38 protein-coding genes and 1 pseudogene are annotated in these 40,763 nt (G+C 65.4%); 16 read left to right on the top strand and 23 right to left on the bottom strand.

Features of this window, described 5'->3' with window-relative positions; translation table 11 throughout:
- Positions 1–439: 439 nt before the first annotated feature.
- The 3 genes from fmt to MJD61_22455 form a co-directional block, all read right to left on the bottom strand.
- Positions 440–1,306 carry a methionyl-tRNA formyltransferase gene (fmt, locus tag MJD61_22465; protein ID MCG8558023.1) on the bottom strand — a complete coding sequence of 289 codons (867 nt, stop codon included), beginning with the start codon at positions 1,304–1,306 and terminating at the stop codon, positions 440–442.
- A gap of 216 nt (positions 1,307–1,522) precedes the next feature.
- Positions 1,523–2,041 (bottom strand): peptide deformylase, encoded by a 519-nt coding sequence (gene def, locus MJD61_22460; protein ID MCG8558022.1) that lies wholly within the window; start codon positions 2,039–2,041, stop codon positions 1,523–1,525.
- Positions 2,042–2,115: 74 nt separating this feature from the next.
- A complete protein-coding gene (locus MJD61_22455; protein ID MCG8558021.1) occupies positions 2,116–3,111 on the bottom strand; it encodes a hypothetical protein in 996 nt (331 codons plus the stop codon).
- A 237-nt stretch (positions 3,112–3,348) separates the two neighbouring features.
- Between MJD61_22455 and MJD61_22450 the strand changes: the two genes are divergently transcribed.
- Positions 3,349–3,966, top strand: coding sequence for a nitroreductase family protein (locus MJD61_22450; GenBank protein MCG8558020.1), 618 nt, complete (start codon positions 3,349–3,351; stop codon positions 3,964–3,966).
- A 3-nt stretch (positions 3,967–3,969) separates the two neighbouring features.
- Positions 3,970–5,037 (top strand): GTP-binding protein, encoded by a 1,068-nt coding sequence (locus MJD61_22445; GenBank protein MCG8558019.1) that lies wholly within the window; start codon positions 3,970–3,972, stop codon positions 5,035–5,037.
- 24 nt (positions 5,038–5,061) lie between these two features.
- Here MJD61_22445 and MJD61_22440 read toward each other — a convergent pair whose 3' ends face one another.
- Positions 5,062–5,784 carry a hypothetical protein gene (locus tag MJD61_22440; protein ID MCG8558018.1) on the bottom strand — a complete coding sequence of 241 codons (723 nt, stop codon included), beginning with the start codon at positions 5,782–5,784 and terminating at the stop codon, positions 5,062–5,064.
- A 269-nt stretch (positions 5,785–6,053) separates the two neighbouring features.
- On the opposite strand from MJD61_22440, the gene MJD61_22435 reads away from it, so the two are divergent.
- From MJD61_22435 to MJD61_22425, 3 genes are all read left to right on the top strand, one after another.
- Positions 6,054–7,139, top strand: coding sequence for a class I fructose-bisphosphate aldolase (locus MJD61_22435; protein ID MCG8558017.1), 1,086 nt, complete (start codon positions 6,054–6,056; stop codon positions 7,137–7,139).
- 49 nt (positions 7,140–7,188) lie between these two features.
- Positions 7,189–7,812, top strand: coding sequence for a hypothetical protein (locus MJD61_22430; protein MCG8558016.1), 624 nt, complete (start codon positions 7,189–7,191; stop codon positions 7,810–7,812).
- A gap of 113 nt (positions 7,813–7,925) precedes the next feature.
- On the top strand, positions 7,926–9,680 hold the full coding sequence (locus MJD61_22425) for a DUF2961 domain-containing protein (GenBank protein MCG8558015.1): 1,755 nt from the start codon (positions 7,926–7,928) through the stop codon (positions 9,678–9,680).
- Here MJD61_22425 and alaS read toward each other — a convergent pair whose 3' ends face one another.
- Positions 9,681–12,347 (bottom strand): alanine--tRNA ligase, encoded by a 2,667-nt coding sequence (gene alaS, locus MJD61_22420; protein MCG8558014.1) that lies wholly within the window; start codon positions 12,345–12,347, stop codon positions 9,681–9,683. It lies immediately after the preceding gene.
- Positions 12,348–12,560: 213 nt separating this feature from the next.
- On the opposite strand from alaS, the gene MJD61_22415 reads away from it, so the two are divergent.
- Positions 12,561–12,809 (top strand): antitoxin VapB family protein, encoded by a 249-nt coding sequence (locus MJD61_22415; protein MCG8558013.1) that lies wholly within the window; start codon positions 12,561–12,563, stop codon positions 12,807–12,809.
- Positions 12,797–13,201 (top strand): type II toxin-antitoxin system VapC family toxin, encoded by a 405-nt coding sequence (locus MJD61_22410; protein MCG8558012.1) that lies wholly within the window; start codon positions 12,797–12,799, stop codon positions 13,199–13,201. The genes MJD61_22415 and MJD61_22410 overlap by 13 nt, the downstream gene beginning before the upstream one ends.
- Positions 13,202–13,255: 54 nt before the next feature.
- On the opposite strand, the gene MJD61_22405 is transcribed toward MJD61_22410, so the two are convergent.
- From MJD61_22405 to MJD61_22365, 9 genes are all read right to left on the bottom strand, one after another.
- Entirely contained in the window at positions 13,256–13,744 is a 489-nt protein-coding gene (locus MJD61_22405) for an SEC-C domain-containing protein (protein MCG8558011.1), read from the bottom strand.
- Positions 13,745–13,798: 54 nt separating this feature from the next.
- Positions 13,799–14,266, bottom strand: coding sequence for a hypothetical protein (locus MJD61_22400; protein MCG8558010.1), 468 nt, complete (start codon positions 14,264–14,266; stop codon positions 13,799–13,801).
- The gene (locus MJD61_22395) at positions 14,254–14,535 is read right to left on the bottom strand and encodes an AbrB/MazE/SpoVT family DNA-binding domain-containing protein (protein ID MCG8558009.1); all 282 of its coding nucleotides are present in this window, start codon (positions 14,533–14,535) and stop codon (positions 14,254–14,256) included. Before MJD61_22395 ends, MJD61_22400 begins: the two co-directional genes overlap by 13 nt.
- Positions 14,536–14,860: 325 nt before the next feature.
- The gene (locus MJD61_22390) at positions 14,861–15,187 is read right to left on the bottom strand and encodes a hypothetical protein (protein MCG8558008.1); all 327 of its coding nucleotides are present in this window, start codon (positions 15,185–15,187) and stop codon (positions 14,861–14,863) included.
- 205 nt (positions 15,188–15,392) lie between these two features.
- Positions 15,393–16,256 carry a methyltransferase gene (locus tag MJD61_22385; protein ID MCG8558007.1) on the bottom strand — a complete coding sequence of 288 codons (864 nt, stop codon included), beginning with the start codon at positions 16,254–16,256 and terminating at the stop codon, positions 15,393–15,395.
- 155 nt (positions 16,257–16,411) lie between these two features.
- A complete protein-coding gene (locus MJD61_22380; protein ID MCG8558006.1) occupies positions 16,412–20,239 on the bottom strand; it encodes an efflux RND transporter permease subunit in 3,828 nt (1,275 codons plus the stop codon).
- Positions 20,240–20,257: 18 nt separating this feature from the next.
- Positions 20,258–22,132 (bottom strand): efflux RND transporter periplasmic adaptor subunit, encoded by a 1,875-nt coding sequence (locus MJD61_22375; GenBank protein ID MCG8558005.1) that lies wholly within the window; start codon positions 22,130–22,132, stop codon positions 20,258–20,260.
- Positions 22,133–22,135: 3 nt separating this feature from the next.
- On the bottom strand, positions 22,136–23,641 hold the full coding sequence (locus MJD61_22370; GenBank protein ID MCG8558004.1) for a TolC family protein: 1,506 nt from the start codon (positions 23,639–23,641) through the stop codon (positions 22,136–22,138).
- A gap of 200 nt (positions 23,642–23,841) precedes the next feature.
- Positions 23,842–25,557, bottom strand: coding sequence for a hypothetical protein (locus MJD61_22365; GenBank protein MCG8558003.1), 1,716 nt, complete (start codon positions 25,555–25,557; stop codon positions 23,842–23,844).
- Here MJD61_22365 and MJD61_22360 point away from each other — a divergent pair.
- Together MJD61_22360 and MJD61_22355 are read left to right on the top strand one after the other, a co-directional pair.
- Positions 25,556–25,816 carry a hypothetical protein gene (locus MJD61_22360; GenBank protein ID MCG8558002.1) on the top strand — a complete coding sequence of 87 codons (261 nt, stop codon included), beginning with the start codon at positions 25,556–25,558 and terminating at the stop codon, positions 25,814–25,816. The two genes, MJD61_22365 and MJD61_22360, sit on opposite strands and share 2 nt — an antisense overlap.
- A 72-nt stretch (positions 25,817–25,888) precedes the next feature.
- The gene (locus tag MJD61_22355; protein MCG8558001.1) at positions 25,889–27,571 is read left to right on the top strand and encodes a hypothetical protein; all 1,683 of its coding nucleotides are present in this window, start codon (positions 25,889–25,891) and stop codon (positions 27,569–27,571) included.
- 115 nt (positions 27,572–27,686) lie between these two features.
- Here the strand turns inward: MJD61_22355 and MJD61_22350 are convergent, their stop codons facing one another.
- Complete coding sequence (locus MJD61_22350) at positions 27,687–28,286, bottom strand: TetR/AcrR family transcriptional regulator (protein MCG8558000.1); 600 nt, start codon at positions 28,284–28,286, stop codon at positions 27,687–27,689.
- A 115-nt stretch (positions 28,287–28,401) separates the two neighbouring features.
- Between MJD61_22350 and MJD61_22345 the strand changes: the two genes are divergently transcribed.
- A complete protein-coding gene (locus MJD61_22345) occupies positions 28,402–29,715 on the top strand; it encodes an MBL fold metallo-hydrolase (GenBank protein ID MCG8557999.1) in 1,314 nt (437 codons plus the stop codon).
- Positions 29,716–29,740: 25 nt separating this feature from the next.
- Positions 29,741–30,649: an oxidoreductase gene (locus MJD61_22340; GenBank protein ID MCG8557998.1), complete on the top strand. Its 909-nt coding sequence runs from the start codon at positions 29,741–29,743 to the stop codon at positions 30,647–30,649.
- Positions 30,650–30,652: 3 nt separating this feature from the next.
- Here MJD61_22340 and MJD61_22335 read toward each other — a convergent pair whose 3' ends face one another.
- A complete protein-coding gene (locus MJD61_22335) occupies positions 30,653–31,114 on the bottom strand; it encodes a response regulator (GenBank protein MCG8557997.1) in 462 nt (153 codons plus the stop codon).
- Positions 31,115–31,502: 388 nt separating this feature from the next.
- Here MJD61_22335 and MJD61_22330 point away from each other — a divergent pair, with 388 nt between their 5' ends.
- Positions 31,503–31,961: a dCMP deaminase family protein gene (locus MJD61_22330; protein MCG8557996.1), complete on the top strand. Its 459-nt coding sequence runs from the start codon at positions 31,503–31,505 to the stop codon at positions 31,959–31,961.
- Positions 31,958–32,803 (top strand): amidohydrolase family protein, encoded by an 846-nt coding sequence (locus MJD61_22325; GenBank protein ID MCG8557995.1) that lies wholly within the window; start codon positions 31,958–31,960, stop codon positions 32,801–32,803. The genes MJD61_22330 and MJD61_22325 overlap by 4 nt, the downstream gene beginning before the upstream one ends.
- Here MJD61_22325 and MJD61_22320 read toward each other — a convergent pair.
- From MJD61_22320 to MJD61_22305, 4 genes and pseudogenes are all read right to left on the bottom strand, one after another.
- A complete protein-coding gene (locus tag MJD61_22320) occupies positions 32,800–33,819 on the bottom strand; it encodes a hypothetical protein (protein MCG8557994.1) in 1,020 nt (339 codons plus the stop codon). The genes MJD61_22325 and MJD61_22320 overlap by 4 nt on opposite strands.
- A gap of 133 nt (positions 33,820–33,952) precedes the next feature.
- A pseudogene (locus MJD61_22315) lies at positions 33,953–34,075 on the bottom strand (transcriptional regulator).
- A 7-nt stretch (positions 34,076–34,082) separates the two neighbouring features.
- Entirely contained in the window at positions 34,083–34,721 is a 639-nt protein-coding gene (locus tag MJD61_22310; GenBank protein MCG8557993.1) for an SRPBCC family protein, read from the bottom strand.
- 82 nt (positions 34,722–34,803) lie between these two features.
- Entirely contained in the window at positions 34,804–35,535 is a 732-nt protein-coding gene (locus MJD61_22305) for an AAC(3) family N-acetyltransferase (protein ID MCG8557992.1), read from the bottom strand.
- Positions 35,536–35,764: 229 nt separating this feature from the next.
- On the opposite strand from MJD61_22305, the gene MJD61_22300 reads away from it, so the two are divergent.
- Positions 35,765–36,319 carry a type IV toxin-antitoxin system AbiEi family antitoxin domain-containing protein gene (locus MJD61_22300; GenBank protein MCG8557991.1) on the top strand — a complete coding sequence of 185 codons (555 nt, stop codon included), beginning with the start codon at positions 35,765–35,767 and terminating at the stop codon, positions 36,317–36,319.
- Between the two features lie 169 nt (positions 36,320–36,488).
- Here MJD61_22300 and MJD61_22295 read toward each other — a convergent pair whose 3' ends face one another.
- The 3 genes from MJD61_22295 to MJD61_22285 form a co-directional block, all read right to left on the bottom strand.
- Positions 36,489–36,866: a PIN domain nuclease gene (locus MJD61_22295; protein ID MCG8557990.1), complete on the bottom strand. Its 378-nt coding sequence runs from the start codon at positions 36,864–36,866 to the stop codon at positions 36,489–36,491.
- Complete coding sequence (locus tag MJD61_22290) at positions 36,863–37,129, bottom strand: ribbon-helix-helix domain-containing protein (protein MCG8557989.1); 267 nt, start codon at positions 37,127–37,129, stop codon at positions 36,863–36,865. Before MJD61_22290 ends, MJD61_22295 begins: the two co-directional genes overlap by 4 nt.
- Before the next feature lie 87 nt (positions 37,130–37,216).
- The gene (locus MJD61_22285) at positions 37,217–38,731 is read right to left on the bottom strand and encodes a DUF2961 domain-containing protein (GenBank protein MCG8557988.1); all 1,515 of its coding nucleotides are present in this window, start codon (positions 38,729–38,731) and stop codon (positions 37,217–37,219) included.
- Between the two features lie 113 nt (positions 38,732–38,844).
- Here MJD61_22285 and MJD61_22280 point away from each other — a divergent pair, with 113 nt between their 5' ends.
- Positions 38,845–39,042 carry a hypothetical protein gene (locus MJD61_22280; protein ID MCG8557987.1) on the top strand — a complete coding sequence of 66 codons (198 nt, stop codon included), beginning with the start codon at positions 38,845–38,847 and terminating at the stop codon, positions 39,040–39,042.
- A gap of 716 nt (positions 39,043–39,758) precedes the next feature.
- Positions 39,759–40,649, top strand: coding sequence for a hypothetical protein (locus MJD61_22275; GenBank protein MCG8557986.1), 891 nt, complete (start codon positions 39,759–39,761; stop codon positions 40,647–40,649).
- Positions 40,650–40,763: the final 114 nt, after the last annotated feature.

Raw genomic sequence — 40,763 nt, 5'->3', positions numbered from 1 at the left:
TCCTCGCGGCCGTCCTCGCAATAGCAGACTATTGCTGCGGGTTCCGCTGCGGGCGCGCCCGCCCTGGCATCGATTCTGGACAGGAACGGTAGGCTTTTTGCAACGTGCCAGGCCGGCTTACGTCCTCGCGGCCGTCCTCGCGATAGTCTACAGGAACCAACTAGACGAAAAGCCGGTCCGTGTAGGTTGACCGGCTTTTCGAGCAAGAAGTCCTTACCATCGTGGCCGTGGTCGGGAGGGAGAATCTCCTCATGACACGGTGGGAGCTGGTGTCGACGCTTTAGGCATCCCGATGAAGCTTGTCGGGCCCGCTCACCACGCCGAGGGTGACTCCCTGGTTGCACGAAGAATAACGAAGATTCTTTCCTCCACGATCCTGTCGAATCCCGACAGAGGGACCTTTTCACGGTAGCTGGCAGCCACCATTCGGTCAAGGGCCCTATGTAAGCAGCGTTTCGCGTTCCAGCGCGTGCCCTGCCAAGTACTCGCGGGCGTGCATTCGCCGCCTGCCGGCTGGCTGCAGCTCCTCGATCGCGAGCACGCCTTGGCCGCACGCCACGTCAATGCCGTGCGCGTCGGCGCGCACCACGCGCCCGGGCGGTCCCGCGCAACCATGCGCCGTCAGCACATGCGTCCGGTGGAGCTTGATGGGTTTACCGTGCAGGCGGGCGAACGCACCCGGCCAAGGGCTCATTCCCCGCACGTGATTGAATACCGAAACGGCAGGCTCGGCCCAGCACACGCGGCCGTCCTGTTTTTTCAACAGCGGTGCTCGGGTCGCAAGTGAAGGGTCCTGTGCAACCGCTTCGAGGCGTCCTTCGGCCGCGGCCAGCAGATTCTCGGCGAGCAGCTGGGCGCCGAGTACGGCCAGCCTCTGTGCCAATTGGCCGGCCGTTTCGCTCTGACCGATCTGAGTGCGCGCTTGTGCCAGCACCGGACCCGTGTCCATTCCCTCGTCCATCTGCATCAGGGACACACCGGTCTCGTGTTGGCCGCGTACGATGGCCCAGTGCACAGGCGCCGCGCCTCGCAGCCGCGGAAGCAGCGAGGCATGGACGTTGAGACAGCCCAGCTTGGGCGCGTTCAGGATGGCCGCAGGCAGAATACGACCGTATGCAACGACCACGCCCACGTCGGCGTTGTGCTGCCGTAAGCTCGCAGCAAAATCGGGGGTGCGAATACTGGATGGCTGCGCGACCGGCAGACCGTGTTCCAGAGCGAAGGTCTTGACACGCGGAGCTGCAAGGCTCAGGCCGCGACCGCGCGGTCGGTCCGGCTGGGTCACCACCAGGCGAACTTCGGCCATACGAGCCGTCTGCTCTAGACATGGAACCGCAAAGGCGGGGCTCCCAAAAAAGATGACACTCGGCCTGCTCCCCATAGTCGCTGCTCGCTCCCAGAAGCTTCTGCCACGGTGCCGGAGAGGTCAAGCCCACCGCGGTTGGATCAAGCCAGCGCGGTTGGATCAAGCCAGCGCGGTTGGATCAAGCCAGCGCGGTTGGATCAAACCAGCGCGGTTGGATCAAACCAGCGCGGTTTCCGTCGCGCGCTTGCGCATCGCGCGCTCGATAAGCCGCCTGCGCAGCAGGCTCACTCGATCGACCAGCAGGCGGCCCTCCAGGTGATCGTACTCGTGCTGAATAGCCACGGCCAACAATCCATCGGCCTCGAGCTCGAAGCACGCGCCACGACGGTCCTGCGCTCGTACCTTGACTCGCTCCGCACGCTTGACGTCTTCCGTGACGCCGGGGAAGGACAGGCAGCCCTCCGCCCACACGACCTCCCCTGATTGGTCCGCGAGTTCGGGGTTGACAAACACTCTTAGATCGCTTGGCTCGTCGTCCCCGTTGGAGACATCGACCAAGAACAGGCGCAGCGGCACACCGACCTGGGGAGCCGCCAATCCGACCCCGGGTGCGGCGTACATGGTCTCCGCCATGTCGTCGATCAACCGGCCGAGATCCGTCCCGAAATCACTGACGGTTAGCGCGCGTTCCCGCAGGCGTTTGTCAGGGTACTTCAGGATCTTCCGAACAGCCATGGCACCTAGAGCATACCTATCACCGTGGTGTCACCCTCGCAAGTTTGGGTTGCGCCGGGACGATGGACGCGGCCTCAGTGTTCAGCCTCTGCCCGGTGAGCTGCGCGGGGCAACTCGAAGGAGATCGTGGGGCTCGGGGTACCGTCGGGGAACGCTGCGCCGATCAGCGAGAGCACCCTGAGCGAGCTCGTGCGCGCGTCGGACTGCACGAAGACCGCGCATGGCGTCGTGCCACAGACGGGCTCCAGCGTCGTGCTGACCGGTGAAGGATCCGTCAGCACGTCCTTGGCGCGGAACTGGAATCGCGCTTCCGTGGCGACAGGTTCGGTCTGGTATTCCGAGCTCGGGGCGTAGCCCTGTGCGACCTCGGCGGCCGTGGGCTTGCTGGTGCCAGCCGCTGGAGGCGGTGCACCCATTCGAACGAAACGCAAGTTGGTGCCGTGGCCGCTTGCGTGCAGCACGATCTTGAGCTCGCCGCCCTTTGCGACGCGCTCGGGCAAGATCGCGCAGCTGCCTGTTGCGGCCTCACGGCAAGCCGACTCCACCGCTTGCCACCGGGTCGCGAAGTCGCTCCAGGGCCGGGGATCCGCCCCCTCGATCGCCGCGTGTTCGTTACCTGTGTACGCCGTAACTTGGTAGCGTTCGACGTGCAGCCAGCCTCCCTCGGTCCCGGCCCCGCCTGCCTTGCGGACACGAAACGCGAGGCGCCGCATGCCCGCCCGCGATGCCGCCCGCAGCACTAGCGCAAGCGTGTCGTAGGGCACCTGTGCGTGCGCCGAGATCGCCACCTGGTCGCGTGCCGCGCCCCTCGAGAGGGCATCGTCCAGTTTGGGCACGCTAGCTCCGCCCCGGTCCGCCGCGGCGATACGTCCGTGTTCCAACTCGAGGGTCGCGACGCTGTCCACACGCAGCTCGGTGGGGCCGATCTCCACCTTCTTGGAGCTTCGCGGCTTGCCGCCCGCGATGCGCAACGCTACCGGCAGCTCGAGCAATCCCAGCAGTGGACCAGAAGCCGGCTGGGGAGCCGCTCGCTTGCCAGCGTCGCAGCCGAACACCGCCAGGAGCGGCACGATCAGCAACCATGGGGCGACGGGCCATGCGGTTCGCCTTGGACACTCCCTCATCGCTGGCGACTATAACCTCGATGCGAACCGGAGGCGATGGGCTTGGCGCGTCGGCGCGCCTGCCGAATGTTGAGGCGCCGGGCGGCGACCACGGCTATGGTAGACCTGCTATCCAGTTCGGAGGCGCTGCCGTTCATGAGCAAGACCCAACCGCATCTATCCCGCCGGCTCGAGTTTCAGCGCATGCGGGCGGACGAAATGCGCGCCCGGGCGTGCGGGTTCCGCGAAACCATGAGCCGGCGGCGAAGCGTACGCGACTTCAGCGACGAGCCGGTGCCGCTCGAGGTCGTTCGCGAGTGCATTTCCGCGGCGGCGACCGCACCATCGGGAGCAAACAAGCAGCCCTGGACGTTCGTCCTGGTCACGGATCTCGAGCTCAAGCACCGGATACGCGAAGGCGCAGAATCGGAGGAGCGTGCATTCTACGGCGGTCGAGCCCCGCAGCGCTGGATCGAGGACCTGGCCGCGTTGGGCACGGACGCCTCCAAGCCCTTTCTGGAAACCGCGCCCGCACTCATTGCCGTGTTCGCACAGCGCCAGGGCACCCAAGCCGGCCAGCGCCACTACTACGTTCAGGAATCGGTGGGGATCGCTGTGGGCATCTTGATCGCGGCGTTGCACCACTCAGGCCTCGCCACGCTGACACACACACCGAGCCCCATGGGCTTTCTTGGCAAGATCCTAGGGCGGCCGAACAACGAACGCGCCTACTTGCTGATCCCGGCCGGTTACCCGCAACGAGATTGCTGCGTGCCGGCGATCGAGCGCAAGCCCCTGGCCGAAGTTCTGATCGAGCGCTGAAGCATGGCTTTCCGCTGGACAAGCTGGTTTGCCGACAAGAGCCGGCAGCGGGTGGCAACCCACCTGATCTTCGGGATGCTGGGGGCCGGCAAGACGACGCTGATTCGCCATCTGCTGGGGCAGCGACCGCCGCTTGAGGCCTGGGCTGTGATAGTCAACGAAAACGGCGAGGCCTCGCTGGAGCCGGACAAGACGTCCGCGACAGGCGATCCAGGGGTTAGCATTCATCCGGTCGGTGGGGGGTGCGTTTGCTGCGATGCCAGGCTCCAGATGCAGATGGTGCTTCGCGAGCTCGTGCTCGAGCGAAGCCCCCAGCGTTTGCTGATCGAGCCTACCGGCGCTGGACACTCCCTCGGCGTTCTTCGAAGCCTGCTGGAGTCGGAGGTTGCCGAGCGTCTGGATCTCAGGGCCACGCTGTGCGTCGTTGACCCACGCCACCTGCAAGACAAGCGCTTCACGGAGTCCAGTGAGTTTCAGCAGCAGGCGCAGCTGGCCGATATTCTGCTGGCCAACAAGATCGATCTGGCATCGAAGGACGAGCTGCATGCCTTCGGACGTTGGGCCGCGACGCTTGCCCCCGGTGAGGCCCGGGTGCTTCGGGTACAACACGGCCGAGTTGAATTGCATGCCGTCGATCGTCGAGCGGACCTGACACGTCTGAGCCTAGGCCGGCAGCAACCACGGGAGGAACCGAGCCCGAACCGGGGTGCCGGGCACGGCGCTCGGGACGTGCCCGCGCCAAGCAAACCCCTGCGCTCGCAAACGCGCGACGGCGGTTGTAGCTGGTTGTTCAGCAAGGCGGACGTCTTCAGCAAGAGCAAAATCATCGGGGTGGTCATGGATTTGGCTGGACACACGCCCGCATTCGCCGGGATCAGGGCTGCGCTGCGCACCGACGCGGGTCCCACGGTGCTGACCTGGCAACGGGGTACCCTGCGGTTGGCCAGCGCCGGCGAGCTGCCGGAGAGCCGTTTCGAGCTGCTCGAAGGAGCTAGGGCACAGCGGGATTGGGATGCGATCGAGCACAAGCTGCTCGGCGCGCTGCTGACCCACGAAGACGCGGGGGAATGAACGCGGGAGGTCGGTGCCGTCGAGTCAGGGCAAGCTGCGGGCAGCAAGCGGCGCAGGGCGAGTCGCGCTCTCGAGGGCGGGTCTGCACGCTGGCGCACGTTGCGCGAGGGTCGCTCGTGAGGCCGTCGCTCGTGAGGCCGTCGCTCGTGAGGCCGACCACGCAGGCTCGATCCCGCCAGGACGCTGCTTGGCTCGCGCGATCCTGGGCCTGAGCTTGGCGCTGTAGTAACGCACGAAGCGACGAAGCGCCGGAACATCGCTCTTCGGAATGCCGGCACCCGGTATTCGGCGCATCTTCTCGATATACAGATCCCAATGCCGGGGCTCGCGGATCGTCGTGGTCAGCGAGCGTGAAAGCGAGTGACAGCGCGTGCAGCGTCTGGCAAAAACCTGGTAGTCGTCGCGCACCTCCTCAGGCGCGTCACCGAGCTCTACGGCGGCGATCCGGGAGCTCGCGGGCTCGCTATCTCTTGCTTCCGAAAGGGCACCCCCACAGCCCGAAAGCACCAGCAGCAGCGCGGGCGTGAAGAGCCTCGTCCGGGCGAGGCGAAGCTTGGCCGAATCGACGCCCACGGCGGGGTCGACACCAAGCTTCGACGGGCTCACGCAAAGCGCAGAATCGACGTTCGGCGCGGAGTTGAGATCCAGCGTACAACCGGCGGGCGGCATAGCATGGGCGCTGCGCCGTGAAACGAAAGCCGGGTCGAAGGCGAGACGTGGCCGTCCCTGTCTTGCGTATCCAGTCATCGATTCAGCTCCTCCTGGCTGCCTGTGTGGAATTGAGGGAATTGGGTCTACCTGCGCTGCACCGAAGCGGGCTTGTTGATCGATCGCCCGATTGCCTGGCCGTCCAAGCGTGCTAGGGGGCAGTAGCCGCTTGTGGATGCCTCCTCTTCGGTATACGTGGACACGATCGCTGCACGCAAAATTGCTGCAGACCTGCTCGCAATCGAGCGTTTCCGCATCTGAGCTCCACGTGCAGCCGGACCAAACACGCACGACGCAGGAACAACTTCATGTCATCTCTCAGTGAACATTTCGACACGGAAACCGAACAACTGCTCGCCTACCAGTGCAAGGGAATCCAAAAGAGCTCGCTGCAGCTTCCGGGCCCGGATTTCGTGGACCGCGTCCTTTGCGCCACGGACCGCCCCGGCACGGTGCTGCGCAACGTGCAGCTGTTGTTTGACTCCGGGCGCCTCGGCGGCACAGGTTACATGTCGATTCTTCCTGTCGATCAAGGCATCGAGCACGCTGCCGGCGCGAGCTTCGCCAAGAACCCAATCTACTTCGATCCGGAGAACATCGTGCGCCTGGCTCACGAAGGTGGCTGCAACGCGGTCGCTTCGACGCTCGGCGTTCTGGGTAGTTGCAGCCGCAAATGGGCCCACAAGATTCCCTTCCTGGTCAAGCTGAATCACAACGAGCTGCTCACCCATCCCAACGAGCACCAGCAGGACCGCTTTGGGTCGGTGCGGCAGGCCTTCGACATGGGCGCGGTGGCCGTGGGAGCCACCATCTACTTCGGCAGCGAAGACAGCCGCCGCCAGATCGACTACGTCTCCGAGATGTTCGAGGAGGCCCACTCGCTTGGCCTCGTCACGGTGCTGTGGTGCTATCTCCGTAACAGCGCGTTCAAAAAGGAGGCCGACCATCACACGTCGTCCGACCTCACTGGACAAGCCAATCATCTCGGCGTGACGATCCAGGCAGACATCATCAAACAGAAACTCGCCACCCATACGGGCGGCTACGTTGCACTGAACATGGGCGGCAGCAGCTACGGCAAATTCGACGCGCGCATCTACACCGAGCTGCAGGCCGCGGCCAAGGACGGCGGCGGTGGCCATCCGATCGAGCTGGTCCGCTACCAGGTCGTCAACTGCTTTGCAGGACGCAGTCCCATGCTCAACTCGGGCGGGGCTTCGAGCGGGCAGGGCGATTTCGCCGAGGCGGTGAAGACCGCAGTCATCAACAAGCGCGCCGGCGGCGTCGGCTTGATTTCGGGTCGCAAGGCCTTTCAGCGCTCCATGCAGGACGGTGTAAGGCTCCTGAACTTGATCCAGGATGTCTACCTGGATAGGTCCATCACGGTTGCGTAGGTTGCGTAGTTCGTGCCGTCCTCGGGCAAGACGATGCGATGTGGTCTGGATGATCAACGCCGGTGACGCGGCGAGCGGCTCGACACGCACCGAGGAGCTCGTGTATCGCGACGGCGTCTACTACGAGCTATCGGTCGCGGACCATGCCCAGTTCCCGCTGAACTCGATCTTCAACCACGAGCCCAAAAAGACCAGCAGCGGAGAGCCTGCCAACGTATTCCGCAACTACCTCTACATGCACATGAGCCGCGGCGCGATGCTGGTCGAGTACTACCTCAAGACCGCCGCGCTTCAGGCGAGCGACTGGGATGCGCTCGCGGAGACGACCAAGTGGGCGCACGAGTTTACTCCGGCGTTCGCCCGGGTCCGCATGCACGGAGGTGACCCGCGCAAGGGCCAGGTGTACGGCTACGCGGGCTTTTCCGACCGCTTGGCCTACGTGTCGTTCCACAACCCGGCCCAGACGGCGCAACCCTATACGCTGGCTCTGGATCGCAGCCTGGGAGCGCCAGCCGCGCCAACCCGTTTCGTGCTGAGCTCGCCCGTTCAGGGCAGTCTCGCGGGATTGCCCCGCTGCCTGATGACGGGCGCCCCCATAACGCTCATGCTCGCCCCCAAAGAGATTCGCCTGCTCGAGCTCCGCGCAGCGACGGGGCCGGCGCAATGCAACTGACCACCCACCAATTCCTTGCTTTGCTCTGCGCGGCGTGCTGCGTATCCGCTTGCAGCGGCCCCACCGCTTCCCTGCCCCCTCCTGGTTCGGGAACGTCGGGCGGCGCGGTTGCCATGAGCGGCAGCGGCGGCAGCGGCGGAGTGGGGATCGTTGCAGGCATGCCAGGGGGCGCAGGTGTGGCAGGGCTCGGCCCTGGGGGCGCGGGCGGACCGATTCCACCGCCGCCGGCCAGGGTCACGCTGCAGTGGATGCTCGAGCAGATGGTCGATCGCGACCGCCTGGCTCGCTTTCCCACGGCCTTTCGGCACAAGTCGCTCCAGTCCAGCAGCTACAACCGAGAATCGAAGCCGCCGGTAGGCTCGCCAGGCTGGTTCGCGGACGGGGACGGCGTAGGGGCCATCCGCAGCGAGGGAGACGAACGGGTGTTGATGGAACACCGGGGGCCCGGAGCCATCGTCAAGATCTGGAGCACGTTTTTCTATTACGACTTCATGAACCGCTTGGGCCCAAAGATTCGTATCTATCTGGACGACAATCCGGTCCCGGTGATCGAAGAGTACTTGATCGAGCTCGTGACCCGAAACGAGTGGTTGGTACAGGAATACGGACCAGTCCCACCCAAGCAAAACAGCTTCGAAGTGCCCGGCGTCTTCGCGGGCTTCACGGCGCGTGCTGGAAACCTCTACCTTCCCATCCCCTATCAACGCAGCTGCAAGGTGACTGTCGCCGACACCCGAAACTTCTACAACATCATCAACTACGTGGAGTTCCCGCCGGGCACCGTCGTCGAGACGTACACCCCGCAGGGCTTTCAGCAGGCCTTGGGCACGATGCAGACGGTCAGCGCCCAGCTCGCGAATCCCACCGATTTCGCGGGCGGTACGGCCAAGCATCAGAACGCCACCTTGGGCCCGGGACAATCCCTCACGATTCCCCTTGCGCCGGGCAGCAACGCGGTACGCCATCTCGAAGTGAAGCTCGCCGATGCCTCGCGCCAACGCCTGCGCTCCACCATCCTGAAGGGCACGTTCGACGGCGAGCAAACAATCTGGACGCCGCTCGGCGACTACTTTTGCAGCGGTAACGAGGTCAACCCGTTCAAGACCTGGGAGCGCGAGATGCGCCCCGACGGTACCATGATCACGCGCTGGGTGATGCCCTACCAGCACGCGGGCGAAATCGCCTTCGAGAACCTGGGGCCGGACCCGGTGACCCTGGAGGTGAAGCTACAGACGGCGCCATGGTTCTGGGACGCCGACTCGATGCACTTTCATGCTCATTGGCGGACCAGCGAGCCCGTGCCGGGTACGCCCTTTTCGGACTGGAACTTCGTGCACGTGGACGGCAAGGGCGTTTACGTCGCCGACGTGTGGACGGTCCTGAACGCAGAGAGAGGCTGGTGGGGCGAAGGCGACGAGAAGATCTACGTGGACGAGGCCTACGATCAGAACGGCACGGGGGACGATTTCCCGACCCACTTCGGCACGGGCACCGAGGACTACTACGGCTGGGCCGGCGGCGTGGACCCGACCGGGCTCGACACCTTCAGTCATCCGTTCCTGTCCAACGTACGCACCGGTAGCGCGCAAGACGTGCGCGGCTACAACATCACGACCCGCTCGCGCGTCTGGGATGCGATCCCGTTTTCGATGCGCCTTCACTTCGACATGGAGGCTTCGTTCGGTACCCAGATGCGCAATCGCTGGAACCTGCTCAAGTACTCGGTGGTGACCTACTGGTATGCGATTCCAGGCGCGCGGCACAATCGTGTGCCCCAGCCGGCCGAGGCAGCCAGGCCCGTGATGACGGTCCAAGAGCTGGACGCACGGATCGCGGCTTTGCGCGGAGCTCCGGCGCCGCAGCCGTAGCTAACCGACCTCGGCCTCGGGGCTGGCGATCAAGCTGTAGACCCGCTGCACGGCCTGCTCGAGCTTCGCGGGGTTGGAGCCGCCCGCCTGCGCGAAGTCCGGCCGGCCGCCGCCTGCGCCGCCTACCACCTCGGCCAGCTGCCGAACGAGCTTGCCGGCCTGGTAGCGGACCGTCAGCGGCTTGGAGACCGTACACACGAGAATCGCCCGACCGTCCTTGGTGGGTGAGCCCAGCGCCACCACTGCGGGCTCGAGCTTGTTTCGGAGCTTGTCGGCCAGTTCCCGGAGCGCGCGCGCGTCGCCCACGTCCACGCTGGCGCCGAGCACGGTGATCGCACCGACCTTGCGTGCCTGAGAGCTCAAGTCCCGGCGGCCACCCGCCACCAGCTGCCGCTTGAGCTCCTTCACCTCGTGTTGCTGCTCTCTGTGGCGTTGCAGCATGCGCCCGACCTTGTCGCTCGTATCCAGCAGGTTGCTCTTGACGAGCCGTGCGGTTTCGGAGAGCTCGCGCTCGAGGCGGCGCAGATGAGCCATGGCGCCCGTGCCTGTCACGGCCTCGATCCGGCGCACGCCCGCTGCCAACCCGGTGTCCGACAGGATCTTGAACAACCCGATGTCCCCGGTGCGCTCGACATGCGTGCCGCCGCAAAGCTCGATCGATTCCGCGAGCGTCAACATGCGCACCACGCTGCCGTACTTCTCCTCGAAGATACCGATCGCGCCCCTTTCCTTGGCCTGAGCGAGCGGCAGCACTTCGGTCGCCGCCGGCGCGTTGCACAGCACACGCTCGTTGACCAGGTCTTCGATCTCCCCGATCTGCTCGGCCGCAAGAGGCCTGCTCGCGGTGTAATCGAAGCGCAGCCTGTCGGGTCCGACCAGCGATCCCTTCTGCACGGCCTGGGGGCCGAGAACCGTGCGCAGCGCCCAGTGCATGAGATGGGTAGCGCTGTGGTTACGCCGGGTGGCCGAGCGGCGCGCGTGGTCGACGGCCAGCCGGACTTGTTGCCCCGGCGCGAACGTCCCGTCGCTGACGCGGCCCCGGTGCACGATCAGCCCGGGAAGCGGCGCCTGGGTATCGCTCACTTCAAACAGGCCTTGTGCGCTCGTGATCGTACCTCGGTCGCCAACCTGCCCGCCCGCTTCCGCATAAAACGGCGTGAGTTTCGTGACGAGCTCCCCGGACTGCCCCTTGGCGAGCAGCTGCACCTCGGATCCGTCGCACAGCAGGGAAGCGATCCGGCTCTCGGCTTGCTCGCGCTCGTAGCCCACGAACTCGACGCGACCCAGGCCGCTTGACAGGTTGCGGTAGACGGCAGCAACCGCTTGCTCGCCCACCTTGGAGCCCGCGCTTCGCTCGCGCGCAGCGCCCAGCGCGCGCTCGAAGCCCTCGCGGTCCACGCTGAATCCCTGCTCGTGTCCGATCACTTCTTGCAGATCCAGCGGGAAGCCGTAGGTGTCGTAGAGCTCGAACGCCAGCGAGCCCGGCAACGTGTGTCCCGGCTTCTTGCCCGTGGTGTGGCTTTCGAGCCGCTCGAGCCCTCGCCGCAACGTGGCGCGAAATCGCTCCTCTTCCTGCTCGCTGATCTGCGCGACCAGCGCGCGCTGCTCGTCGAGCTCCGGATACTCCATGCACAGTAGATCGACGGCCTTGAGGGCGCACTCGTGCAAGAACAAGCGCTCGATGCCCAACCGATGCCCGTGGCGGATCGCTCTGCGCATGACCCGCCGCAGCACGTAGGCGCGGCCGTCACGGTCGGGCAGGACACCTTCGCTGATCAGGCACGACGTCATGCGCGCGTGATCTGCGATCACGCGCATGGATATGTCATCCGCCGCGAGCGTTCCCCGGTACGGCTTGCCGGCGATCTCGGAAGCGAGGTCGACGATGGGTCGCAACAGATCGGTGTCGTAGTTGCTGAGCACGCCCTGGGCCGCCGCAGCGAGACGCTCGAGCCCGGCTCCCGTGTCGATCGAGGGGGCGGGCAGCGGCCGCAGGGTTGCTTTCGCGTGGCGCTCGAACTGCATGAACACCAGGTTCCAGAGCTCTACCCAACCGCTGCCGTCAGGCCTTGGCTCATGGCCAAGGGTGGCTGGATCGGGCAGCCCCTCCCCCTGAAAGTAGTGGATCTCGGAGCAGGGACCGCAGGGGCCGGTATCGCCCATCTGCCAGAAATTGTCCTTCGCCCCGCAGCGCAGGATGCGCTCCTCGGGCAGCCCTGCGACCTCGCGCCAAATCGCAGCGGACTCGTGGTCCGGCTCGAGCCCCTGATCGCCGCCGAAGATGCTGACGACGAGCCGATCGGGGGGCAGGCCGAGGCCTTCGGTCATCAGCTCCCAGGCAAGTGCGATGGCCTCCTGCTTGAAGTAGTCGCCGAACGAGAAGTTACCGAGCATCTCGAAGAACGTGTGATGCCGGGCCGTCACGCCCACGTTCTCCAAGTCGTTGTGCTTGCCGCTGATGCGGACACACTTCTGGGCCGTCGTGGCTCGCTTGGCCGGGCGACTTTGCTGCCCGGTGAAGACATCCTTGAACTGCACCATCCCCGCATTGCTGAACATCAACGACGGATCGTTCGGCGGCACGAGCGGACCCGAGGCAACCGGCTCGTGGCCGTGTCGCACGAAGAACTGCCTGAAGCCGTCGCGGATTTCTTTTCCTGTACGCACAGGGCCCAGTCTCTAGCCTACTCCGTCAACAGCCGCCAGGGAGCCAGCTCCCCGCAGGTTGGCCCCAGGATGGATGGGTGGTCGCTCCACCATGTTCCGCGCCGACCAATCCATCCAGTGATAGTGGGGTCCTGCAGGGCCTCGAGGGGTTGGTGGGAGAGGCATGGAGGAGACACGGATTGGCTTGACGCTGGCTAGCGTACATGTATATATGTGTATGTGGCAACGAAAACCATCTCGATCGACTTGGTCGCCTACGAGACCTTGCGGAGAGCTCGCATCAGGCCGGATGAGTCCTTCTCTCAGGTCATTCGGCGCGGTCACTGGGATAACCCGCAGTCGACGGCTGCTTCATTGCTCGAAGCCCTCGCAATCGCACCGCTGCCCTCCGAAAAGGTGCTGTCGGCGCTCGAACGAGCGCAGGCGAGTGACGAACCGCCCAGCGATCCATGGCAAGAGTAGCCCTTGACACCACCTTCCTGATCGATGTCCAGAACGAACGCCGTGGTCGCGGGCCTTCCCGCGGGGCCATCGCTTACCTCCGTTCCAGCCCGGAAGCTGAGTTGTATCTCCCCACCATCGCCTTGGGAGAGTACCTGCAAGGATTCGCCGATCCCACGAGCGCCGCTGCCACGGCGCTGACGGCGTTTCTTAACCTGCTGCCCGTAACCGCGGAGGTTGCCACGCTCTACGCAGAGACCGTGCGAGTCCTTCGTTCCAAGGGCCAGCTCATCGGAACCAATGATTTGTGGATCGCATGCACCGCACGCGCTGCGGCGCTGCCGATCCTGACGCGCAACAGCGGGCACTTCCGGCGAGTTCCGCGTCTGCGAGTCATCGACTACACCGCCTAACGGGACCGCCCCCACACAGCGAAGATCGGAGCGGCGCTCATCCTGCCTCGACGCCTAGTACCGCTTGCCGCAGCACTTCTTGTGCTTCTTGCCGCTACCGCACGGGCACGGGCTGTTCCTTCTAACACGTTGGCCCACACGCACCGGCGCGGCCGTGACCTGCTCGCCGTCGAGGTAGCGCCAGTCACCTTCGTGCCTGCGGAAGCTGGCTCGCTCGTGGTGGCGTCGGCTTTGGCCGTCGATCGAGTAGCGAGCAACAAACTCGACCACGCCTTGCTCGTCTTCCCGCTGGCCCTCAAGCGTTTCGACGATGTCGAGACCTCGCCACGTGGCATCCCGCGACCAGCGCTCGGCGCTCCTTCGATCCGCCTTGTCCGACGCGTCCGGGTGCAGCGACTCGAACAGGAAATCGATCGCTCCCACCACGTAGGCCGTGTAGCGTGCACGCATCAGCACTTCCGCGCTTGGTGCCCGGGCGTGGCCGGCGACGACCGGACCGCAGCACGCATCAGCCGAAGCACCTTTTCCACACGGGCAGGCCATCGTTTCCGCGGCACCTTATACCGTGTGTCCGACGATCAACAACCGCGTGGCAGGCTAGAGGTGCTCGGCTGCTTCGTCAGAGCCAAGGACCCGCACGCCGTGGCGCAGGAGCTGCACGAAGTGCTTGCGGTTGTCGGTAACGACCACTTCCGCTCCGGCGCCCCGCGCGATCTCGGCCAGGTGCGCGTCGTAGATTCGACCGCCATGGATGGCGTCGTGTGCCGCACCCCGAATGAACGCAACCCTTCGATCCCTCGGCAGCGCGTGGACCACGAAACGATTCATGATCTCCTGCTCCGCAAGCTGCGCGGCCACTCGAGGTTCGACGCGTAGCTCTCGAGGCAACCGGGTCGCCACAGAATAGAACTCCAGGCAGCAATGCCAGGCCGTCAGGGGTCGTTCGAATCGTCCGTCCGAGACACCTGCCATCAGGTGTTGCGCTGGATGCTCCGGGCCGGCCAACTCGATGATTCCGGCGACGAGCACGCTGGTATCGAAAAAGTAGCCAGCTAGAGCGGCCATCGGTCCCGTTCATCTTCGATCAGTGCCGCCACATCGACCCTCGCGAGTCGGTCCGCGGAAGCCGTCGGGCGCACCACAAGCCGTCTGCCGACCCGTACGATCGTCGGGGCGGGGACGTTGCGGGTAAGCCGCAGCGACAGATCTTCCACCGTAAGCACCAGCTCGGTGCCGGGCTTGAGCCCTAGCTTCTCGCGCAGCAGTGCCGGGATGACTACCCTCCCTGCCTTATCGATGGTAGCTATAATGGCATTTAGCGTGGGTTCGTTCATGGTATTTTGATACCATGAACTATGCCATGCAGGCAACGGGACGATGCCGGTCCGACTTGCTTGCGACGCCGTTCCGGGGTGCTTTTCCTGACCCTGACCCTGAGCAAGCACCCGCCCACGAGACTCAACACTGCCTAAGGTTGCCTCGGACCGGCCACGGCCACGGCCACGGCCACGTCCACGACCACGGCCACGGCCACGGCCGCGACCACGACCACGGCCACGGCCGCGACCACGGCCACGGCCGCGACCACGACCACGACCACGGGCGCCTCAAAGCCGCCCTGCGCGGCCGCAACCGATCGAGTTGTTCTTCCGCGGGCCCTTAGTGAACGTCTACCGGCAGGACGGGCACGGGGAAGCGCTCGACCGCCACCCGTTCGAGCTTTTCTCTGGCTTCTTCGGCCGCTTTGCGCATGGCCTCGAGATGATCGGGGTCCTTCGGCCCCTCTGCCACCGAGGCGTCGTAGTAGCGCGCGAACTTTTCGGCCGCCCACTCGGCGGCTCGTGCCACCTTGGGGCTCTTGCAGCGGATCTGGTTGGTCAGATCGTAGATACTGTCCGGGCTCGGGTCTGCGACGCCCGCCCGGCGTGCCGAGGCTACAACGCGTGCGTATAATTCTGCTTCAAGTTTGTCCCAATCGATTTCCATTGGCCTGCCTTTCCCCACCAAGGTTTGGCGTCAATACTAGCCCACGTGGCTAATGTCCATCCATGTCCATCCATGTCCATCCATACAACTGGTCCATACAACTGGTCCATACAATTGAACGTCGATCGTCACCCTTCGGTCCTATTTGGTCGGGCGGGTGCCCTGGTGCTACGGTCGAGTCGACGGGAGGCATAGCATCCTAGTCCTAGTGCTCCGCAGGCTTGCGGAATTTGAGGGTCATGCGATCGCTCTCGCCGATGGCCAGGTACTTGTCCCGGTCCTGCTCGCCAAGAGCGAGGCTCGGCGGCAGTGTCCATACGCCTTTAGGGTGGTCAGTGGTGTCCTTGGGGTTGGCGTTTAGCTCTGAGCGGGCCTCGAGCTTGAAGCCTATGCGCTCGCATAGCGAGACGACGAAGGCTTCCGGCACGTAGCCGCGCTTGGCGCTCTGCTCGGCCGCAGCCCCTGGTGGCGCTCGGTGTTGCACCACGCCCAGTACGCCGCCAGGCTTGAGAGCCTCGTACATGGCGCGGTAGACGTCTTGCACCTTGCCGGAGTTGATCCAACCGTGGGTGCTGCGGAAGGTGAGGACCATGTCAAGCGAGTTCGCGGGGCCCAGGGAAGGGTGGTCCGGGTACTCGAACAACACCTTGTCTACCTTGTCGTAGACGTCGGGGTGCTTGGCCACCAAGTCGGAAAAGCGCTTCGCGTAACGAGCCGAGCGGCCCGTTGGGCTGGGGACGGCTGCTGCCAGCTGGCCGTGGTCCCGGAGTACGGGCGCAAGGAGCTCGGTGTACCAGCCGGCGCCCGGGGACATCTCCAGCACCTTCATGTCGGATCCGAGGCCGAAAAAGGTCAGGGTCTCTTTGGGGTGCCGGTAGCGGTCTCGAGCGCGGTTGGCCTCGGAGCGATGGCCGCCCGCGAGCGCAACATCGAGCGCCGCTGCCAGCGTCGGGGCATGATCGCCGCCCGGCGCCGCAGCCTGGGCTGGCGTATGCGTCGATGCGGCCTCGTCGCCGCTCGGGGCATGTGCGGCCGCGGGTCGTTCTGCGCTCGAGCCACCGCAGCCCATGTGGCTTGGGATCGCGAAAATTGGGATCGCGAAAAGCGCGACGCGTAGGAGGAGCTTCGTCTGGCGTTGCATCCCGCAACAGGACACCCTGTGGAGGCAGCTGTCAAGGGGGTGGGGTGGACCACACCCACGCGACGGCCACCCCAGCTCCCGCGTCATCCATCCTGCGCCCGGCGCCGTCGCAGTCGAAGCTCCTCTGTCAGGCTGAAGAGCACAGGCACGGTCAAGAGCGTGACCAAGCCAAAGGACACGCCGCCCACCGTGGGCAGGGCCATGGGCAGCATCAGGTCTGAACCGCGACCGGTCGAGGTCAGAATCGGGAGCAGCGCGAGCAAGGTGGTGGCCGTGGTCATCAGGCAGGGACGTACGCGACGCTGGCCGGCCTCGCCGACCAAGCGATGGATCTCCGCGACGTTGCTCGGCGCGCTGCCGCGGAAGCGCTGCATCAGGTAGGTGGCGACGATCACGCCGTTGTCGGTCGCGATGCCGAAGAGCGCGAGGAAGCCCACCCACACGGCTACGGTCATGCGCGTTTCCCTTATGTGAAACAGGCTCTGCAGATCGACGCCCCACAGCTCGGCGTCAAGGAAGCCCGGCTTTCCATAGGCCCACAGCAGCAAGAAGCCGCCCGCAGCAGCCAGCGCGGCGCCCGTGAAAACCATCAACGCAAGCCCCGTACGCCGGAACTGCAGGTAAAGCAGCAAGAAGATGATCCCGAGGGCAACCGGCACTAGCACGCGCAGGCGCTCCTCGCTGCGCAGCTGGTTTTCGTAGGTGCCGGCGAAGCGGTAGCTCACGCCGGGGGGCACCTGCAGGTCGCCCGCCTCGATCGTGTCGCGCAACACCCGCTGAGCGGCCCGTACGCTTTGCACCTCGCCGATGCCTTGGCTCGGATCGAAGGTCACGTAGCTGGTCAGGAAGGTGTCCTCGGAGCGGATCATCTGCGGGCCGCGCACGTATTGGATCTTTGCGAGCTGCGCGAGCGGGATCTGTTCCCCGCCCGAAGCCCGCACCAAGACTCGCCCCAGGGCCTCGATGCTGTCGCGCTCCTCGCGCATGTAGCGCACTCGGACCGGGTAGCGCTCGCGTCCCTCCACCGTGCGTGTGAGCGTGCGCCCGCCGATAGCGACCTGAATCATGTCTTGCACGTCCCTGATGGTGAGCCCGTAGCGCGCGATGGCCTGGCGATCGATCTCGATTTCAAGGTACGGCTTGCCCACGATTCGGTCAGCCAATACGGTCGCGGCTTCGACTTCGGCAACGCCCTTGAGAATGCCTTCGACCTCGAGACCGAAGCGCTCCAGGGTCTCGAGGTCGGGTCCCCTGATCTTGATGCCTACCGCCGAGCGCATGCCCGTTTGCAGCATGACGATGCGCGTCTTGATGGGCATGAGCTTGGGGGCTCCCGTGACACCGGGATACTCTGCCGCCTTGGTGATTTCCTTCCAGATGTCCTCAGGGGAATGGATGTGAGCACGCCACTGTCGAAAGGGTCGCCCATCGGGGTCTTGGATGAGCTCTCCCGCGCTGTTCCTCGCATGGGCGCCGATCCGCTCGTCGAACTTGAAGCGAGCGATCGCTCCGCCGGCATCGAGCACGTATTCGGGCTTGTAGTTGATCACGGTCTCGAACATGGACACCGGGGCCGGATCGAGCGGGCTGTCGGCCCGTCCCAGCTTGCCGACCGCGTCCCGCACCTCCGGGATCGCTGCGATCGCAGCATCGATGGCCTTGAGCATCTCCAGGCTCTGACCCAGCGAAGCGTGCGGCGTAGTCGTGGGCATGTACAGGTAGGAGCCCTCGTCAAACGGAGGCATGAAATCGCTCTCGAGGCCGGGCAGAACCGCCGCAACCGACCGACTCAGGTGCGCCTCGCGCAAGCTCTCGGGAAGCCATCCGAACAGGGTGGAGGCTCCTAGCCAAGCCGACAGGCCAAGGCCCAAGAAAGCCAGGTTGCCTGCCAGAAACACAAGCTTGTTGCGCAGGCACCAGGCGAGCAGGCTCGGGTAGACGAGCTGAAAGAGCAGGAAGAGGCCCATCAGCAGCGCGACAGCAAGTGCCACGAAGGCCAGATTCCCAGCCAGCGAGTGCGCCGGACCGAGCGGGAGCCAGTGCTTGGTCAGCAGCACCGCGATCAGCAGCGCGGCAAGAGCTGTGGTGAGCAGCCTGGCCAACCAGCGGGCGCGACCGGGAAGCAGAGGCTCGACAAGCTCCACGATCGCGACCAGCAGCGCAGCGCAACCGAGGCCCGTGCGCCCCGAGCTCAAAAGAAACAGGGCTCCGATGGACACGGCCCAGCCGAAAATGGCCTCGCGCGATCGCAGCAGGTGCGCAACACGCACAAGAGGAGCGGGCGTCTCGTTCGTCTGCTGCCTGCCTCGCAGAAACAGGTGCGCGAGCGGCGGCAGCACGATCACCGACACGGCGAAGGCGGCGAGCATGGCGAAGGTCTTGGTATAGGCCAGGGGTGAGAAGAGCTTGCCTTCCGAGGCGGTCAGGCCGAACACCGGCACAAACCCCACCACCGTCGTCAAGACGGAGGTCATGACCGCCGGCGCCACTTCGGCGGCCGCGCGACTGACGATGTCTCGCGAGCTTGCGCCGGCGGGGGCTTGCTCCAGATGCGTGGCCATGTTCTCGGTGAACACGATGCCCATGTCGACCATGGTGCCGATGGCGATCGCTATGCCCGACAGGGCCATGATGTTGGCGTCCACGCCGAGGTGCTTCATGGCCGCGAAGGTAGCGAGCACGCCGAGGGGCAACAGCGAGCAGACCACCAGCGAAGAGCGCAGCTGGCGCATGATGAGCAAGATCACGATCATGGTGATCAACAGCTCGTCCGACAGCGCGTTGGCCAGGGTGCCGAGGGTGTCGTGGATCAGCTGGGTGCGATCGTAAAACGGAACGATCTTGACCTGGGCCACCCGGCCGTCCTCGAGCGTGCGGCGCGGCAGACCTGGGGCGATCTCGGCGATCTTTGCGCGCACGCGCTCGATCACCGCAAGCGGGTTGTCGCCGAAGCGAACGACCACCACCCCGCCTACGGTCTCGGCTCCGCCGTGGTCGAGGGCACCGCGCCGGGCGGCTGGACCGAAGCCAACCTTGGCCACGTCCTTGACCCGGACCGGCGTGTGGTCCTGGTTGCGGATGACCACTTCGCGCAGGTCGTGTGGCCGGCGGATGAAGCCCAGTCCGCGCACGATGTACTCGGCCCGGTTGATCTCGATGGTGCGTGCCCCCACGTCCAGGTTCGCGCGCCTTACCGCGTGCGCCACCTGCCCGATCGACACGCGATGGGCTCGCATGGCCTCCGGATCGATATCGACCTGATACTCGCGCACGTGGCCACCGACCGATGCGGCTTCGGAAACGCCTGCTACGCCCTGCAGCGCGTAGCGCACGGTCCAATCCTGGATCGAACGCAGCTCGTGCAGGTCGAACGCGCCCGCCACCACCCGCCCTTGCTCGTCCTGTGGCTGGAGCGTGTACCACAAGACCTGTCCGAGCGCCGTGGCATCTGGGCCGAGCGCCGGTGCCACCCCGTCGGGAAGCGTGCCCGCAGGTAACGACGCGAGTTTTTCGAGCACGCGCGAGCGCGACCAGTAGAAGTCGACCTCGTCTTCGAAGATGACGTAGATGCTCGAAAAGCCGAACACCGATGCGCTGCGAATCGAGCGCACGCCTGCAATGCCCAGCAGCGCCGTCGTCAGCGGGTAGGTGACCTGGTCCTCGACGTCGCGTGGCGAGCGCCCGTGCCATTTTGTGAAGACAATCTGCTGGTTTTCGCTGATATCCGGCAGCGCATCCACCGGCACGGGATCACGCGCCAAGGGCCCGAGGTCCCAAGCAAAAGGCGCCACCATGAGCCCAGAACCGACGAGCAGGCCCACCAGAACCAACACCACCAGCTTGTTGGACACGAAGAAGCCGACGAAGGCTTCCCAGCTGCGCTCCCCGAGACTTTGCTGGTGTTCAGTCACGCTGCCCTCGCTCTGTCTTCAATGACGGTGCGCGGTCCCAGCGCCAGCTGGCGGCGGTGCGGGGGGCGCAGCCTCGGACAGCCCCGCGAGCAGTTCGCCTGCCGCGACGCTCGCGCGAAACTCTCCGCAGCGGAGCATGGCCGCGCCGTAATAGGGGTTGGCAAGCGGCTCGTCGTTCTGGATCCACTCGGCTCCCTTGGCATCGAACGCCATGGGACAGAAGGCGAGTCGCAAGGTGGCGGCCGTTGGGTTTCCAAAGCGGCGCAGCAGTTCGCGGATCTGCTTGCTTGTACCTTCGAAGGCGGAACGTACGTCGCCAGGCTGCTTGCCTCGCGCGCCCTGCTGGGCGTGGCCGACCAGCTTGTCTGCGACGACTTGCCAGGCGTCACGCGCAGCGCGCGATCCGAGAGGCTCGACGCGATTGGTGGCGCGCGCAAGCTTGCGGAGCGCGCCACGGGCAGCGTCCATCCCGTCGGACGCGAGCTGCCGCTGGGCATCGAGGTAGCTCAGCACCACGGGCTTGAGCGCATTGCGAAAGGCGCTCGGCACCTCAAGCTCCCGCTCCGGCGTCCGCGAGCGATCGTCGGCCAAGGTCATCATGCTCTGACCGCCCGCGAGCTGCAGGTCCGCATCCAGAACAAAAGCGCCGTTGCTGACGACGCGTTCGCCTTCGCTGAGCCCTTCCAAGACCGGATAAACAGGACCCGATCGCGGCCCCAGTCGCACCACGCGCATTTCGTAGGTCGGGCGGCTGGCGTTGGGAACCTCCACGTACACGACCGAACGCCGCCCGGTAAAGAGCGCTGCACTGTCGGGGATTACAAGCTGGGCCAGGCGCTTGCCGAGATCGGCCTGTACGACTGCTTCAGCGAACATGCCCGGCCGCAGTCGGCCCTTGCGGTTGCTCACCGCAACGCGTACCCGCGCCGTGCGCTTGCGCATGTCGAGCACGGGGTCGATGAACGCGATCTTGCCTGCGAAGGGCTCCTTGGGGCGCCCCTCGACCTTCACTACGACATTCTGGCCCACGGCAAGCTGAGGCAGATCCGATTCGAAAGCATCGATCTGGATCCAGACGCGTGATAGGTCCGCGACGTGGTACAGCGGCGTGCCCGCGGAAACATATTGGCCTTCGTCCACAAGCCGCTTGATCACGGTGCCCGAAAACTGGGTTCGCACGTCCACGTTCTTCGGAGCCTTGCGGGTGCGCGCCACCCGCGCGATCCGGGTTTCGGAGACGCCCAGCAGTTTGAGGCGCTCGCGCGCAGCTTCGAGGGCCGCCCGCGCCCGTCCCGCCGATCCGTGCATACCGCTCGCAAGCTGCTCGACCTGGCGCAAGGCCGAGACGAGCTCCCGCATACCCGCATAGATCTCCGGGCTGTAGAGCGTCGCGACCACGCGGTCTTTGCCAATGCGCTCGCCGGTTACCCGTACATGCAAGCGCTCGATGCGGCCCGCGGTCCAGGGAACCACCGTACGCAGGCGCGTCTCGTCGTAGTCGACGTGTCCCAGCAAGCGTATTTCCGCACGCGGCTGCGTACGGGTGACCGTAGTGGTCCGAATCCGGGCCAGCGCCTGGGCGCGGGCGCCAAGCTGCACCCGCTTGCCCGTGGCAGCGCCTTGCTCGGTCTCGTCAGCGGCAGCGGTTGCAGGAATCAAATCCATACCGCAGATGGGACAGCTGCCCGATGCATCCATTCGGATCTGAGGGTGCATGGAGCAGGTCCAGACCGTGGCCGGCGCGGCCTGCTCGTCCTTTGCGGTGAGCGCTTGGCTCTGTTCCTTGTCCCCGATCCCGGAGGCGCCCAGGTTGTGGCCAAGCCAAAAGGCCAGGGCGATCAACACCAGCGCGATCGCGGAGCCTGCTGGCTGGGGCAACCGTCCAACCCGCATCGATCACCAGCCTCCGGTGCGCTGCTGATCGGAAACCGCCTGCCGATCGGAAACCGCCTGCTCTCCACCTTGTTGGGGTGCCACGGGTCGGCCGACCACATGCTCGAGCGACGCCCAGCCAGCAGCCCAGTCAGCCTGGGCGCCGATCAAGCCGATCTGCAGCTCGAGCAACTCCCGCTCGGCCAGTAGAATCGCCGCCAACGTCGAACGACTGTTGGCGTAGCCGTCGAGCACCGAACGGTAGGTCGTTTCGGCTTGGGGGATGAGGGTGCTCCTGTACAGCCGCGCGCGCCGCGCCGCATCCCGCAGCCGTGACATCACCGTCTCGAGCTCGGCCGTCGCCTGGTCCCGCAGCGCCTGTGCTTGCGCCGCGAACGCGGCTCCCTCGGCTCGCGCTTGAGCTTCGGCCGCGCTGTAGGCCGACGTCCACAGCGGCAAGCTGAGCGAGACCATGGCCATCACGGCGTCCTTGCCACTGTCGTCGAGCTCTCGGTTGAGCGCCTGACCGGTGATCATCCAGTCAACACCAACGCCAATGGTGGGATAACGGCTCGCGCGGGCGCGCAGCACACGCTGGTCGCTGCTTTTGCTCAGCAGCGACAGCGCACCGACGCGCGGGTGAGCCCAGGCGAACGAGCGCAGGGCCTCGATGTCATCCGCTGGGAGGTTACCCACACCCCAGGGCGGCTGCAGCTCCGTCGGTGTCTCACTGGCGGGTGGCGCCCCCACCCGTCGGATCAACGCTGCGCTCGCCGCGCGGATGGTCTCAGCGAGGCCCGCAACGCTGTCGTCGCTGCGAGAGATCGACAGGTCCACTTGGGCCAGATCGGCCAGGCTCGCCGTGCCGGCTGCGATGCGCGCGCGCACTTGATCCGCGAGCGCCAAAAGCACCGCGTGCTGCCTCTTTCTTACCTGTTTCGAGCGTCTTGCCCGCCACAGCTTCCAGTAGGCATGAGCCACCTGTGCCGCCAGGGTGAGCGCATGCGCCTCGAACCTGCGCTGCTGTGCCAGCGCACCGTAGGCGGCCGCGCGGCCACCGGCGGTCAGCTTCGAAGGCCAGGGGAACATCCAGCGAATGCCAAGCCTGTGTTGCTGCGGTCCCACGCGCGTCTCGACGTGACGCACGAAGGCCGCATAGCTGATCGCAGGCTCGGACAGCTTACGCTCCTGGGCGGGCTTGCTCGCAGCCGCGCGCCATTGTTCAAAGGAGGAACGCAAGCTCGGGCTGAGCGCAAAGGCATGGGCAACGTAGCTGCTCAGCTTGCCATCGAATCGCGCTCCATCGAATCGCGCTCCATCGAATTGCGCTCCGTCGAATCGTGCTGCGGGGCGCCCAGGCCGTGCGCCGCCTTCAGCTGCGTTCAAACGAGCCGAAGTGCGAGCCAGGCCGGCTTGCGATGCGCGTTCCAGCTCGCTCGCGCAACCCAGCGCGACAACGCAGCCCACCAGAGGCAGCCTGCGCCGCACATCAAGAAGGCCGATCAGCACCTCACACACGCGGAGCTTCACACCTGCCGTCCGACAATCGCCGATTCCGACCGCAGCTGGCTGTTTTGATGATCGACCCGACTTCTTGAGAAAGAGCTTGATGAAGGCGCATTGCAGGTCGGACGACCCGGCGGAGGTGTTGCGATACACATTGCGGTCGTGGTCGTGCCCGGTACTGGCGCGGCGGCTCGAGATGACACCTGGCTTCGCGGATAGTCGGTTCAGTGGGCAGCGAATCGGTAGAGCAAGATGTCGCGTGGGTAAAGGTCTCCGGAACTGGAGGTCAAGGTCTCGCCGCTCGGAAACAGAGCGGTGCCCTCCATGTTGCCGGTGCCGACGACTGCACCGTCCACGGGATCTGCGGCGATGTCCTCGATGCCGCTGTCTCCAGTGCCCCCCACGACTTTGACCCACTGAAGCCCGCCCTCGAGGTCGTACTTCGCGATGGAGTGGCTGCGAACACCATCGGCCACCGAGCTCACGGTCTGGACCAGGCCCGGGGGAATGCCAAACGTGACGCTGTTCACGATATCGTGACCGATGTAGAAGAACTGCCCGATCACCGGGTCGTCTACGACCTCGATCGCGAAGCTCCCACCGCTCTGTTTGACCCAGCTCAGGCTGCCATCCGGCAGGTACTTGGCAACGAACGAGACCCTGCCGGGAGCCTCGAGAGCGGCTGCAGCGGGCGTGTCGACGCAAAGCGGCTGCCGCAGTGCGGGATCGAAAGCGGGCGGGGGGGGCGGTACGCCCGGGCGAAGCGGGATCCTCGGGAAGAGCCCGCAGTTCGCCAGCTGACCCGACACGTAGACGTTGCCGGCGGCGTCGTGACCAACGCCCTGGCCACCCGTGTAGCGTCCCGGGTAGCCAGCATGAGTGACCCACAGCACGCGCCCGTCCTGAGCGTAGTGCACGAGCAGCATGTCGGAGCCCGCCGACCCCCCAAACGGGATTACAACGACATCGTTGTTGAAGCGGTCGGTGACGTGGTCGGGCGCGGCACCCGCGATCACACCCACCACGATCTCGCTGCCGTCGGTTTGCACGGTCACGTCCCAGCCTACCGACTCGTCGCCCATGCCACCCACGTCATCTGCCCAAAGCACGTTGCCCAGCTTGTCGAACTGGGCGACGAACATATCCTTGCTGCCCCTCGCGTGCAACTCGATCGGAGCCGGGCCCAGGGCTCCAAGCGTCATCGTGCCACGGAAATCCCCGGTCACTGTGATGAGCTCGGTCGTGGGGTCGATGGCCACGCCCCAAGCTTCCGCCTCGTCGGGGCCGTCGGGGTCGGGCAGGATCATCGCTGTTCTCGACCAGATCACCTGGCCTGTGGGGTCGTAGTCCGCGACAAAAAGGTCCCGGCTGAGCGACGTCAGCGGCGCGCCAGGCTGAAACTCCGCGGCTCCGGTGAAGTCTCCGACGGCCACGACGCTGCCGTCGACCGGATCGACCGCAAGCCCTCGGATCTCGCCCTCGCCCCCCAGGCCCGGGGCCGATTGTACCCAGAGCACGTCTCCGTTCCTGCTGTACTTGATCAGGCCCGGATCTTCGTCGGCTGCCGTGCTCACGCTCATCCCATCGAATGCGACCGTACCGTACTCGAGCTCGGACATGCCCCAACAATGCGCTGCGATGTCGCGGCCGCTCTGATCGGAGTCGCCCATGCCCACTCCCAGGTAGACGTTGCCCATCCAGTCGACGGCTACGGCATTGCCGTCCTCGTTAGCGAGGCTCCCTCCGCAGCGGGCCCAGGCGTCGGGCGTCCCGGCACCGGTGCGGATGCACGATCGCTGCAGCTGACTGGCAGGCGGGAAGCCTGCGCACTGGACACCGCCGGGGCCGGGCCCGGCAGGGACCTGGTCCGACTGCCCGCTGCCGCAGCCGGCCATGCAGGCGAGCACCCACACGGGTGCCGAGAGATAGCCGAGCTTCATGCCGACCTCCGGGGTCACCACTATCCGTCGGGGGCGGCCGGGGCAAGCCAGCTCGCGGATCGACGCGGATCAGCGTCGGCTGCAGCCGGCGCAGGCCGGGATCAACAGCCACCTTCACGAAGTGACGCCCGATGCCGTCGAAGCGCTCGGGGATGGCACCCGGGGCTGCACCCGTACGGCAGCAGTGCGGGCGTCGCACAGGCCAGGATCCAAGGCTGCGTGCCTGGTCGACTACCTTGCGCATGGTGATGCATGGTGATGGCTTGCTAATGTACATCCTTGCAGTATTCTTGCTACCATGTGGAAGAGGCTCTTATCTTACGAGTTTGCCTTGGGGGTACTGATTGCCGGTGCCTGCGCTTGGGGCTGCGCGGCCGGGTCCGGATCCGGACCCGGTGGTCAGGTGCTGCCGCCAAACGTTTCGGTAGGCGGGGCCCCAGGGGGGGGCGGCATCGCGGGCGTCGGCGGTTCGGGCGGGGTGGCAGGCCTACCTGGCGGAGCCGGCTTCGGCGTTGCCGGAGGCATTGGGCTGCCTCCGCCTCCGGTTTTCCCTCTGGGTCCCATCGTCGATCCCGGCGTGCCCCTTAACGCACCCCAGGTCTTCGGGCAGCCGAGCAGCCCCGGGGGCGGCCCGTGTCTCGTCGCGCCCGAGGTTCATGGTCCAGGAGCCATGTTCCCGACAAACTGGCTGCCGCCCCGCTTCCGCTTCGAGCTTCCTGGCGATCACGACGTGGCCGAGCTGCGCCTGCGCAGTCCGACGCAACCGAACGACCTCGTGGTCTACACCACCGCCACGCAATGGACCATGCCGGTGGACATGTGGAGCGCGCTAACCGCCGCGGCTGCCGGCCAGCCGATCGAGGTCCAGTTGCGCAGCGCCCGGGTCGGCGGCGCTCCAAGCCCACCGCAGCTCGGCTCCACTGGACTGATCTGGATTGCTCCGGTGCCCGCAGCTGGCAGCATCATCTATTGGGATATCGACGATCTGACCAACGAGACCCTGTTGCGCGGCTTCAAGGCAGGCGAGGAAGCGGTACAGACGGTGGTCGGCGAGAGCCAGGTCTCGAGCAGCACCCAGTGCATCGGCTGCCACGCCTCGACCCCCGATGGCAGGTACCTCGCGTTTTCCCAGACCGCTACCCCCAGGATAGGCAACCCCGCAACGATCGTCTTCGCGTCTGCGGAGGGGCAGGTGGCCGCGCCACCGTTCATGAGCCCAGCGGGGGAGGCGATGCTGGGGCGCCAGCAGCAGCATATCCCGGCCTTCTCGCGCGCTCATTGGTCGCCTGGCGATCGCATCATGCTGTCGATGTTCAAGGATGGGGGCGCGGGCCTCAGCCAGATTATCTGGACGGATCTGGAAGCCGTTTCGGACCAACAAGGCCAAGGCTGGGACGTCATTCAACGTATCGGTGACTCGGGGGAGCCGTCGGGAGCCGACTTCAGCCCGGATGGCACCAAGATCGTCTACGCTTCCGGGCCCGCCGATGTGGGGATCATCGTCAAATCGGGCGGCGATCTCTATGTGGTCCCGTACAACCAGAGGCAGGGCGGCATGGCACTGCCTCTGGCTGGCGGCAGCACGCCCGAGTTCAACGAGTTCATGCCGACGTTCTCGCCGGACAGCAAGCTGGTCGTCTTTGCGCGCGTCGGCAACCACAGCCACAGCGCCAACAACCTCGAGTCGGAGGTTCTCGTTGTCCCTGCCAACGGTGGAATCGCCACCCGCCTGGCAGCGAACGACCCGCCGCAGTGTACGGGCCGGCAAAGCCCGGGCACCGCCAACTCGTGGCCCAAGTGGTCACCCGAGGCCCGCAGCGTGGGCACTCGTACCTACTACTGGTTGCTGTTTTCCTCGCAGCGCATCGGTGTCATAAGGCAGCTGTTCATCGCCGGTCTCGTGGAGGAAGCCGGTACGCTCACGAGCTACAATGCGGTTCACCTGTGGAATCAACCCGAGGATCGGAACAACCTCACGCCGACCTGGGAAAACGTGGTGCTCGCTCCACAATGACCGGCGCAGGCGCCACGTGCGGCGCTAGCCAGCCTGGGGGGGCGGCGAAGGGGGTGGAGCTGCAACTCGGAGCGGGAGCACTATCCCGGACATCCGGTCGCTTGGTTCGGGTGGACTACGCGCCGTAGCGCGCGAGAAAGGTCTCGACGAGCTCCGCCGTGATCCGTTCCGGCTCTTGGACCCCACGACCGAATACGGCCGGTGGCCAGAACAGTGCGCCGCCGGCCATCGACCAAAAGATCGAGGCGGCCAGCTCCGGCTCGGGCACGTTGAGCGCACCCGCGGCGTGGGCTTGCTGCAGCCACGACACCAGCGAGTCCTCCTCGGCGGCGTAGCGGTCGAAGAGCCGGGCCACGGCCTGCGGGTCGCGGATGAACACGCCGAGCACGACACGCATGAGCGCCATCGAAGCCGGGTCGTCCGCGATAGCGCCCTTGGCACGCGCGAAGTCGCGAAGCTGATCGGCGAGCGGCCTGGACGGGTCCCATGCTACCCGCTTTGCCTGAAGCTGCTGTTCGATCAGCCGGCCTACGACCGCCTCGAACAACGCCTCCTTGCTGCCGAAGTGGTTGTAGACGGTGCGCTTGGAAGCTCCCGCACGCTCGGCAATGCGATCCATGCTGGTGGTGTCGTAGCCCTCCTCCCGAAAGACCGCGGCGGCAGCGGCCAGGATTTCGTCACGCTTTGCTCGGGTCCTGTCTTTTTGCTCTTTCATTTCAGTGTGTTGCAAGAAACTACACCGTGCAGTGCATTTGCCTGTTGACGTTCGCCGCGAGGGAACTACACTGTGCAGTGTAACTCGGAATCGGAGCCAGTCAACGGAGCCCGCCATGACCATGCCGAACAACGCACGATCGATATCGAGACGGCGGTCCCCTGGCCGGGTGGCCACGCTGGCTGCGATACCCTTGCTCACGTTTGGAGGCTGGGCCATGACAAGCGACCACAGCGGCAGCATCGTTCAAAGCTCGGCGCAGGCCGAAGCCTTCGCGCGGTCGAGCAACTGGGACCCCCAGCGCAAGCGGTTCGTCAACGCGCTGCCGGAGCGGGCCCCCCAGATCGCGCCCATGCTGCAAAAGCTCATGCGCGGCACGGACAACGCTCGGCCGCACGTCGATCTGCCGGTTCAGGCCAGGCGTGCCGCCGACTTCGAGGAGGCGCCTGAAGACGGCCTGCAGCTGACCTGGCTTGGCCACTCGACGACTCTGGTCGAGATCGACGGCACGCGCGTGTTGCTCGATCCGGTCTGGGGCGAGCGCTCTTCGCCCTTCTCCTGGGCTGGGCCACAACGTTTTCACGCTCCGCCGCTGCCGCTCAGCGAGCTCTTGTCGCTGCGGGTGGATGCGGTGGCGATCTCCCACGACCACTACGATCATCTCGACCAACCCACCATCGAGGCACTGCGCGCGCACGTACCGCTGTTCGTCGTGCCGCTCGGTGTGGGCGCACACCTGGAGCGCTGGGGCGTCGACAGGGCGCGCATCGTGGAGCGCGATTGGTGGCAGGACGTGCACGTGGGCACGGTGCGCCTTGTCGCGACGCCGGCACGACACTTTTCGGGACGCTCGCTGATCATGGCCGACCGTGACCGCACGTTGTGGTCCGGCTGGGCCATCATCGGATCCGAGCACCGCGTCTACTTCAGCGGTGACAGCGCGATGTTCCCGGGCTTTGCGGAGATCGGTCGGCGCCTGGGACCGTTCGATGTGACGTTGCTCGAGACCGGCGCCTACGACGAGCTGTGGGCGGACGTGCACATGGGTCCGGAGCAGGCGGTGCTGGCGCACAAGCTGGTGCGGGGCAAGCTCTACGTGCCCGTGCACTGGGGGACTTTCGACCTGGCAAACCACGGCTGGACCGAGCCGGTCGAACGAGCCGTTGCGGCTGCGAAGCGCCACGGAGTCAAGATCGCGCTGCCGCGACCCGGCACCACACTGAAGCCGGACGACACACCGGCCGAGCCTTGGTGGCCCGCGCTGCCCTGGCAGGACGCCAGCGAGTCCCCTGTCGTATCGAGCGGCCTGCCTGCTTGGATGCTGCGCGAGCTCGAAGTCGAAGCTGCGCCGAGCGCAATGCAACACCGCACCCGAACACCCATGGCCCCGGGCGTGCTGGTCCCGGTGCCCGCGCTTGCCGTCCGCTGAGAGCAACTTGCGAAAAGGAGCCCCCATGCCTGCCTGGACCTTCGATGACATCCCTGACCAAACGGGCCGCAAGGTCATCGTCACCGGTGCCAACACGGGCATCGGCTTGGAGACGGCGCGAGCGCTGGCGCGCAAGGGTGCGCACGTGACGCTGGCTTGCCGCAGCCTCGAAAAGGGCAAGGCGGCTCTGCACAGCATCGCCAGCGACGCACCGGCTGCGACCGCCCTTTTGGAGCAGCTCGATCTTTCGGACCTCGACAACGTTGCGGCGTTCGCGGAGCGTTACGCGGCTCGGCACGACCGACTCGACCTGCTCATTCTGAACGCGGGTGTGATGGTGCCGCCCGCCAGCAAGACGGCACAGGGCTTCGAGCTGCAGTTCGGCGTCAACCATCTCGGACACTTCGCTTTGACCGGGGCGCTGCTGCAGCGCCTGCGCACCACCGGGGGAGCGCGCGTCGTGGTGGTCTCGAGCACGGCGGCCAACATGGGCAAGATCGTCTTCGATGATCTGCAGTTCGACAAGCGCGGCTACGCCCCCTGGCCCGCGTACGGGCAGAGCAAGCTCGCCAACCAGCTCTTTGCGCGCGAGCTGCAGCGACGGTTTCGGGCTGCCGGGGCGTCCGTCCTGGTCACCGCAGCCCATCCTGGCTGGACCGCCACCGACCTGCAGCGAACCAGCGGCTTCGCGTCCTTCCTCAGCCCCCTCGTTGGCATGAAGGCGCCGCAGGGCGCCCTGCCAACGCTGCGCGCGGCCACCGATCCGGAGGCATCCGGCGGCGACTACTACGGTCCAGACGGCTTCATGCAAATGCGTGGCTACCCAAAGCGCGTCCCCATGACCAAGCTGGCGCAGGATGACGGCGTTGCCTCTCGGCTCTGGGAGGTCAGCGAGGCGCTGACGGGTGTTCACTACAACCTGCCGGCCGCCTAGAGGCTACCCCGGACCCCCCAGCCCGTAGCGGGCGCCCGCGTCCGAAACCCCAAGAAACGCGCCCTGCTTGTGCGCCAGCAAGCGGACCGATTCGACCGCCTCGCGCTCTTGGCCACCCTTGGAGAAGATCCCGTCGATGAAGCTCATCGTATCGGCGTCGGCGTCCACGTAGCTCTCGATGTATCCGGTGTACAGCACCCGCGCAATGTGGGGCCAGCGCTTGCTGACGATGCGCAAGAGGGTCACACCGTCGAGCTCCGGCATACGGGCATCGCTCACGATGACGTCCACGTTTCCCGATTCCAGGTAGGCAAGCGCTTCGTGGCCGTTCTGGGCCTGGACCACCGATATCGTCTTGTCCCTGAGCGATCGAGCCAGGGTGCGGGTCGCCAGCGCGCTGTCGTCAACGACCAGCACTACGTTCGGCGAGCACTTCTTGGCCGGAGGGATCGTGGCCTTTCCCATGGCGGGGCCGTCCTTTCGGCAATTCACGTACGACCCGCTGCGGCGGCTCCTTGAGGCCATCGGCGCCAAAAAAAGAGGGCCTCTATCAGCAAGATCCCAGAATCACGTTGGATTCGGTTCTCTGCACTGTAAATGCGCGCAGAGGCTCACGCGCGGGACGTAGTCGCAAGCTGTGCGCACGCCCGGCAAACCTCGCTTGCTTCGGCTTCGCAGCGGCGTTATTGGTCGGCTTGCCCAGTGCCGTTCGGCACTAGCAAAACAGCCTGTGCAGATCACAGAGGACCGGGTGCCGCTGGCAAGGCGCGACGACGAAGAATACTGGTGGTGTTTTGATGCGAGGCAACGCAGCCAGCCGTGGTCGGAGCCGGCGAAACGAAGAGGTTGTCCTTTGACGGGCCCCAAGTGGGACCGGAGGTTTGTCGAGCTGGCCGCGCACATCTCCGGTTGGAGCAAGGATCCGTCGACGAAGGTGGGCTGCGTGGTGGTGGGGCCGGACCGTGAGATTCGCAGCACCGGGTTCAATGGCTTTCCGCGCGGTGTCGAGGATACGCTCACGAGACTGGAAAACCGCGATCTGAAGTACCCGCTGATCTGTCACGCCGAAGAAAACGCCATCATGCACGCGGCCCGGATCGGCGTGTCGCTCAAGGGCTGTGTGGCGTACGTGACATGGCCCCCTTGCACGCGCTGTGCTCGCTCCTTGGTTCAAGCCGGTTTGCGCGAGGTCGTCCATCCCGCGGGCGTGCATGTTCCAGAGCGCTGGCAGGCCGATTTCGCGCTGAGCATGGCGCTGCTGCACGAAGCGGGCGTCGCAACCCGTACCGTAGCCATGGATGGAGAACCATGACGAGAATCGACGCACATCAGCATTTTTGGCGCCTGGAGCGCGGTGACTACGACTGGCTCACTCGCGACCTCGGCGTGCTGTACCGCGACTACTCGCCCGAGGATCTGGATCCCCATCTCAGGGGTCAGGGTATCGAGGGGACGATCTTGGTGCAGGCCGCGGCTACGGTCGCCGAAACGCGTTTTCTGCTGCAGCTGGCCGACCAGCACGGCTTCATCTCGGGCGTAGTGGGCTGGGTCGACATGGAAGCGAGCGACGCCCCGCAGGTGATCGAGTCCCTGTCGAGCCACCCGAAGTTCAAGGGTATTCGGCCCATGCTGCAGGATCTGCCCGACCCGGAATGGATCTTGCGGGACTCGCTCGGGCCGGCGCTGGAAACGCTCGTGGCGCGCGACTTGACCTTCGATGCGCTGGTGCGTCCCGTCCACCTGCCCCATCTCCACACCTTCCTCAAACGCCATCCCCGGCTTCGGGTGGTGGTGGACCATGGCGCCAAGCCCAACATCGCGCAAGGCAGCGCAGAAGGCCTCGCGTCCTGGTCCGAGTCGATGCGTGCGATCGCCAGCGACACCAGCGCTTGCTGCAAGCTGTCGGGGTTGCTCACGGAAGCGGCTCCCAACAGCAACGCCGCACAGCTGCAGCCCTACGTGGATGTGCTGATCGAGGCCTTTGGCCCCCGCCGCCTGATGTGGGGCAGCGATTGGCCCGTGCTGAACCTGGCCGGCAGCTATCCTGGCTGGTACGCGATGACTCGCCAGCTCATCGCCGGCCTCGAAGCACACGAGCAGGAATGGATCCTGGGCCGGACCGCCTGCGGCTTCTACGGCCTGGTTGCCGGCTAGCGCAGCCGGATTCCGGCCCCTAGCTGCAGCGCGAACCAGGCGCCCTCGAGCCTGGCGTCGTCCGCGTCCTCGACCACGCCCCGGACCGCGAAGTTGGTCGCTCCCGCGACTGCAGCCAGCGTGAGCACCAATGGGTCTAGCAGCCGCGTCTGCGCGCGGGCGGTCACGAACGGGCCGCCCCAAAGCGCGCGCCACGAGCTCGGGTCGGGTCCCTCACCCCGAGAGCTGCCCGCGCCCAGACGGTATCCCGCTCCCACGTGCAGCTCTGCCGCGCTCGCAGCCGCCAGCGGCCAGTCGAGCGCAGCACTGAAGGTCAGCAGGGTGCGCGAAACGCTGCCTTCGACGTCACGCCCATCGATGGGACGCAATCTGCGACGCTGGCGATCGCCGGCTGCCGTGACCGCGATTCTCGCTCCGAGATGCGAGCGGTGGCCAAAAAAGAGCGCGACCCCAGCGCCAAGCATGGGATGGCTGTCGACTGCAAACACATGGGCCTGAGCGAGCGCTTCGAGGTCCACCCGCAAGCGCGAGCTCGCTTCCGGAGGGGGTTTGCGCCGCGGCGGCCGCGCCGCGGCTGCCCGCGCAGGAGGCAGCCGCGCGTCGTGCAGCAGCTCGGCCACGGTCAGGGCGATGATGCGCGGCTGCAGGGCCACCTCGGCTTGGCTCAGCTGCAGTACTTTGCTGCGCGCAACACGGCCCGAGAGCACGATGCGGAGCTCGCTTGCTTGGCATCGCAACTGCACGCGAACCGCGTCGGGACTCGCCTGGCTGAGCACCGGCACCTCGAGCTCGATGCCGAGGAGCCTGCGCAGTTCGTCGCTATCGACCTGAGCACAGTCGGCAGTGTCGTGCTCCGCGAGCTGGACCGCGGAAAAGGCATGCCCGGTGCGGGCCAGGCCGGTGCCAGGCAACGCCATCAAGAGGGCAATCGTGCCGATGGCCAGCCAGCGACGCCCCTCGGGCTCGGGCCTTGCGTGGGTTGTGGCACGACCGGCAGCCGGCGCTGGTGTCCGCATCCAGCGCCCAACGATACCCGGAACCACCTTGGGCTGCTGCCTGAAACGTCAACGCGGACGACCAGTCATCACGGCATCCGGCCGCATCGCTCCGTCCGTCGCCAGCCTCGCCGTGCACGGCACCGCTGTCGCCCTGAGAAACTGCGAATTCACGCTCGACGACCGAGACGATCTCCCCCGAGCTCAGTTCGCCATCAACGAGAACTTCGAGAATTCGACGGCGGACAGGCTCGGCAAGTACATCGAAAGCGTTCATGCGCGCTCTAGCCGCCGTAGAACTCCGTCGTTCTCTGGGCGGCTTCACGGGCCGCCGTCGCATCGGTGCCGGCGGCGATCGACGCTTGCCCCCAGGCATCGCTCGACTGACGGATGAACGACTTGCCGCGGTCGGTGGTGAGCCACACCTCGGTCTCCTTGGGTTTGATCTCAGACTTCGCCAAATAAAGGTCGAGGCCGAGAAACGCTTGCTCCCAGCCCACGCCGGTGGCGCCGGGACCGTACTGATTCCAGAACTCCTGTGGTACGTGTGCGAGGTGCTCGAGGCGAAGAAGCGCCCCGGTCTCGACCTTCTCGAGCTCGACCTGAACCCAACTGACGTCCCCGGAAAACTCCCAGGTGACGCTCAAGAACCTTGGCGGCTCACAGCGGGTAATCTCACCGGATGCGTTGCCTTCGATTTGGTAGCGGCCGCCGAGCCGGAGGTCGCCGGTTACCGGCGAGAACCAGCGGGGCAGTCTTTCGATAGTGGTCAATGCGTCCCACAAGTCGTCGCGGGTCGTATCGTAGACACGACTCGCAACCAGCGCTCGGGCGGGCTTTCCGTTGAATTCGCGAGTCTCCAATTCCCGGTTGACTGCGCCGATCAGGCGAGTGACATCGATGTTCATCTGTTTCCCTCTCATCTAACTTCGTGTCGCAGGATGAGCTAATAAAATCCAATGCCGCGTGCCACGCTGCTGGTGTGCCCGTCTCGCCAAGACCTTTTCATCCGAACGCGTTCTCAAGCCAGCCGACCGCAAAGCGAGTTGCATCCTCGGCATCGATCAGCTCGCAAGCTGCTCCGCCGACACGACCCGTTTGCGGGCGGCCGGTTTCGATGTATTCGATGAGAATCTGGGCAAAATAGTCCTGTTCACCGGCCCAATCTCGAATCCCAGCATTGTCGTCGAGACACGTGCCGTGGATACGCTCAATGCCACCGGCTCCAACAACATCCACCGACCAATTGCGACGCCGCTTATTCGGCACCGCGGCGACGTACTCCGCGTAGTGAAAGAGTGTCACTGTGTCGGAGTCGGCACCAAGGCGCAGTACCTTACCTCCATCTCGTACCAGTCGTTCGAGCGGCGAGCCGGGTCCATAATAATCGTCGAGGGGAGGACTGAGCACCAACGCGGTCGCTCGCTTTCCCCAGACACCCATTCGGGCGACGGGGTGTTCGTTGAGAACGACACCCGACCGCGTGCGGAAAACTTCGCCGAGCACACCAAGCTCGGCCCATGCGGGACTGACAGCCGGGTCGAACGGGCGTCCTTCTGGAGCACAAACGAGCATCATGATGTGCCCGTCAGGACCTACGGCCGCCTCGATGGCATCGAGAAGAACCTCGGCCCGCATCCCGACACGTCGCATCGAAGCGTGAACCATGACCGTATCTCCGTGTCGCACACCCAGCGCCTCAAGAGAGTCGACCAATCCATCACGTTCATCGCTCATGCAGTCGTCCGAGCGCACGATTGTAGATGAAGAGCTGCGCTTTGTAGGCCCTCGAGCTGGAGCGAGGAGCAGGTGCTGGAACGCATCGGAACGCTCTTTCCCGCACGGGTCGCGGGCTTCGAGGAACTTGCGGGGCACGAGGGGAGTAATACCGTAGTAAATCACTACGCTATTCACACGAGAGCTCCCTGGACGTTGCAATACCGTATTATTTTGCCACGGTATTACGATGCCCGGGCGAGTCTGGGAAAGCGTGCTCGAAGTGGCGGCCGACCAGCACGGGTTCGTCACCTTCGAGGATGTGCGCGGGCTGGGCGCCGATCCGGCGCTCCTGCGCCAGTGGCATCAGCGAGGCAAGGTCGAACGCGTTGGTCACGGCATCTATCGCTTTCCTCACGTCCCGGCGACGCCTCTCGATCCCTACATGCTCGCGAGCCTGTGGCCCGCGGGCCGGGGAGTGCTGAGCCACGATACCGCCCTCGAGCTCCACGAGCTGTGCGACGTCAATCCGGCGAAGATCCACATCACGCTTCCACCGGGCTACTGGCCGCGGCGCAAGGGTGGGGACCGATACGTCGTGCACCACGAGCAGCTCGCGGATGCGGATGTCACGTGGCACGAGGGCATTCGCATCGTCACGCCGGCGGTTGCGATCCGGCAAGCCATCGCGACGCGTGTGCCGACCCAGCTCGTGCGGCAGGCGATCGACAACGCGCGGCGTCTCGGACTTCTCCGGGCCCTGGCGTTGGACGATCTTGCTCGCCATCTGAAAGCTAGAGCATGACCGACCACCCGCTCGACCGGCTCGGCCCTCGGGGTAAGCGACCCACGACCGCAGACCGCAGCCGTCAAGCAACTCCGGGCTGCACTGCGATCGATGGCGGACTAGCCCGCATCGGTCACCAGCGTGCTCGAAGTTGGTAACCAATGCGGACTGGCGCGTGCGCGCCTCGTCAGCACGCGATCAGACGTGCACTCGGGTCGAGACATCTGAGATCGTCGGAATCGCTCGTGAGGATCGGCTCGCCAGTGCGGCGGGCGCAGATCACCACGTGGGCGTCTGCAATGTCCGCCGTGCGACTCGCAGCAAGCAGGATCCCGACGTGGATGGCATCGGCTCCGTCAAGAGGCACGACCCGAGTCAGCGGTTGCCGAACCAGACGCGACAAGCGTGCTTGTCGCTCTGGTTGCCGAACCACCTGCGCGAGCGCTGTCGCGGGTACCGTGATACGTGCGCCGATCTCCTGCGCGCGTACCAACAGGGCAATCGCACGTCGGTCGTTTCGCTCGAGCGCAATCAAACCGCCCGCGTCGAACGTGATTCCCTTCACGCGACCTTGCGCCGACGCCTGCGCCTCGGACCGGTCTCGAGCACGGAATCCGCCCAGGCGCGCTCCTTCTTGGTCAGCGGACCGCCGCTCTGTTCGAGCGCACGCGCGAGCAACCGCCCCCAGCCTGCCACGTCCATGAGCGACACGCCGACCGCGTGTCGAACGAAGCTCGACACGTTCTGAGCCTTGCCTGACGCGACGAGTTTGCGAATGGCCTCCAACTGTTGATCGTCAAGTGTGACGGTTACTTTGGTCGTCGCCATACCAATCGCCATACCATGGCAAGTCAGCCCCGGCAACGCGAACCGCGCTGCTGCTGCGCCTTCGAGTACGTTACTTGTGGCGGAGCCTCACTTCCGTATCGGCCGCTTGGCAGCGTCGGGGTTGGGTGTAAAGTTGTGTGTCGTCTCGGGCATCGCGTACCAGTAGCTGCCCACGACGTACTCCAACTCCCGGTTGGACATCGCCTCCATGTCCAGTTTCATGGACGTGTTAAACGGCATCGCGTCCAACGATCGGCTGCGGGTCTGGGTTGAGTAGCCGTAGCAGTTGTCGACCGGTGCGGTGCGGTGGTTCTTGTTGAACTCGCCGACGCGGACCTGGGCGTGGAAGGGGTGCTCGTAGAAATCGACGTTCGGGTTGCCCCAGGCGTAGCCGTAGTAGTCCTCTGTGCCGGTGCCGAAGATGGAGGGGAAGTCTTCGCCGTCGAAGTAGATCTTCTCATCGCCCTCGCCCCACCAGCCCTTGACCGGGTTCCAGATGGTCAGGGTGTCGCCGACGTAGACGCCTTTGCCTTTCAGCGTTGCGTAGTTCCAATCGGACGGGCCACGAACGGCTTCCTGATAACGCCAGCCCGCATTGAAGTACATCGAGCGCTCGTCCCACTTCCACCGCTTTGTGGCGACCTTGAACGACAGGTTGACGGGTTCGTCATGGAGGTTGAGGACGGAGACGCTTGCGTTCTTCTGGTAGGGCATCACCCAGCGGCAGATCAGCTTGCCGTCGTTGGTCACCGTGCGGTACCAGCCTTGGAAAGGGTTGAGCCCGACGCCAGTGCCGAAGAACTCACCGACCGGGGACCAGACGGTTTCGTTGCCGTCGAAGCTCGCCTTGAGGATCAGGCTTCGCATCCGGCGCGGGTCGTCGAGCGTCTCGGGCTCCAGGGTGATTTCGTAGACCGCCGACTCGCCCTTGGGCAGCTCAAGCGTGGTTTCCTTACCGCCAGCAAGTTTGCCACGCCAGTTGGTATTGCGTGTCGGCCCGTCGACCTTCGGAGCGACCAGCGTTCGGCCGACCTTGGCGGTTTCCCGATCCAGTGCATCAAAACGCTCTTTGGAATACGACTCGACGCGCGTGCCCTGGGTGTATTCGCGGCAGGTGAAGTAGTAGAACCAGGGTTTTTCATCCACGGTGATCTTGCAGCTCTTGGCATACGTGATCGGGAAGAAGGAGACGGAGGAGGACAGCGATTTATGGGCGAACGGTGCGGGGATCAGGCCGTCGCCGTTGAAGACATCGTTCATGTGCCCCACGATCGCGGGCTCGGGGTTGCCATCAATGTAGACACGCATGATGGCGTTGACCGGGCCGTTGTAGGGCTTGGGCGCGATGCGGCGGTCGGTCGCCCAGGTCCGCACGATCGCGCCGGGGGCCTGGTGGTCCATTAGGACGTATTCGGTGCGGCCGCTGTTCTCCTCGGTGCGGATGACATGGCCACGGTCCGTACGTGCGCCCGTGAGCCAATGCGGCTTGTCCGGGGCGACCGAGCGTCGGTCGTAGCTGCTGAACTGGATGAGTTTGAACGCAGGGTCGGGGAACCGGGCGACCTGATCGCGGTCGATCATGTCCTGCAGCAGCGTCTTCATCGTGACCTCGGGAGCCTGGGCGACGGCGCAGCCCGCAAGCAATGAAGAAGTAAGCATACGAAGTGCAGGCATGATAAGAGGTTCTTTATGCATGAGTTTCCCAGAGAGAATCAATGCCAGGTTGGACGTGGTTTTCCTTCGATTTGGATTGGAGGTCGGAGGCTCACAGAAGCTGGTTTGGCAGGCTGCTGCGTGTGGCGAGGCTCGTACAGGATGACGTCGACGCCACCCGGAAGCTCGAGCGTGGTCACCAGACCGTAGCCCTGGTCGGTGACCGGGGTCAGCTGCGCGAGCCGCGTCTGCGACCGTGAGGTTCGGCCCCGAGCGCGGCCTGGGCCTCGATCGTAGCAGCGGCTGCGCGGGCGAGAGCGAGAAGGACATTTAAGGTTGCGAAAGGGGGGTAGGCGCCAAGTAGCGTCACGGTCGACCGGGGCTTGATGTGGGGCGAGAAGGACATTTAAGTATGCGAAAGGGGGGTAGGCTGCAAGTAGCGTCACAGGCGACCGGGGCTTGATGTGGGCCCAGGCTAGGATGGCGAGGGCGTTGGTGGCGGTCAGCCGAACGGCGAGCGTCGGGGAGCACCCTTTTCTGCGGGGCGCGACATGCACGGCTGCCTCGGCTCGGCGGACCGGCGTTGGTCTCAGCTCCCCGCTCAGCTGCCCAGCGGCAAGCTCGACTGCCCGGGCGGGCTCGGAATGGAACGCGGTAGCGGGGATCTGGGTCCGAGGCCATGGCGAGCCAGAATGCGGCCGATGTCGTGTGCGGTGATCGCCACGTTGGTGATGCGCATGCGGCCCTTGCACTTGGGGCAGTCGGAAGCCCCGTCGCCGAAGGCCCCGGAGAACCAGATCCCGATGATGGGTGCGTGGCAGGGACAAAGAACCCGCACTTGCCGAATGTGGTGTTCGGCAACACGCTCTCTTGCATGTAGGTCGCGGGGTAAAGCGCCTGCAGTTTCGGTTTCTTGCGTTCGCAGCGGGGCGTTGCTGTGCGAGGATGCGCTGAGCTGAGTGAGTCCACCAGATCGATGGCGATCAAGCGGAAATACTCGACGGCGACCGTCATGGAGGACGGCCGGCTCGTTCCGTGGTTAGCCGCTCGCGGCGAGCTGGGGTACCACCCGGAGGCACCGCCCGAGCGCGACTACTTCTTCCAGTATGGGTGGGTTCTGCCAGACATCTTCGCGCGCGATGTGGCGCGGCGGCGCCATCTCTACTTCGGAGCGCACCACCGGGATGATGCGCGGGAAGTGTTTCTCTTCTGGCAGGCGGCGCGCGCGGGTGCGGTCTCCAGGATGGCCTTCGCCCTCGGGGCAGCGACGTCAGAGGCAGTGAAAGCGCCGATCGCCGTTTATCGCCACGAGTCCAGGCCCGGCCGGCCGACCGTCGTTTTCATCCAGCACGGCAGCTATCAGATCGTAGAGGAGGAGGACCAGCCTCTTCTGGCTTCCGGCCACGTGCTGCTTTACCGCGGAGTACAGAAGGCCCACGTGTTCAGCATGCCGGATACCGGCTACGAGCTCGAATCTGGCCTCTGGTCCCGGTACGTGACCACGCAGGCAGCAGTGCTCTCGGACTCGGCGTTGTCATTCAACTCGGTCCACGACCGAACAGTGCGATGTGAGACAGGACACCTTCGCGACCGGAGCCGGGTGAGCGACGAGATCGCGCGGCAGCACAAGCTCCCGATTGACTCCGAGGCGAGCGCGTTCTGGGAATCGTCGCTGCAGAGCTTCTCGCTCGCGCGCTGGGTCGCAGCGAACAAGTTCGGCCCCAACCACGTCATCGGTAAGACCCGGATCGACAACATCCGTATCACGACCTTCTTTGCCGGCGAGCACGAGGTGCGGGTCCTGGACCCGCGACGGGTCGAACTGGTCGAAGCAATCGGGTGCGAGGTTCGAGCGCTCACCTCGTGAGCGGGGTTGGCGAGCCATCGGGACCCAGATCGGCCGCCGATGCCGCCGACGCGGATCTTGTCGCCTGGCCGAGCCGATATCGATCCTCGCCGCGCTATGGCTGTGGTCTGGTCG

This window comes from Pseudomonadota bacterium, assembly GCA_022361155.1.
Classification (GTDB): Bacteria; Myxococcota_A; Polyangia; order Polyangiales; family JAKSBK01; genus JAKSBK01.
The sequence above is the reverse complement of the archived record's forward strand: the minus strand, read 5'-3'. Positions and strand labels throughout refer to the sequence as shown.

Excerpts from the sequence above, each read along its gene's own strand:
- MJD61_22310 (MCG8557993.1), bottom strand. The coding sequence starts at position 34,721 with ATGAGAGGGAAACAGATGAACATCGATGTCACTCGCCTGATCGGCGCA.
- MJD61_22300 (MCG8557991.1), top strand. The coding sequence starts at position 35,765 with ATGCCCGGGCGAGTCTGGGAAAGCGTGCTCGAAGTGGCGGCCGACCAG.
- fmt (MCG8558023.1), bottom strand. The coding sequence starts at position 1,306 with ATGGCCGAAGTTCGCCTGGTGGTGACCCAGCCGGACCGACCGCGCGGT.
- MJD61_22350 (MCG8558000.1), bottom strand. The coding sequence starts at position 28,286 with ATGAAAGAGCAAAAAGACAGGACCCGAGCAAAGCGTGACGAAATCCTG.
- MJD61_22275 (MCG8557986.1), top strand. The coding sequence starts at position 39,759 with ATGGCGATCAAGCGGAAATACTCGACGGCGACCGTCATGGAGGACGGC.
- MJD61_22400 (MCG8558010.1), bottom strand. The coding sequence starts at position 14,266 with ATGGCCGCTCTAGCTGGCTACTTTTTCGATACCAGCGTGCTCGTCGCC.
- MJD61_22435 (MCG8558017.1), top strand. The coding sequence starts at position 6,054 with ATGTCATCTCTCAGTGAACATTTCGACACGGAAACCGAACAACTGCTC.
- MJD61_22390 (MCG8558008.1), bottom strand. The coding sequence starts at position 15,187 with ATGGAAATCGATTGGGACAAACTTGAAGCAGAATTATACGCACGCGTT.
- MJD61_22430 (MCG8558016.1), top strand. The coding sequence starts at position 7,189 with ATGATCAACGCCGGTGACGCGGCGAGCGGCTCGACACGCACCGAGGAG.
- MJD61_22325 (MCG8557995.1), top strand. The coding sequence starts at position 31,958 with ATGACGAGAATCGACGCACATCAGCATTTTTGGCGCCTGGAGCGCGGT.
- MJD61_22360 (MCG8558002.1), top strand. The coding sequence starts at position 25,556 with ATGCCGACCTCCGGGGTCACCACTATCCGTCGGGGGCGGCCGGGGCAA.
- MJD61_22320 (MCG8557994.1), bottom strand. The coding sequence starts at position 33,819 with ATGCGGACACCAGCGCCGGCTGCCGGTCGTGCCACAACCCACGCAAGG.
- MJD61_22445 (MCG8558019.1), top strand. The coding sequence starts at position 3,970 with ATGGCTTTCCGCTGGACAAGCTGGTTTGCCGACAAGAGCCGGCAGCGG.
- MJD61_22450 (MCG8558020.1), top strand. The coding sequence starts at position 3,349 with ATGCGGGCGGACGAAATGCGCGCCCGGGCGTGCGGGTTCCGCGAAACC.
- MJD61_22285 (MCG8557988.1), bottom strand. The coding sequence starts at position 38,731 with ATGAAGACGCTGCTGCAGGACATGATCGACCGCGATCAGGTCGCCCGG.
- MJD61_22340 (MCG8557998.1), top strand. The coding sequence starts at position 29,741 with ATGCCTGCCTGGACCTTCGATGACATCCCTGACCAAACGGGCCGCAAG.
- MJD61_22385 (MCG8558007.1), bottom strand. The coding sequence starts at position 16,256 with ATGGGCTGCGGTGGCTCGAGCGCAGAACGACCCGCGGCCGCACATGCC.
- MJD61_22440 (MCG8558018.1), bottom strand. The coding sequence starts at position 5,784 with ATGACTGGATACGCAAGACAGGGACGGCCACGTCTCGCCTTCGACCCG.
- MJD61_22410 (MCG8558012.1), top strand. The coding sequence starts at position 12,797 with ATGGCAAGAGTAGCCCTTGACACCACCTTCCTGATCGATGTCCAGAAC.
- MJD61_22305 (MCG8557992.1), bottom strand. The coding sequence starts at position 35,535 with ATGAGCGATGAACGTGATGGATTGGTCGACTCTCTTGAGGCGCTGGGT.
- MJD61_22280 (MCG8557987.1), top strand. The coding sequence starts at position 38,845 with ATGCCAGGTTGGACGTGGTTTTCCTTCGATTTGGATTGGAGGTCGGAG.
- MJD61_22290 (MCG8557989.1), bottom strand. The coding sequence starts at position 37,129 with ATGGCGACGACCAAAGTAACCGTCACACTTGACGATCAACAGTTGGAG.
- MJD61_22365 (MCG8558003.1), bottom strand. The coding sequence starts at position 25,557 with ATGAAGCTCGGCTATCTCTCGGCACCCGTGTGGGTGCTCGCCTGCATG.
- MJD61_22425 (MCG8558015.1), top strand. The coding sequence starts at position 7,926 with ATGAGCGGCAGCGGCGGCAGCGGCGGAGTGGGGATCGTTGCAGGCATG.
- MJD61_22395 (MCG8558009.1), bottom strand. The coding sequence starts at position 14,535 with ATGAACGAACCCACGCTAAATGCCATTATAGCTACCATCGATAAGGCA.
- MJD61_22345 (MCG8557999.1), top strand. The coding sequence starts at position 28,402 with ATGACCATGCCGAACAACGCACGATCGATATCGAGACGGCGGTCCCCT.
- MJD61_22405 (MCG8558011.1), bottom strand. The coding sequence starts at position 13,744 with ATGGCCTGCCCGTGTGGAAAAGGTGCTTCGGCTGATGCGTGCTGCGGT.
- def (MCG8558022.1), bottom strand. The coding sequence starts at position 2,041 with ATGGCTGTTCGGAAGATCCTGAAGTACCCTGACAAACGCCTGCGGGAA.
- MJD61_22335 (MCG8557997.1), bottom strand. The coding sequence starts at position 31,114 with ATGGGAAAGGCCACGATCCCTCCGGCCAAGAAGTGCTCGCCGAACGTA.
- MJD61_22375 (MCG8558005.1), bottom strand. The coding sequence starts at position 22,132 with ATGCGGGTTGGACGGTTGCCCCAGCCAGCAGGCTCCGCGATCGCGCTG.